The following is a 57671-nucleotide window of genomic DNA, read 5'->3' as shown; positions in this document are numbered from 1 at the left end:
CACCCCACATCGTGCGGATGCTTATGAGGCCAACCGCTATGCAATCGAACGGATAAAGGAAATTGTTCCAATTTGGAAAAAAGAACACTGGGAGAACGGCGAAGAGTGGGTCGGCAATCAGTTGGAAACGGCCGCTTATCCGAGCGGAAAACCAGAGGCAGGTGATTTCGATGAATAAAGTGCTATTTTTCGCCCACTTACGCGATGTGGTCGGCGAGGAGTTTATAATGGTCGATGCGAGCGGCAAAACTGTCGCGGAGCTGAAGGCAGAATTGGCGGCAAAGTACGATCTCCCCAGACTGGAGACGGTGATGACGGCGATGAATGAAGAGTTTGCTCCCAATGATGAAGTGATCCGCGATGGCGATGAGATCGCGTTGATCCCACCTGTCAGCGGGGGCTAAAAGGGTCAGTCCGTATAAACTTATATGGATCTGACCCGTTCATGTTTATTTTTTCAATAATAGATAGACAAAGTAGGGGGCTCCAATAAAGGCAACCATAATTCCGGCGGAAATGCCGTTTGGCTCAATCAGATTATGCCCGATAGTGTCCGCAATTAATAAGAACCAGCCGCCGATTAAGATGGCAAGCGGGATAAATAGTTGATTTCTTGGACCAACCAGAGCCTTTGCTATATGCGGTGCGATTAGTCCAATAAAGGAGATGCTTCCGGTAACAGAAACGGCGGCAGCAGCCAGGGCCACCGCGATTAACAGCAGGGTGATCCGCTCTCTTTCCACCGACACACCGACACCGATTGCCACGGGTTCACCAAGACTAAGAAGATTCAAGCGATTGGCTTTGTACAACGTAATGGGGATTAATATCGCTAACCATGGAAGCAATGCCCCAATAAATGGCCAATCTGCCCCCCAAATATTCCCTGTTAGCCATTTGGCAATAAAATCCACTTTTTCCCGCTCAGCGGAGGAAATCAGGACAATCATTGCCCCGGAGAGCGCCATGGAAAAACCAATCCCAACGAGAACTAGTCTTACCGGGTCCAAACCGGTGTTTCTATGATAAGAAAACAGATAGATAAGACCAGCAGTCAAAAGCGCACCGAAAAAGGCACAAATCGGAAGGAGATAGGTAAAGGATCCGGTCTCAATCGGAAAAAACAAGAAGAACACGGCAATAGCCACACCGGCACCAGCATTAATGCCAATAATACCGGGGTCCGCCAAATCATTGCGGGTAATGCCCTGTAAAATCGCACCCGATAAAGCTAAGGCCATCCCCGCCAGTAAGGTCACCACCATTCGCGGCAAGCGGATGGAAAATAATACAAACTCCTCTTGAAATGTACCATGGCCGAAAAGCGTTGGAATCAGTCTGTCATAAGATAGAGAAGAATAACCCAGCCCCATTCCAATGATGATGGTGACGACAATCATTCCGAGAAAAAGACTGAAAAGGATTCGTTGTTTTCTTCGTAAGGCAGGGTGAATCATTAGAAACTGCCTCCCTTCCGCACAATGAATAAAAAGAAAGGAAGCCCCATCACAGCGACAATGGCCGCCACCGGTGTTTCATACGGTGAATGAATCGTCCGGCCCAATGTATCGGCTAATAGCATGAAACTAGCACCTGTCATAGCCGACATCGGAATAATAAAACGATAATCGGTTCCCACCATCGCCCGGACGATATGCGGCACCATTAAACCAATAAAAGCCATATTGCCGACAAGGGCCACTGATGCCCCAGCCAGCAGAACAATCACGATGAACAGAATTCCCTTGATTCTTGCTGTATTTTGCCCCAGTCCGACAGCTACCTCTTCACTTAAACTTAAAATGGTCAGCTGCCTGGAAAGAATCAGTGCAAGCAAAATTCCGATCACAATAAGCGGAACAATGATTTGGAGCTGGGGCCATGAAGTTCCGATTAATCCTCCGGCGGTCCACATCGAGACATTTTTGGACAGTTTAAAATAAAGACCGACCCCGTCCGCGATAGCGTATAGGAAGGCAGAAACAGCCGCCCCTGCCAAGACAATCCGGAGCGGCGAAAAGCCACCTTTTTTGGCGGCGCCAATCCCAAAAACCATGAGTGTTCCGATTGCTGCCCCGATAAAGCAGGCAATCGTAATCGTAAAATAATTGGCATTAGGGAGAAAAGCAAGGGTAATTGCCAGTGCGGCATTGGCCCCTGCTGTTAATCCGAGCAGTCCCGGGTCCGCAAGTGGATTTCTCGTCAGGCCTTGCATAATTGCTCCCGCAACAGCGAGGGCAGCCCCAACAAAAACCGCTCCTGTTTCCCGTGGGAAGCGAATTTCACGCAGCATCAATACTGTATCGGTTTTTGCGTCCAATGTTATAGCCTGCCAAACGTCTTTCAGGGATGTGTCAGCCGCTCCCAAAACACAGGCAACTATAAACATGGTGACAAAAACAACCAGACTGGTGGCTATTTTTACGATAAAAGGAATGGAAGCTTGTTCTTCTTTTGTCATTAGTCTCTCATCTTTTCTTTCGCAGGATAATGGGAAGAGGAATTCTAACGATTAGAATCCCTCTTTGGCTGATTATTTTCCTAAAAAGGAATGTTGGAAAAATTTCAATTGCTCCTCAAGTGTAAGCGGGTCATTGAGAGAAGCGCCGTTTCCAACCATTTCGAATACATGATGGTTCTTCACAGCCGGAATGTTTTTATATGATTCTGTTTTTTGGAAGGAAGTATCAGCATCTGCATATTTGCTTAGAATGACATAATCTCCGGCATATTCCGGCAGTACCTCAGCCGAAAGCGTATAATAGCCTGATTTCAGCGCCATTTGCTTAACTTTCTCTGGCATTTTCAGTTTCATGGCCTGGTATAAGATTTCCGTCCCGCGCGCCCAGTTATTACCATATACGTAAAGGCTTTTATCATAGGCTTCGATCACAGAGACGGTTGCATTTTCTCCGATTTTGGCGCGGATTTCAGCGCCTGTGGTTTGCGCCCGTTTTTTGAAGTCATCGACCCAGCCCCGCGCTTCTTTTTCCTTATTTAACAGTTTGCCAATTTCCACATGCTGTGTCAGATAATCTACCTTTCCCCATGTATAGGTTACAGTTGGTGCAATTTGCTTAAATTTATCCAGGTTTTTAGCAGTGGATAGTCCGATGATTAAATCAGGTTTTAGTTCAATAATTTTTTCAATATTATCTTCGGAAATTTCAGCGGCATGTTTTAGTTCATCCTTTAAAATCGGGCTGTTCTTAGACCAGCTATCAGTGCCGACTACATTTACTCCCAGTTTAAGCACATTTCCGGCGAAAGCTGAAAGCACAACCACCCGCTTTGGATGTGCCGGAACTTTAATGGGTCCATTTTCGGATTGATAGGTAATCGTTTCAGAGTCTTTGCCGTTATTCTTTGCGTTTTCCTTTTTTTCGACAGAATTATTACTGCAGGCACTAACGATAAGCACCAATAGAAGAAAGGGGAATAGCCATTTTTTCATTTTGATTATCTCCTTTTAAAAGATTGTAAGTAATGCACATTGGTTTGTTTGTCCTTGGGTCTCTGCCAATATGGGCGTCAATTTGGAATACTTTTCTCAAGACGTCATGGGTCATGACTTCCTCACAGTCACCGGCCTTGACAATTTGTCCGTCTTTTAAGGCAATCATGTAGTCAGCAAAGCGGGCTGCCTGATTTAAATCGTGAAGCACCATAACAATCGTCCGTTCCTGTTCGATGTTCAACTTTTGCAAAAGTTCAAGGACCTCCAGCTGGTGGGCCATGTCCAAATAGGTTGTTGGTTCATCGAGAAAAATAATCTCGGTTTCCTGTGCTAGAGCCATGGCAATCCATCCTCTCTGGCGCTGGCCCCCAGATAGAGAATCGACGGAGCGGTACTTGAAGTCGCTCGTCCCCGTGACTTCAAGTGCCCAGTCAATCACCTCGATGTCTTTTTTCGTTAAGCGGCCCAACCCCTTTTGGTAAGGGAAGCGGCCGTATGAGACCAGCTCACCGACAGTTAAGCCGCTGGCACTTTCCGGCGTTTGTGGGAGAATCGCCATTTTTTGGGCGAGAATTTTCGTGTTTTCCTTGAGAATGTCCTTTCCATCAAGCACAACCGTTCCGGACTGTTGCGGTACAATTCTGGTAATCGCCTTCAGTAATGTGGACTTTCCGGAGCCATTGGCCCCAATAATGGTTGTAATTTTGCGATCGGGGATTTCTACATTGAGATTTTTTACAATCAGCCGTTCTCCATAACCAATATGTAATCCTTTTGTATATAGGCGAACCATTGCCTGACCTCCGTTCAGCACACTGTAATTGATAATGATTATCAATATCGTTAATTAAAACTATAAACACTCTTAATTTGAATGTCAATCCGTTTTTTTAAAAGAATAAGAATGGATAACTTTCGAGTTAGAGAATTGTCTAGCTCGACAAGGAAGCTTCGCCAGTACAGACATCGAACGAAGGAAAGCGATAGCTTTTTCGAGGAGTTTGGACGGCGATGACTAAGGAAGACTTCGAAGAGAATAAGCTTCGCAGGAACTGGCTGTGCTTGTTCCGAAGTCGCTTGCGCTTATCTTATTATTTGAATGTTCTTCCGTTTTTATTGAAAACTAAGAAGGATCAGGGTATATTTATTTGAGAATGATAATCAATTACATAAGCTGCGAAGGAGTGGGCGAAAATGGATCGGAAAGAATTGTTTGATGTGACCATTATCGGGGGAGGCCCTGCAGGATTGTACTCCGCCTTTTACAGCGGGCTGCGGGAGATGAAGACAAAGATCATTGAGTACCAGCCGCAATTAGGCGGGAAATTGCATGTCTATCCCGAAAAAATTATCTGGGATGTTGGCGGACAGACTCCGATTCCAGGGGCCAAACTAATGGAGCAGCTAGTGAAACAGGGACTAACGTTTAACCCTACAGTGGTCTTGAATGAAAAGGTCGAGAAGATTTCAAGCGAGGGAGAACATATTTTTGTCGTGCAGACAGCTTCCGGAAAAAAACATTACTCAAAAACAGTTATCATCGCGATTGGAAGCGGTATTTTGAGGCCGAAAAGATTGGAAATAGATGGCACTGAGCAGTTGGAAGTGTCCAACTTACATTACACGGTGAAGTCTTTAACCCATTTCAAGGACAAAGCAGTGGTGATTTCCGGCGGCGGCAATACCGCGATTGATTGGGCAAATGAATTGGAATCGATTGCCAAGGTAGTATATGTAATCTACCGGAAAGATGCTTTAAAAGGGCATGAGGCCAGTGCAACCAAGCTGCTGAACGGTACGGCAGTTTGCCTGTTTCAAACGACAATGACAAAGCTTGATGTAAGTTCGGACGGTACAAAAATTGTTAGTGTCGAGTTGACGAATCATGAAACCGGTGAAGTCTTCAGCTTGCCAATCGACGAAGTCATTGTCAATCACGGTTATGAGATTGATGCTTCGCTTGTGAAAAATAGTGAATTGGACATTGAGATGGTGGATGACTTTTACATTGCCGGAAATGCTGTTAGCGAAACCTCTATCGGCGGTTTGTACGCAGCCGGGGATATATTGATGTACGAAGGAAAATTGCAGTTAATTGCCGGGGCTTTCCAGGATGCCGCCAATGCTGTTAATAAAGCCAAGCAATGGATCCAGCCGGATGCCGAGAAAACTGCTGTCGTTTCCTCACACCATGAAGGCTTGAAAAAGCGTAATCGGGTTTTGCTGCAGCAGATGATGAAGGGATGATCATCAGTAATAGGAAACAGGAGGCAGCGACATCTTCCATGCTACCTAAGGGAAACTTGTCGAAAAGTCTAATTTTTCGAAAAAACGGCGATACTCTTGTAAAATAGAATCGAGATTGAATGCTAGAGGTGGCGCTCGTGAATATATCAGTACAAAAGTTGTTGACAAAGATGGAAGCGGAGCTGCAGCAGGCGAAAATGGCTCAGAAGCCAGAAAGCTTGCGGGAAAAGGTTTACTCGATTAAAATATTATCTGAGCTTATTCTGGACGAAATCCAGGCTGGTGGAGCAGTGATGGAGCCTCTAAGGCAGCGGCCGCAGCCGAAATCCAGCTCACAGCCGAAAAAACTGGAATTGGATGATGAAGCAAACGGGGATTCGTTGTTTGATTTTTAACCAATGCTTAAAGTGTTGACAAGCAGAGTTGCGCCGCAGTTGGCGTTCTTTGTTTGCAACAGGAAGCATATTGGATGGAACAGGGGGGGACAGGATGAAAGCTTTTATTGTAATTGGCGCTTTGAATGCCTTTTTGGCGGTGGCGCTTGGGGCCTTTGGTGCTCATGGGCTGAAGGGAAAGGTTGATGCCTACTATTTAGACATTTGGAAAACAGGGGTTCAGTATCAAATGTTTCATGCTGCAGGTATTCTGGTTGTCGGATTACTGCTGGGAAAGGTACCGGCAAGCTCCTTATTTACTTGGTCAGGTTGGTTGATGTTTGTCGGGATTATCTTCTTTAGCGGCAGCTTGTATCTGTTAACTTTAACGAAAATAGGACCGCTGGGAGCAATCACTCCGATTGGCGGCGTCTGCTTTTTGATTGGTTGGGTGTTAATGATGATCGGTGCAGTGAAAAATTTTTAATCATGGCAAAAAGGCATTGGGTGTGAGTGATCCCGATGCCTTTTTTGGCTGATAGGAAAGCATAAAAACTTTCCTATCAGTCCACCATGCAGCGCAAAATCAGTGTTGCACCACAAAGAATGAAAATAGCTATACTTTCATGGTAGGCATAAGTTTAACTACGCCTCATGAACCGCCCTAACGGACTCGCCTTTCGACGAGTTTATGTGCCCCGGAAGGAGTTTGAGACTGGGCACTGCTGCTTTGCTGTTAACGCGGGGGGAAAGTTGCTAATGAGGGCCCGGCTCCAAATGGATACTCGTATTCAATTTCTTCGGCAAAGGTGATGTAGTCGACGGCAACCATCGGAATCAAGTAGCGGGTTCCTACCTGCGGATCGCTTAGAATTACATGATCCCTGCCGGCAGCCTCGATAATGCCCCTAAATTCTTTGGCATTCCATTGGGGGTTGCCTTCAAAGGTAGCAAACACACTGACTAATTTTCCCTTGTTCAGTCGTAAAATATTTTCGATATATGACTGTTCAATTGGCAGCATGCCCGGTATCGCTGACCCCGCAGTGGCGGATGGCGGCGTGGGCACAGTGCCTGAACTGGTCGGCGGAAATTGCGGATGCGGCTGTACTGGAAAAAACGCCTGACCCTGGCCGCCGCCAGTGATTGGCTGTGCTCCCTGCTGTCCAGCTGCCCCGGTATACGGCTGGAAGCCTTGAGGATTGTAATATTGGTTCATTTGTTTCCCTCCTAAAAAATAAAATGTACCAATTTGCCTAACATTCTATACATACTCGATCAACCCTGAATGGATACATAAAGGGTCAAGCATTTCCCGAGATACGTTTATAGACTCGCTGTTTTATAGTATGAGAAAAAACAGTGAGATATGACTTGTAAATAGGAGGTAAAGTAAAAAAGCTTCCAAACAGGGCTGGAAGCTGTAAAGCAAAGAGCTAACCGGGCAAACGCAGTCAACACTTTTTTCAAAAAGCGCTCTGATTATTTTTATACCTGAAGGAATTGCGGCACGCGTTCTTCTGCTAAAATATTTCCGACAAAGAACGCGCCAAATTCGCCATAACGGGCACTCACTTCATCAAAACGCATTTCATAGACAAGTTTTTTAAACTGGAGGACATCATCGGCAAATAAGGTAACGCCCCACTCATAATCATCAAAGCCGACAGAGCCGGTAATAATTTGTTTCACCAGTCCGGCATATTTACGACCGATCATGCCGTGGCTCCGCATTAACTCGCGGCGCTCCTCCATCGGCAGCATGTACCAGTTGTCATTGCCTTGGCGGCGCTTGTCCATTGGATAGAAGCAAACATGCTTCGCTTTCGGCAAAATAGGATAAAGCCGTGCCTGCACCTGTGGATTTTGGTATGGATCCTCATCAGATGGCAAATAATTGCTGAGTTCGACCACGGATACATAAGAAAAAGCAGGAATGGTGTATTCTGCCAGTTTTGTTTTATTAAATTCGGTTTCAATTTCATTTAACTCTTCCATCGTCGGGCGAAGGATCATCATCATAAAATCGGCTTTTTGGCCGACGATCGTGTAGAGGGCATGGCTGCCTTCCTTGCGCTCTTGAGCCGTGTTCCATTTTTCAACGAGACCTAGAAACTCATCGATGGCGGCTTGCCGTTCGTCACTTGAAAGCATTTTCCAGGCGGTCCAGTCGACAGAACGGAAATCATGCAGGCAGTACCAGCCATCAAGTGTTTGTGCTGCTTCGCTCATTAAACTCACTCCTATATAATCATTATTCTTAGATCATCATTACTATACCATAGTTTGACCCACAGGTGCTTTAATAAAACCTTAAATTAGCGAGGTTGGATATTTTTATCAATAAACGCGCATCTTAAAACTGAGAGCGTAATTTTTTAAAAAAACTATTGCCTGAAAACGTTATCTTCGAATTGCATAGGTTGAAAAATTGTTCTGGTAAAGTATTCTAAAAGAAGAGCTTTTTTTTAAAATGGGAGGTTTTGATTAGTGAGTGATTTATTTACTGGCTTAAAGAATAAACTTGCCGGTCGCGAGTTAAAAATCGTCTTTCCGGAGAGTTTGGATGAACGGGTTTTAACAGCGGCGGGCCGGTTAGCAGCGGAAAAACTGGTAACACCGGTTTTGCTGGGGAATATTGACGAGGTGCAGGCAAAGGCTGCTGAACTGGGCGTCTCTTTGGATGCGGCGGAAATTTATGACCCTGCTCATTACGCGGGGATGGATGAACTTGTCGCCGCGTTTGTCGAGCGCCGCAAAGGCAAGGCCACGGAAGAAGATGCCCGTAAGATTTTACTCGATGTCAATTACTTTGGGACGATGCTTGTCTATCGTAATAAAGCCGACGGGCTTGTCAGCGGCGCCACCCATTCCACTGCTGATACCGTCCGTCCTGCACTGCAGATTATCAAGACAAAGGAAGGCGTCAAGAAAACGTCCGGCGTGTTCATTATGGTGCGCGGCGATGAAAAATATGTCTTTGCCGACTGTGCGATTAATATTGCTCCGGACAGCAATGATTTAGCGGAAATTGCCTTAGAGAGCGCGAAGACTGCAGCGATGTTTGATATTGAGCCGCGCGTGGCCATGTTGAGTTTTTCCACAAAAGGATCGGCCAAATCGGATGAAACCGAGCGGGTCGTTGCCGCTGTTGCCGAAGCCAAACGGCGGGACCCTTCGGTTGTGCTTGATGGCGAATTTCAATTCGATGCCGCTTTTGTTCCGTCTGTTGCGAAAAGTAAGGCCCCCGGTTCTGTCATTCAGGGTAATGCCAATGTATTTATTTTCCCGAGCCTGGAAGCCGGCAACATCGGTTATAAAATTGCCCAGCGCTTAGGCGGATTTGAGGCTGTCGGCCCGATTCTTCAAGGCTTGAACCGCCCGGTTAACGACCTGTCCCGCGGCTGTAATGAAGAGGATGTATACAAACTGGCGTTAATTACCGCAGCCCAAGGACTGTAATCTATTTCTGAGCTGGCTCTTCTTTTGGAGAGCTGGCTTTTTTTGATTGACGGGTAGGGTTTCCACTTTATTCTAATCTTTGTATAATTGCAGGGTGATTACGTATAATTAGGCTTGAGTTTTGTAAAATAACAGCTGGATTTTGTAAAAAAGAGCTTCAATTTTGTACAATTCATTGCGCTCATAACATTCTTTGGTACAATATTTACAACATACATATAAGGGGCAATCAATATGGAAGGTTTGCTGCGCCAGCCGGAGTGGCGGGTAATTGATCAGTCTGGTGTTGGACCGCTTTTTCCGGCGCTGGAGTCATTTGGTTATGATGATACGTTGTGTGCCTCTGTCGGGGCGGGAAAGGCGCCGGCAACAGTGCGCACCTGGGTTCATCACAACACCGTCGTGTTGGGGATCCAGGATACGAAGCTTCCCTATTTGCAGGAAGGGATTCAATTTCTAAATGGACAAGGGTATCAGGTGATCGTCCGCAATTCCGGTGGTCTTGCGGTTGTCCTAGACGCGGGAGTTCTCAATGTTTCGCTGATTTTTCCGGAGGCGGAGAAAGGAATTGATATCAACCGCGGCTATGAAGCCATGTGGGCGCTTACGAAAAGCATGTTTGCTGATTTCCCGCAGCGCATTGACGCCGGGGAGATTGACGGCTCATATTGCCCGGGAAGCTATGACCTGAGTATCGGCGGGAAAAAGTTTGCCGGGATTTCGCAAAGACGGCTACGAAAGGGCGTAGCTGTCCAGATTTACCTCAGTGTCGACGGCAGCGGCTCGAAGCGGGCCGAGCTTGTCCGCGAGTTTTACCGCAGGGCGAAAAAGGACGAAGCGACGAAGTTCTTCTCCCCTGAAGTCGTCCCCGATGTGATGGCCTCACTGTCAGAGCTTTACCGCTGTGATTTTTCCATCAGCGATATGATGCTGCGCCTGCTTAACCAGCTACAGCACTATGGAGATCGGCTTTATGCCGGCGGGTTAAATGAGTTTGAACTTGAGCTCTTGCCCGGATATATCCACCGGATCGTCCAGCGAAATGAACCTTATTTGGCGATGCAAACACAAAAAGAGGCTGGCTCTTAAACGGTTTATGCCGCTAACAGAGCTAGCCTCTTCTTATTTAATAGAGCTGCTGCGCACTCTCTTCTCCCTGATGAATGGAACGGAAGCATTGGAATCCGCTTTATTCCGCTACTTTTTCCAGGTTCCCATTACGGTCCATTTTGAATTTGGTGGCGGGTCTTTCTTCTTCCTCAAATAAAACGAGCTTGCGGGCGCGGTTCATAATTTTCATTAAGGTTTCGTAGTCTTCCTGCATGGTTTCGGAATTTTCTTCGAGCCCCTTGATCTTGTTCTGCAATTCCTCGTTTTGTCGCTTCAAATCGGTCATTTCCCGCTTCAATCTTTCATTCTCACTTTTTAATGCTTCATTTTGCAGATTGGAATGTTGAAAGTTTTGCAAGAAGGCGATGACGGACTCCATTGTCAAACCTGTTGCTGGCGTATACACTTGGGGTTGCGGCTGTACATAGGATTCCATTGCCAATTCTGCGGTCATGTTTTGGACCTCGGAAGCTGGCACTTCTGCAATAGGTTCAGCTACTGCCGGGATTTCTGCGCTGACTGGCAGTGGACCCAACTCTTCCGGAGTGGTCACTGGCGGATTGTAGAGCAGTTTTTTCTTGCCGCCCTGATCTTTTCCTAAAATTCTTTGCCGTTGTTTTCGCTGCTTTTTCGCCAATGCCAGCGCTTTTTCATAACGGTGGCGGACGACGGCGTTCCATCTGAAGCCGCAAGCCGCAGAGGTCCGGTTCAGCTTGTCACCTACCTCTTCGAAAGCATTCAGCTGTGTACTGCCCTCTCTTACATGTCTTAGGACTGTTTCAGCCAATAGCAAATCGTTTTCATCTGTCCATGCATCTTGACGAACTTTCATTTGTTTCATCTCCCTAAAATTAATTTCCCATGAATGACATGCCTAATAATGGCTATGTTCAAAAAGTTCTAGTCTTATCATGGACAAGTTTTCTAGGCTTTATACCAATATGGTTAAAAGGATAATAGATTTTTTAAATAGCAATTTTAAAAAAGTTGTTTAGCATGGCGCGCATCGTTATATTTGTGCGGCTTGCATCGGCAAGAGAGAAAATGTAAAATACGTTAGGAGTTAATCGATCATCGTTCGTGATTTTTCCATTGTTTGCTCAATTGGTGAAATCTTAGCTGCCGGTTGGGCAAAATAATGTTATAGATTGTTGGCCAGGCTTTAAGCGCTCGTCTGTCAGAGGGCTAGAGCTGCCAATTGGAGAAAGGGTTGTCGGAAATGGCTAATGAATTTCGCGTTTGTGATGATTGCCAAGCCGTGAATTTAAAGACTTTGATTCCACGTCTGAAGGAGCTCGATCCCGATGCTGAAATCAAAATCGGCTGCCAATCATATTGCGGTCCCGGTCGGAAAAAGACCTTCACCTTCGTCAATAACCGCCCTGTCGCCGCCCTCACGGAAGAAGAACTAATGGAAAAAGTTGGTAAAAAAATAAAATAAATAGGGTTTGCCCAAAAATTTACTAACGTTGATATATGCAAGGCTTTACAACAATAACGGAGTGCCCAAAAGTCAAAATATGACTTACTGGACCGCTCCGTTTTTCTTTTTCAATGCAATCGCACGGCGTCACCGCATGGTGTCAGGCACCTTCCGTGGACACGATTCCACCCCACACGGACACATAAAATGGAAATTGAAACACTGTTGTTGTCGAAAAATCCTGCGGAAATGTGCTGCTTTTTGGTATATAATAGGGCTAATGTAGTTCGGATTATGTTCTTGGGGAGGAGGGAAGCGGATGACGTATTCGACGGAGAAGTTGAGTGAGGAAAAAGTGTTTAAGGACCCGGTTCATCGCTATGTCCATGTGCGTGATCGAGTGATTTGGGATTTAGTCGGGACAAAGGAGTTTCAGCGCCTGAGGCGGATCAAACAGCTCGGGACGACGTTTTTAACTTTTCATGGTGCCGAACATAGCCGTTTCACCCATTCACTCGGTGTTTATGAGATTGTTCGCCGGATGATTGACGATGTGTTTGACGGCCGGCCGGAATGGGATCATGATGACCGCCTGCTCACTTTATGTGCCGCGCTGCTTCATGACCTGGGCCATGGCCCATTTTCCCACGCATTTGAAAAAGTATTTGATTTCGATCATGAGGATTTTACGAGAGCGATTATTTTGGGAGACACTGAGGTAAACAAGGTGCTTCAGCACGTTGGTTCTGATTTTCCGGAAAAAGTCGCCGAGGTGATTGCCAAGACGTCCCCGAAAAAGCTCGTCGTCAGCATGATTTCCAGTCAAATTGATGCTGACCGGATGGATTATTTGCAGCGCGATGCTTATTTTACCGGAGTCAGCTATGGTCAGTTCGATATGGAGCGAATCTTAAGAGTAATGCGTCCGCGCGAGGAACAGGTCGTCATCAAAAAGAGCGGCATGCATGCGGTTGAGGATTATATCATGAGCCGCTATCAAATGTATTGGCAGGTGTACTTCCATCCTGTCTCCCGCAGCGCCGAGGTGATTTTGACAAAAATTCTCCACCGTGCGAAGCAGTTATTTAAGGAACATTATCTGTTTAAATATGAGCCGCTGCACTTTTTCTCGTTTTTCCGGGAAAACGTGACATTAGAAGACTATCTTAAATTGGATGAAGCGGTCATCATGTATTATTTTCAAATTTGGCAGGAAGAGGCCGATCCGATCTTAAGTGATTTGTGCCGCCGCTTTGTTAACCGGAATTTATTTAAGTATGCCGAGTTTGATCCGGCCAAGGAATATAAAAAAATGGCAGAGCTGAATGCCTTGTTCATCCAAGCAGGGATTGATCCCGACTATTATTTGGTCGTGGACTCCTCTTCTGACCTGCCCTATGATTTTTACCGTCCGGGTGAGGAGGAAGAGCGACTGCCGATTCACTTATTGATGAAAAGCGGGGAACTCCGGGAGTTTTCCCGAGAATCAGAGATTGTTGATGCGATTTCCGGGAAAAGACGGACCGATCACAAACTCTACTATCCTGCGGATTTTCTGGCTGACGAAACAACGGCTGGAGAGATTAAAAAGCAAATTCGTTCACTTTTAGAATAGCGGTCCGTTTGTGGAAATGAGCGGAGGCCGTTAAACTCGGGTTGGTATGTTTGTTTTGGAAAAATAACTCGAATACGTCGGTACAAACGCCTTTATAGGCTGACGAATATTTTTTCCTCTGAATTGATTTCAATTGTAAATGGTGACGGCGATTGCCATAAGGTTTAGATGAAGTAGGAGATGACGAATAGTGTTAAAAGATCATGCCAAGCTGATGCAGGCGATTATGGTTTCCGGCGAAATCGTCGGCCGCAAGAAACTGCAAAAGATGATATATATTGCGAAAAAAATTCACTTTCCGTTTAATGATCGATTCCAGTTTCATTTTTACGGCCCATACTCGGAGGAATTGACGACAAGAGTGGAGGAACTGTGCAACATGGGCTTCTTGAATGAGATCAAGGAGAAAAAAGGCGGCTATTTTCAGTACCGTTATACATTGACGGAATCCGGGAAAGAGTTTTTAAGTCTAAATGAAGTCGAGATGCCGTTTTTAGAAGATTGTTTCCAGGATATGAATAAGCAAAATGCAAGATTTTTAGAGCTGGTATCGACGGTTCTGTTTTTTGATGAGCTTCCAAGGGAAGAGGTCAAAAACAAAGTATTTACGTTAAAAAGCAGCCAGCGCTATACGGAAGCGGAAATAGAAGAAGCCTATCGCTATATTGAAAGCTTGAGAGCGAAAGTTCAATAATGTCAGGTCAGGGAAATGCTTGGATTTTTGTCTTGCCATACAATCGGGTAGTCAAAAATCCAGGCATTTTTTTAAGTTTTGGGTTATATGAATTTTCTAGAAAATTTGCTATGATTTGTCTATCAGTGTGGTGAGGGAGGGTAAGGCATGGATGAATTCGTAGGCTTGGTCGCAATAGTAATGACATTTGGGATTCCTATGGTGGCGATTCTGGGTGGCTTCTCCATTAAAAAGACAAAAATAAAGGCGGGAATGGTGAAGGACCAGCTGGAGCTGGAAAGACTTAAACATGAGAACTATTTAATCGAAACCGAAAAAATGCGGCTCGAACTGGAAAAAATGAGACTTGAAGAACCAAAGGACAATCTAAAATTGTAAACCGGAACGGCAAAAAAAGTGTGAAACCTACGTATGGTCGCTTCACACTCTTTTTTATTGCCAGGCAATACCAACTACCATTTTCTGTGTCCGTGTGGGGTGGAATCGTGTCCACGAGGGGTGTCAGGCACCATGTGAAAATTTCACATGGTGCCCCCCAAAATCACATTGACTGCGTGATGGGTCTTGTGTTATTTGTCGCTGGCGCGGACGCCTGCGACGGCGTAGTGGTTTTTGCTCATTTCTTCAATAAAGACGGTGATGTTTTCTTTTGGGGCGCCGGTGGTTTCGCTGACGGCATCGGTTACTTTTTCAACGAGTGCTTTCTTTTGTGCGTCAGTGCGGCCTTCCAGCATTTTTACCGTTACGTATGGCATGTTCGATTTCCTCCCTTCGTAAAAAGCTCTGCTTGTAGTGTTCCACAATAGACAAAAAAGTGCAATATTTCTCATATGTGGATGAGTAAAATATTTTAGGCAGCATTGACCCCGTTCAAGGCCCATTTGATTTTTATTTTCAAAGCGGTTTCATGTATACTAGAAGGAAACTAGAGATGGTACGGAGACTGACTCCGCTTTTTCACTAAGGAGGAGAACTATTTTTGGATTTTCTAGATGGCTTTTTGGCTTATCCCTTACAGATGATTCCTTATGTTGCGATTACCCTGGTATTTGCCTTTACCTTGCATGAATTTGCCCATGCCTATGTTGCCTATAAATTTGGTGATATGACGGCAAAAAAACAGGGGCGGCTGACCTTAAACCCGCTGCAGCATCTCGATCCATTTGGCACGATCCTGATTTTGATTGCCGGATTCGGCTGGGCCCGCCCGGTTCCCGTTAACCGCTATTTTTTTAAAAAGCCGCGCCTTGCCGGTGTGCTCGTTTCGGTTGCCGGACCGTTGGCGAATCTGCTGTTGGCCTGCCTTGGCTTCATTGTTTGGTATGGTTTAAACCATTTTGGTATCAATAGTTCGGACAATTTCTATTCCTTTATGCAAATCTTTATCCGGCTTAATATCGTCCTCTTCATCTTTAATTTGCTGCCGCTGCCGCCGCTTGACGGCTACCGGATTGTTGAGGATCTAGTCCCCAATGACACTAGGGCAAAAATGACCCAATATGAGCAGTATGGAATTCTAATTTTTTTGATTTTAGTCCTTATCCCGCCGCTAAACAGCATCACGATTCAACCGCTTTTCAGCATCGTCATCCCGTGGATCTGGGACGTTTTAAATCAATTCTTTTATGGGCTGTTTTTTTAAAGGAGGTCTTACGCCATAATGGAAGAAAATAAGAAAAAAATGGGCTTTAATATCATTAAGAGTGATCCAACCGATGGGCACAAGGGCTTTGGCAAGGGGGCACTCAGCCTCGATAACGTAACGCCGGTTATCATTGATGTTGAGGCCGGAGAGGCGGAAATTGATATTGGCGCGATGCATGCCCGCAGTGCTGTTGAAAGAGGGATCAAATTTTTGCCGAATAAAGAGGAAGTACCGAACGGCAAACCATATTGGCTCGTCTGGGTAACAGTTGACCGTAAGGAAGAAGGGCCGTATTATGCCGGCGTGGCCGCCTGTTTTATGACCGTTGACCGGGAAATTCGGCGCGGTTACAAGCTGCTGCCCGAGCATGTGAACCGCATGGATAAATCGCTCAAACGCCATATTATCGTGGATGATATGGACGCCCGCTCGAAAGAAGTGCTGGCCGATTTCCTTCGTTCCCATAATGAGACGATGTGGAATAATTCGTCCGCTGAACTGAAGACGGCCTTGGCCGCTGAATGAAAAACTAATCTTGAATTTTTTTGGAAAAATGAGTAGTATTATAAGCAGTGTAAAAACACTGTAAAACTAGGACAAGAAAAAGCTCCGGAACCATCTCCGGAGCTTTTTCCATAACCTTAACCCCATGGCCATAATCGTTTATACCATGGTTTTTTCGGCACTGTTTCGCGATTATCCGGTTTGCCGCCGCCATTTTTTAGATGCTCGGTGCAATATTCGGACGGCTCGGTTCCGGCAACAAAATACGTGAGCCGGCGGACCGGGCAGTCGTCTGTCGCCAGCTTACCATTGGCTGGATCGACGTAAACGCCGACCACCCCGTCCTTTGGTGGCTTGAACGCTTTGACGGCCTTGCCTTGTAGGGCTTCCTCCATAAAATGAGCCCAGATTTTCTTCGCATATGACTTCTCGGTGGAGAGGTTAATCGGCTTCCCGACATCATAACCGGCCCAAACGGCGGTCACAAGCTGCGGCGAGTAGCCAATCATCCAGCTGTCCGTCTCGGTTGAACCGGATTTGCCCGCATAAGGGCGCGTCAGCTCGGCAGCGATCGTACTCCCGGTCACCTTCGCATAGCCGTTGAGTTTCGGGTCGAATATGCCGGTCAGCATTTGCGTCATGACATAAGCTCTCGCCGGGTCAAGGATTTTTTCAGTCTGCGATTTTTTTTCAAAAATCACCTTGCCATGATAATCTTCCACTTTGGTAATCAGGGTTGGCTCAACGCGTTTGCCGCCATTGGCGAACAGGCTGTAGGCATTGGCCATTTCAATTACGCGGACCCCCGAGCTTCCCAGCGCAAGTGACGGAACCTGGGCCATTTTTGTCGATAGTCCGAATTTCTTTGCTGTCTCCTTTAGCACCTCTTCTCCTAAAAATAGATGTGTTTTTACCGCAAAAATATTATCCGAAACGGCCAGCGCCTGGGCGAGCGTAATTTCGCCGTTGGCATACTGATTATTGAAGTTATGCGGCGTGTAATCAGCCCGACCATCATCAAAATGAAAGGTTGTATCCTCACTTCGCATCGTCGATGATGGGGTGAACCCATGCTCCAGAGCGGCATAATATAGCAGCGGCTTAATCGTCGAACCAGGCTGCCTGACCGCTTGTACAGCGCGGTTAAACGGACTTTGTGCGTAATCCCGGCCGCCGACCATTGCTTGGATATAACCGTTTTTCGGGTTCATCGCCACTAGCGCCACTTGAATATCAGACGAGCGCGCTACATTTTGTTTGATTTGCTTCTCTGCTGCCTTTTGCTGTTTGAGGCTTAGCGTCGTGTACACCTTTAATCCGCCTAGGGCAATCATGCGCTCATCCAAATGGAGCTGATTTTTGAGGGCATTTTGCACGGCGTCCTGGAAATAAGGGGCTACTTTCACTTTTTGCGTCTTATGCACACCGGTGAAGACGAGCTTTTGTTTGGCGGCGGCTGCCGCTTCTGTTTTGGTGATATAGCCGTTTTTTTCCATGCTCGTTAAAATAATGGCCTGGCGCTCTTTGGCATTTTTCAATGAACTCAGTGGCGAGTAAAGACCGGGGCCCTTAGGAATGCCCGCGAGCATGCTGGCCTCTGCCAAACTGAGATCGGCCGCTTTTTTGCCAAAATAAAACTGACTCGCTGCTTCCGCCCCATAAGCCCCGTTTCCATAGTAGATGGTATTTAAATAACCTTCCAAAATATCATTTTTCGTATAGTTCATTTCGAGGCGGATGGTATAGAAGGCTTCGTGAATTTTCCGCGTCCACGTTTTGTCATGCTCGAGAAATAGGTTGCGGGCATACTGCTGGGTAATCGTACTCGCCCCTTGTACTTTTGCCAATGCGCGGATATCGGCAATCACCGCCCCGGCAATCCGTTTGTAATCAAAACCGTGGTGGTTGTAAAAATTCCGGTCTTCAATCGCGATGGTGGCATGAATTAAATCCGGTGAAATTTCCTCAAGCTTGGCCCAGTAGCGTTTTTGCCCGTTGTTGCTTTCGCCAATCAATTTGCCATCATCGGAAAAATACAATGTTGACTGAGGCACGGCGAGCGGCGGCGGTCCGAGGATCTTTGCATAGGTAAGAATGCCGGCCAAGACAATGACCACACAAGCCATGGCGATCAAACTGATGAAGAAAATAGCGCGAAAAATTTTAATGGTTTTGCGAAATCCGTGATCTGTCATGATTTCCATGTAAGCCCACCACCCCTTTTTTAGACCGATAAGAAAGTATAAATAAACAAAGTAACCTTTGTAACCATAGGCATCGCAGCCCAAAAGTTATACTATTGGGAGAACTGCGCCTCTGTCATTGCTTTGAAGGCTTTCCAATCGGCGAGTTTTTTAAAAAAAGCAACTGTTCGGCTGAAAAATTTAGATAGTAATAGTATTGAAAAATCAGCTTGGTTTTAAACCTTTACGGGTTAAAATCTTTCAGATTTTTACTAGACAAATTCTGATGATTGTAATTCAATAGTTTGGGTAGGATAAAATTTGAAAGCGTCAGCGGGCGCTGCTTAGGAGTGATGGCTGAGAAAAACTAGGAAGGATGATTCTATTGGCTGGACTTTGGTTTACTGAAAAGCAAACTGAAAACTTTGGCATTACCATGAAAGTGAATAAAACCTTACATACAGAAAAAACCGAATATCAAATGCTAGAGATGGTGGAAACTGCCGAATGGGGCAACATGCTGCTGCTCGACGGCATGGTGATGACCTCGGTGAAAGACGAATTTGTCTATCATGAGATGGTCGCCCACGTACCGCTGTTTACCCACCCTAATCCGGAGAATGTGCTCGTTGTCGGCGGCGGCGACGGCGGTGTCATCCGCGAGGTGTTAAAGCACCCAAGTGTAAAGAAGGCAACGCTTGTCGATATTGATGGAAAGGTGATAGAATATTCAAAAAAGTTTCTCCCGGAAATTGCCGGCTGGCTCGATGACCCGCGCGTAGAGGTGCGGGTGGCTGACGGCTTCATGCATATTGCCAACAGCGAAAATGAATACGATTGTATCATGGTGGATTCCACTGAGCCGATCGGGCCGGCCGTGAATCTGTTCACGAAGGGGTTCTATGCCGGGATTTCCAAGGCGCTGAAGGAGGACGGACTGTTTGTTGCCCAGTCGGATAACCCATGGTTCAAGGGAGAGCTGATTCGCAATGTCCAGCGGGATGTTCGCGAAATTTTTCCGATTACCCGTTTGTATCTTGCCAACATCCCAACCTATCCTAGCGGCCTGTGGGCATTTACCATCGGTTCGAAGGTGTATGACCCTCTCGCCGTCAGCGACGACAGCTTCCACGACATCGAAACAAAGTACTACACGAAAGAATTGCACAAAGCAGCATTCATCCTGCCAAAATTTGTCCAGGAATTGCTGCAGTAGGTTAACGGGTAGGTTCTTCAAGGTGTAAAAAAATCTACCTGGTAAAGTCGGGGAGTCTACGCTCCCCAACGTGATGAAAAAAGGTGTTCGCGGTCAAGTAGAGGAGTTCTAGTTGCCCGAACGGGGTAAAAAAAAGAGAACTCGGTCACGTAGAGTCATTCAGTCTACCATTAAAAGGCAAATATACAAAAAATGTGTCCACCCCACGTGGAATCGTGTCCACAGATGGTGCCTGACACCAATATTGTGACACTACTTTATCACCACTATTAACACCTATTACATAGAAAGAGAGGAATGCCGCGATGCGTTTTGATGAGGCTTATTCAGGAAATGTGTTTATTAAGAGTCATCCGAATTATGAGGAGAGTCAGGTTGTGATTTATGGGATGCCGATGGATTGGACGGTGAGTTATCGGCCCGGGTCGCGGTTTGGCCCGGCGCGGATTCGCGAGGTGTCGATTGGGCTGGAGGAGTACAGTCCATATCTTGACCGCGAGCTGGATGAAATTAAATATTTTGATGCCGGTGATATTCCGCTGCCGTTTGGCAATCCGCAGCGCAGCCTTGATTTGATAGAGGAATTTGTCAAAAAAATACTCGAAGCCGACAAGTTTCCGCTGGGAATGGGCGGAGAGCACCTGGTCTCCTGGCCGGTCATGCGGGCTGTTTATAAAAAATATCCCGATCTGGCCATTATCCATATGGATGCCCATACCGACCTTCGCGAACAATACGAAGGCGAAGAGTTGTCACATTCAACTCCAATTCGGAAGATTGCCGAACTGATGGGGCCGTCCAATGTCTATTCATTTGGAATCCGCTCCGGGATGAAAGAGGAATTTGAGTGGGCGAAGCAAAATGGCATGCACATTTCCAAATTTGAAGTGCTGGAGCCGTTAAAGGAAGTACTGCCAAAGCTGGCCGGACGCCCGGTCTATGTCACCATTGATATCGATGTACTCGATCCGTCCCACGCGCCTGGAACCGGCACGGTCGAAGCCGGCGGGATTACCTCAAAAGAGCTGCTGGCATCGATTCATGAGATTGCCCGGTCGCAAGTAAACGTGGTCGGCGCCGATCTTGTAGAGGTTGCCCCGATTTACGATGTTTCCGAGCAAACCGCCAATACGGCAAGCAAATTGATTCGCGAAATGCTGCTCGGATGGGTGAAATAGTGATGATACAATTGAGATGTCTGCTCCCAATAGGACGGACATCTTTTGTTTTATGCAGAGCTAGACCTGGACTTATACTATATTAGCGATTTCCCCCGGTATATTAGCGGAAAAATGAGTTTTATTCGCGAATTTATAGCTTTTATTAGCGAATCCAAGCAATTTATTAGCGAATCCAAAATCCAAGCAGTTTTAAAAAATAAAAAGGAAGTGCACTTTTTTGACGACAAATGAAATACCTGTAAAAATTTCCGTGAAAACCACCATAAACGATGCTGCGCCAGTGGAACTGATCGTGTTTGGCCGCTACTTTCAAAAAGAGCGGGCTGCCTATTTGCAGTATGAGGAAGTATTAGAAGAGGTAGGCACTATTCGTACCATCGTAAAAGTATCACAAGAGGAAATGCTGATTTTACGCAGCGGGGCCATTAAAATGCGGCTGCCATTTCGGCTGCAGCAGAAGCTCCCGGGCAGCTATGAGCTATCGCTGGGGGCATTTGAAACGGCCACATTGGCGAAAAAAATGGAATTCACCTCTCAGGAAAATGGCAGCGGCCAAATCGATATCATCTATGATTTCGAGATGCAGGGGGCGCCCGCCGGCACTTTTCAGTTGGAAATCCATTTTCAACCGGAGCACTCGTATGAATAATATCCAAAAAAATGCAAATAGTAGTAATGTATTTTTTTGCGAGGAGTGGGCCAAATCTATGAATGTGGGAAGAGCGAAGGAAATTCTCGAGTCTGCTGACATGATTCATGTGACCTACAATGGCACGCCGGTGATCATTCAGCATGTCGATGAGAAAACGAAAATGGCGCGGATTTATTCCCGAAAAGACCCGGACAATGAACAGGATGTCCCGGTGCTCAATTTAATTGAAGACTAGAAAAGAGTCTCCGAAACCGCTCGGGGACTCTTTTCTTGGCTAATAGGAGGGGAGGTACGAAAAGTGGTTTTTCAGCCCGAAAATTAAAAATAGATAAACCCAAGAATGTTGATTTTACGGCATTCTTGGGTTTTTATTTTCGGTGTTTTTTACTCAAAAATGGACTTCCTGGACAGCTCCTCCCTATGTCGCATTAATTCAACTACGCCTCATGAACTGTCCTTACAGACTCGCCAGTCGCGAGTTTACAGTTGATTACAAAAAATAAGAAAGACAATAGGCTGTAGCTTCTTTCACCGTCCTAAGCAAATTTGGTTTTTCCAAAGTTTCCAATGACAATCGTTCGGAATCCTGAATGTCCTTTTCTAACACCGCCTTAAGGCGGGTAATAAAGACTGAATCATAGATGTAACAGTTGATTTCCTTGTTTAGGTAAAGACTGCGCTTATCAAAATTGGCAGTGCCGACGTCACAGACTTTATCGTCTACTACAAATGTTTTCGCATGATAAAAACCGTTTTTATACTGATAAACGACAGCACCCTCACGCAGCAGACGCCGAAAAAAGCGATAGGAAGCCTCCTGCACGAGCGGATGATCGGCATAGTACGGAACGACAACCAAAAGACGGACACCCCGCTTTAGCGCCGCCAGCAATTCATCCAAAATCTCGCGGCTGGGAATAAAATAAGGCGTGCCAATGATGATTTCCTTTTCTGCCATTCGGATTAATTCAATAAACTGTTTTTCCAGCTGATTGGCCTCCGTTGCAATGAATTGGTGGCGACTGGCGCCCATTCTACATCCCAAAGGAAAGGTAAGCTCTGCCGCTGCTTCCCAATTGACGGCCATACCGACAGGTCCAGGCCAGCTAAGAAAAACATCTTCACTCGTCGCGTGCTGCCAATCTAGCAAGAACTCTTTTTGTAACTCGTTTACACCTTCACCGCTGATTTTTACATGATAATCCCGCCATGGCCGCAGCTTCGGCGGGCCAGCGTCGATATATTCTTTGCCAATATTAAATCCCCCAAGATAGCCGATGTTCTCATCAATGACGGATATTTTTCGATGGTTCCGCACCTGGGCTGAATAAAACAAAAAGGGCAATTTTACAGGAGCACTAAAAGCCACTTGCACACCCGCCTGCCGTAACTCCTTCACAACTGCTTGTTTCACCTTGAGGCAGCCGAGCCGATCAAGCAGCAGCCGCACTTCGATCCCTTCCAGTGCCTTTTCTTTTAAAATCGTCAGGAATTCCTTGCTGATCGCATCATTTTTAACAATGTAAAATAAAACATGAATCTGTTTTTTCGCCTGCCGCAAACTGTTAAAATAATCGTGAATCAGCTCTTTACCATTCGTAAAAATTTCAAAATTGCTGTGGAGAAACGGGGTTTCCCGTTTCGAAACACGCGAAAGATGCTGCTTTCTTCCCAGGCTAAAATCAAGAATGAGCCAGATCATGATAAGAAATATGCAAATACCCAATACCTTCATTAGGAATTCCCCCAATCAGTGGAATTAGTTTTTCCAAGGCAGCCATTTTCTATAAGTGAGGAGAATCTTGCAAAAATAGGTTGACTGAGCGACCTTTCATACTATAATAGAGATAAGTATATTTCTGAAAATTTGGTATTTACATAATTTTTTTAAAAGAATTTAAAAGTATAAAAATAGATTGACTGAATGCTCATTCATTATATAAAATAGAAACAAGCTTAGTTCAGAAAATTAGCCATTTTCTACAACTTAAAAAGATTATAGCGGAGGATCAAACGAAAGGAGCATTTTCATGAATGGTCTACTATGGGTTAACCTCATTGCGTTTCTCGCCGTAACCGCTTACGCTGTGAGCCTGTTCACCTATGTTGTCAAAACCCGGATTGAATATATTAAGCTTGGGAAAAAGACGGAGTTTGACAACAATGTAAAGGAACGGCTGCGTAAAATTTGGGTTATGGTTTTTGGCCAAAAAAAGCTGTTAAAGGATAAAAAGAGCGGCGCAATACACGTCATGTTCTTTTACGGCTTTATTCTTGTGCAATTTGGCGCGATTGATTTCATTTGGAAGGGGATTAAACCGGGTTCCCATCTGCCGCTGGGCCCGTTGTATCCAGCTTTTACCTTCTTCCAGGAAATTGTCACATTAATGATTTTAGTCGCGGTTGTTTGGGCTTTCTACCGTCGTTACATTGAAAAATTGGTTCGCCTAAAGCGTGGCTTTAAAAATGGGCTGGTATTGATTTTTATCGGCGGCCTGATGCTTTCCGTCCTGTTAGGAAACGGTGCCGGCATCATCTGGCACGGTGAGGATCCGTCATGGACTGAACCGGTTGCTTCGGTCATTTCAATGGCTTTGGCGGGAGTCGGTGAAACGGCTTCAATTGTGATTTTCTATATCGCTTGGTGGTTCCACCTATTATTCCTGCTTTCCTTCCTGGTCTATGTGCCGCAGGGCAAACACGCCCACTTAATTGCCGGGCCGGCGAACGTTTATTTAAACCGTTTAGAAAATCCCGGTAAATTATCAAAGATTGATTTTGAAGATGAGTCACAGGAATCCTTTGGAGTAGGAAAAATTGGAGATTTCACCCAGCTGCAAATGGTTGATTTTTACGCCTGTGTGGAGTGCGGCCGCTGTACCAACATGTGTCCGGCAACTGGCACTGGAAAGATGCTGTCACCGATGGATTTAATCCTGAAAATGCGTGACCACTTGACCAATTATGGTGCTGCCGTGACGTCGAAAAAGCCGTGGGTGCCGACATTTGCGTTTAACCATACACAAGGAAACCAGCTGGCGATCGCGGCTGCCGCACAAGGAGTACAGGAATCGGCGGCCTCTGCCGTGTACAGCCCGAGCCTGATTGGCGATGTCATTACCGAAGAGGAAATCTGGGCGTGCACCACCTGCCGCAACTGTGAAGATCAATGTCCGGTCATGAACGAGCATGTTGAAAAAATCATCGACCTGCGCCGTTATCTGGTGTTAACAGAAGGAAAAATGAACCCGGATGCCCAGCGTGCAATGACCAACATTGAACGTCAAGGCAACCCATGGGGCTTGAACCGCAAAGAGCGGGAAAACTGGCGCGAGCTTCGCGAAGACGTGGAAGTCAAAACGGTAAAAGAAATGAACAAAGCCGGTGAAGAGTTCGAATACCTCTTTTGGGTTGGTTCGATGGGTTCTTTTGACAACCGCAGCCAGAAGATTGCCTTGTCATTTGCCAAGCTATTAAACGAAGCCGGCGTGAAATTTGCTATTCTTGGCAACAAAGAAAAGAACTCCGGCGACACTGCACGCCGCCTTGGCAACGAGTTCCTGTTCCAGGAATTAGCAACGAAAAACATTGAGGAATTTGAGAAAGCGGGCGTAAAGAAGATCGTCACCACTGACCCGCATGCCTATAATATTTTCAAAAATGAATACCCTGATTTCGGATTGGAGGGTGTCGAGGTCTATCATCATACGGAAATTCTCTATCAGCTTGTCCGTGACGGCAAACTCGTTCCGAAGCATGCCGTCAATGAAACGATTACGTTCCATGATTCCTGCTATTTAGGACGCTACAACGAAGTGTACGATCCGCCGCGCGAGATTTTAAAAGCGATTCCAGGAGTGAAGCTTGTAGAAATGGAGCGCAACCACGACCGAGCAATGTGCTGCGGCGCTGGCGGCGGTCTGATGTGGATGGAAGAGGATACCGGTCAACGGATCAATGTCGCACGGACCGAACAGGCGCTGGAGACTCATTCCACGATGATCAGCTCCGCCTGCCCATACTGCTTAACAATGCTGTCTGACGGAACGAAAGCGAAGGAAGTGGAAGACAAGATCAGCACTTACGATGTCGCTGAGCTTCTCGAAAAAGCTGTCTGCGGTGAACCAGCAACAATTGCAGGGTAACGTGCTCCTAGCTGGGTGCCAGGCAGTGGCAATTAGCGGATAACAGTGATCAATTGGCGGGAGGGCTTCGTCAATTGTCGGGAGATGCACTCCAATTGGCGAAAAACCTTCGTCAATTGGCGGGAGACACACTCCAATTGGCGAAAAACCTTCATCAATTGGCGGGAGGCACACTCCAATTGGCGAAAACACGCCTCTAATTAGCCTAAGAACCTATCAATTATTACAATAGCAGAGGTTGAAAATAAAATTTTGGAATTTTATGAAAAACAATTCAACTTCTGCTATTTTTTGTGTAAAATAGAAATGTGCATAAAACGCTTTCATTGCGTATTTTACGTGGGCTGGGAATCTGGGTCTGCGTTCGTTTTTTGCTTCCTATTGAGCGAGCGTTCAGTCGCTCGGTAAACCATAGCTTTTATAGCTAATGGAAAAATGTCTGATGAAAGCACAATTCTTTCTAGCAAACTTCGCCTCTGTCGTCGCTCTTTGGGTTCGTCAGCTGGCGAGTTTCTATATAAACACACCTGACTAAATATTGGCAAAAGGGGGACTTTTTTGAATGGGGAGAACAGTTATTTTAAGCGGAGTTCGAACACCGTTTGGCAAATTCGGCGGGGCCTTGAGCAGCCTTTCCGCCGTTGAACTTGGGGGGATCGCCATTAAAGCAGCGCTAAAAAGGGCTGATGTGGCGCCAAAAGATGTTGGTGAAGTTATTTTTGGAACCGTTTTACAAGGCGGGCAAGGGCAAATTCCGTCGCGACAGGCTGCCCGGAACGCTGGATTACCATGGGAAGTAAAGACAGAAACCATCAACAAGGTATGTGCCTCGGGCTTACGCAGCGTGACCTTGGCGGATCAAATCATCCGCCTGGGTGAGGAAGAAGTGATTGTTGCCGGGGGTATGGAATCGATGAGCAACTCCCCGTATTTTTTACCAAAAGCAAGATGGGGCTTAAGGATGGGCGATGCGGCTGTGAAAGATTTAATGATTCACGACGGTTTAAGCTGCAGCTTCACCGGGGTTCACATGGGCACATATGGGAACTCAACCGCTGAGGAAATGGGACTCAGCCGCGAAGCCCAGGATGAGTGGGCATTTAGGAGTCACCAACGGGCACTTGCCGCCATCGAGAGCGGCAAATTTGCCGAAGAAATTGTTGCTGTTGAGGTACCGCAGCGCAAAGGTGCCCCGGTAATCGTCGAGCATGATGAATCGCCACGGAAGGATACATCCCTAGAAAAGCTGGCAAAGCTGGAACCGGCTTTTAATGGTGAAGGGACCATTACCGCCGGAAATGCCCCCGGAGTGAATGATGGGGCCGGTGCCCTGGTGCTCATGAGTGAGGAGCGGGCGGCGCGTGAAGGCCGCAAGGTGGAGGCAGTGATTATCGGGCAGGCGGCGGTCGCCGTGGAGGCAAAGGACTTTCCTAAGACACCGGGCTTCGTCATCAATGAAATTTTGCGAAAAACCGGCAAAAGCCTGGCAGATATCGATTTGTTTGAAATTAATGAAGCATTTGCCGCTGTCACGTTAGCGAGCAGTCAAATCGCCGGATTGGATCCGGAAAAAATTAATGTCAATGGTGGCGCTGTTGCTCTCGGACATCCGATCGGTGCAAGTGGAGCAAGAATTATCATTACATTAATCCATGAATTGAAGCGACGCGGCGGCGGGATCGGGATTGCCGCGATCTGCTCCGGCGGCGGCCAGGGCGATGCCGTGATGATTGAGGTACCAAAGGGGCAATAGTGAACGTACTGGTACCGATATTTGTCTATTTGTCCAAAACGTTTGAAAAAATGTCCAAAACCACCCAAAAAATGTCCAAAGCAATTTTTTAAATATCCAATCACTAAAAACAGAGGGGGGAGCAATATGACAGTTGAAAAAGTAATGGTAGTCGGAGCAGGGCAAATGGGCTCGGGGATTGCCCAGGTTTGTGCTCAGGCAGGTTACAAGGTACTGTTAAATGATTTGAAACTGGAATTTGTTGAGCGTGGGCTTAGAGTGATCAACAAAAATTTAACCCGCAATGTCGACAAGGGCCGCCTTACAGAGGAGCAAAAACAGGCAGTATTAAATAACCTGACTCCATCTATCGATTTACAAGACGCGAGCGAAGTCGATCTTGTTATCGAAGCAGCGGTGGAAAATATGGAGATCAAGGCAAAAATCTTTGCTCAACTGGATGAGATTGCCCCGGAACATACGATTTTGGCAAGCAACACCTCGTCATTGCCAATTACGGAAATTGCCGCGGTAACAAAGCGCCCGGAAAAAGTCATCGGGATGCACTTTATGAACCCGGTGCCGGTGATGAAGCTGGTGGAAATTATCCGCGGCTTAGCAACGGCTGACGAGGTATATCAGGTGATTGAAGATATGACAAAAACGTTAAACAAAGTGCCGGTGGAAGTGAACGACTTCCCGGGATTTGTGGCTAACCGCGTGTTAATGCCGATGATCAATGAAGCGATTTATACCTTGTACGAGGGCGTGGCCACGAAAGAAGCCATTGATGAAGTGATGAAGCTCGGCATGAACCATCCGATGGGGCCATTAACATTAGCTGATTTTATCGGGCTGGACACCTGCTTATATATTATGGAAACGCTCCATGATGGCTTCGGCGACGATAAATACCGCCCATGCCCGCTGCTGCGCAAATATGTCAAGGCAGGCTGGCTTGGCAAGAAGACCGGACGCGGCTTTTACGTCTACGAATAAAGCTGCTTTATCTGCAGAAATGATTTAGTCAGCGGAAATCTGGATTATATTAGCGGATCTGGGTCAGATATCGGCGGTTTCGGGTCATATTTCGACGATTCAATGCCGGATATCGGCGAATTGCTACTACATATCGGCGATTCAATATCAGATCTCGGCGAATTGCCAATCGATATCCGCGAATCAACAAAAACTATCCTCTGAAGGGGAGACCAACATGAATCTTACTTTTACAGAAGAACAACAGATGATGCGCAAAATGGTGCGTGATTTTGCTCAGGCGGAAATCGCTCCATTTATCGAAAACATGGAAAACGGCGAATTCCCTCGTGAGATTCTCCGGAAAATGGGGGAGCTCGGTCTGATGGGGATCCCGATTCCAGAGGCTTATGGCGGGGCGGCAATGGATTTCACCTCCTATATTATCGCGATCCATGAGCTTGCCAAGGTGAGCGCGACGATGGGGGTGATTCTTTCCGTGCACACATCGGTCGGCACGAACCCGATTGTTTATTTTGGCACCGAAGAGCAGAAACAAAAATACGTGCCGAAGCTGGCAGCAGGCGAGTACTTAGGCGCTTTTTGCCTGACCGAGCCAAGTGCTGGGTCGGATGCCGCCAGTCTGAAAACACGAGCTGTCCGCGATGGTGATGAGTATGTATTGAACGGCTCGAAGCTGTTTATCACGAACGGCGGTGAAGCGGATGTCTATATTGTTTTTGCTACGACCGAACCGCAACTGGGCACCAAAGGAATTGTTGCTTTTATTGTCGAAAAAAACACCCCTGGCTTATGTGTAGGCAAGGATGAAAAGAAACTGGGCCTGCACGGTTCAAGAACGGTCCAGTTGACATTTGACAATATGCGTGTACCGAAAGCTAATCTGCTTGGCAAGGAGGGGGAAGGTTTTAAAATTGCCATGGCCAACCTTGACGCCGGCCGCATCGGGATTGCTGCGCAGGCGCTCGGTATTGCCGAAGCGGCGCTCGATGCGGCCACTGCTTATGCCAAAGAGCGATATCAATTTGGTAAACCAATCGCCGCCCAGCAAGGGATTGCCTTTAAGCTAGCTGATATGGCGACAAGTGTTGAAGCAGCAAAATTATTAGTCTATCGCGCCGCCGATCTACGCTCTCATGGTCTGAAGTGCGGAATGGAAGCTTCAATGGCAAAATTGTTTGCCAGCCGAACAGCAGTAGAAGTGACGACCGAAGCGATTCAAGTGTTCGGAGGCTATGGCTACACGAAGGATTACCCAGTAGAGCGCTATTTCCGCGATGCTAAAGTAACGGAAATTTACGAAGGCACGAGCGAAATCCAAAGAATCGTCATCAGCAAGCATTTGTAAAACAAACTGCTGATTTCTAGCAGATTGCCAACTTTTGAATAATCCATTAGCAATTTCGCAAAAAAATCATTCAAATTCGTAAAAAAGTCTTTGAGATACGTAAAAACAAACTGCTGATTTCTAGCAGATTGCCAACTTTTGAATAATCCACTAGGAATTTCGTAAAAAAGTCACTCTAATTCGTAAATAATCCACAACATTATGTAAAAAAACATTCACAAAGGGGGGTTCACCCAGTGAACTTTAAATTAACAGAAGAACATGAAATGATTCGGAAAATGGTGCGTGATTTTGCCAGAAACGAAGTTGCCCCAACTGCAGCGGAAAGAGACGAGCAAGAGCGCTTTGACCGCGAACTTTTTGACAAGATGGCAGAGCTTGGCTTGACGGGGATTCCTTGGCCGGAAGAGTACGGTGGTATTGGCAGTGATTACCTTGCTTATTGTATTGCTGTCGAGGAGTTATCACGCGTGGATTCATCGATCGGTGTGACCCTTTCTGCCCACACTTCACTGGCCAGCTGGCCGATCTACAAATTTGGCAGCGAGGAGCAAAAGCAGAAATACCTTCGTCCGTTGGCGGAAGGCAGCAAAATCGGTGCCTACGGCTTAACGGAGCCGGGCAGCGGTTCGGATGCCGGCGGAATGCGAACAACGGCGAAACTCGATGGCGACCATTATGTCCTCAATGGCTCGAAAATTTTCATCACCAACGGTGGTCAGGCGGATATTTACGTCGTCTTTGCCTTAACCGACCCGAGCAACAAGCAAAGAGGAACAACGGCATTCATTATCGAAAAAGACTTCCCAGGCTTCTCGGTTGGCAAAAAAGAAAAGAAACTGGGCATTCGTTCCTCGCCGACAACGGAAATTATTTTTGAAGATTGTAAGGTTCCGGTTGAAAACCGTCTCGGCGAAGAAGGGCAAGGCTTTAAAATTGCCATGATGACCCTTGATGGCGGGCGCAACGGGATCGCTGCCCAAGCAGTCGGAATTGCTCAAGGTGCGCTGGACGCCGCTGTCGAGTATGCAAAGGAACGCCATCAATTTGGCAAACCAATCGCCGCCAACCAAGGCATCAGCTTCAAGCTGGCCGACATGGCAACAGCGGTTGAAGCTTCAAGACTATTAACCTATCAGGCAGCCTGGCTTGAATCAAACGGGCTTCCGTACGGCAAAGAATCAGCGATGTCGAAGCTGTTTGCTGGCGACACTGCGATGAAGGTGACGACCGAAGCGGTGCAAATCTTTGGCGGCTACGGTTATACAAAGGATTACCCGGTTGAACGCTTCATGCGTGATGCCAAGATTACACAAATTTATGAGGGCACTCAGGAAATCCAGCGTCTCGTGATTTCCCGGATGCTGACAAAATAAACGAACAGCGCGGGGCTGGAAAAAAGGATTCGCCACCTCAGTTGGGCGGAAACCTACACGATGCGCGGTGGGAAAAGTGATCCAACCTAGTCTTATCTAACCAAGCCACTTTGTGGTAGAAAAAGTGATCACAACCTAGTTTTGCCGTAACCCAGACAACTTCTGGCGGCGATTTTTCTAACCAGCCATCCGGCATCCGAAAACTCACAAAAAAACAAAACAAATTTCCCTGACGATGCTTTTTTTCCAAAAAGAATGGCGGTTGTCAGGGATTGCTTACTTTGAACAAAGGCGGTAGATGCATGAGTAAACGGGAAGTTCAGGCCTCGGTCAAGGATGAACGCCTTGTGCAGAAGCGACGTGATCAAATGATCAAAGGGGCTGTGCAGCTATTTAAAGAAAAGGGATTTCACCGAACAACCACAAGGGAGATTGCCAAGGCGGCTGGGTTCAGCATCGGTACATTGTACGAATATATTCGGACCAAGGAGGACGTCCTGTACCTTGTTTGTGACAGTATTTATGATCACGTCAGCGAGCGCCTGCAGCAGGATCTTGAGCTCAAGCAGGGGACATTGGAAAGTCTGAAACTTGGGGTGGCCAATTTTTTCCAAGTAATGGATGAGATGCAGGCCGAGGTGCTGGTCATGTATCAGGAAGTGAAATCACTGTCAAAGGATGCCTTGCCCTATGTATTAAAAAAGGAAATGGAAATGGTCGGCATGTTTGCAGACCTGCTGCAAAAATGTGTCGAAAACGGTGAATTGGAATTAACAGAGCCACAAATTCAAATCATTGCCCACAATATTTTCGTCCAGGGGCAAATGTGGGGCTTCCGCCGCTGGGCCTTACGAAAGTTATTTACGCTTGATGAATATATTGAACGGCAGACAGAACTGTTGCTGGCCGGTTTACGTCAGTTTCAACCAAAAGGGGGAGCAGGATGAAAAAATATCAGCCGAAACACCATATCCGCTTTGTAACGGCGTCAAGCCTGTTTGACGGCCATGATGCCTCCATCAATATTATGCGGCGCATTCTTCAATCGAGTGGTGCAGAGGTCATTCACCTCGGTCATAACCGTTCGGTTGAGGAGGTTGTCAATGCCGCGATTCAAGAGGATGTTCAGGGAATTGCGATTTCCTCGTATCAAGGCGGCCATGTTGAGTATTTTAAATACATGTATGACTTATTGCAGGAAAAAGGCGCGCCGCACATCCGCATCTACGGCGGCGGGGGCGGTGTGATCATTCCAAAAGAAATCAAGGAATTGCATGATTACGGGATCGCCCGGATCTTTTCGCCGGATGACGGCCGCGAAATGGGTCTCCAGGGGATGATTGACCTGATGATCGAGGAATGTGATTTTTCCACGGTCAGCGGCGACGTTTCTGAGGAGATTGAAAAGTTACCGACTGGCGATGTTAATGCGATTGCCAAACTGATTACCTTAGCTGAGCTGCATGTTGAGCAAAATGCCGAAGCCGCCAGTACGCTGGAAAAAGTGAAGCAGCTTGAGAAGGCCGTCCCGGTTGTTGGCATTACCGGAACCGGCGGCGCTGGAAAAAGCTCACTCACAGATGAGTTAATCCGCCGCTTTCTCAATGAATTCCCAGGGAAAAAGGTAGCGATTCTGTCGGTTGACCCGACGAAACAAAAAACTGGCGGCGCGCTGCTTGGCGACCGGATCCGGATGAATGCGATTTTTTCACCCAATGTGTATATGCGGAGTCTGGCTACAAGGGCATCAAGAAGCGAATTGTCACTGGCAATTCAAGATGCCGTCGCGGTGGTGAAAGCCGCCGGCTTTGACCTGATCGTCGTGGAAACGAGCGGCATTGGCCAAGGAGATGCGGCCATCACGGAAATCTGCGATGTATCGATGTATGTGATGACCAGTGAGTTTGGCGCACCGTCACAGCTGGAAAAAATCGATATGATCGACTTTGCCGATTTGATTGTGATCAATAAATTCGAGCGCAAAGGTTCGGAGGATGCCAAGAACCAAGTGCAAAAGCAATACCAGCGCAGCCACATGCTGTTTGAAAAGGATCTGTCGGAAATGCCGGTGTATGGCACGATTGCCAGTCAGTTCCACGATCCGGGGACAAACGCCCTGTTTGCCGCGCTGATTGAAAAAATCAATGAAAAAGCGGGAACTGATTGGGTGACTACTTTTAGCAAGAATGCTGCTGTTGAAAAACAAAATGTGATCATTCCAGCGGAACGCCGTTATTACTTGCGAGAAATATCCGAGACAGTCCGCCATTATCACAAAAAAGCGGAAGAGCAGGCGAACCTCGCTCGGAAACTGTTCCAGCTTGAAGGAGCGATGGCGGCGGTCAAGGATCAGCCCGAGGTGGTTGCCGCCTTGGAGGCCGTCAAGCAGGAAACCGAAGCAAAGCTCTCGCCGGAGTCGAAAAAGATTCTTGACGGCTGGGAAGCGACCAAGGCTGCTTACAGCGGTGACCAGTTTGTCACGAGAATCCGCGATAAAGAAATTATGACCGTGTTAAAAACAAAAAGCTTATCCGGTCTTGATATTCCTAAGGTGGCGTTGCCGAAATATAAGGATTATGGTGAAATCCTCCGCTGGGTGTATCGCGAAAATGTTCCCGGCTCCTTCCCGTATACAGCAGGGGTTTTTCCGTTTAAGCGCGAGGGCGAGGACCCGAAACGCCAATTTGCCGGCGAAGGGACACCGGAACGGACGAACCGCCGTTTCCATTATTTATCAAAGGATGACCCGGCTAAGCGCTTGAGCACGGCCTTTGATTCGGTCACCCTTTACGGAGAGGATCCGGATTACCGCCCGGATATTTACGGGAAGGTCGGCGAGAGCGGTGTCAGCGTTTGTACGCTGGATGATATGAAAAAACTGTATGACGGCTTTGATCTCTGCCACCCGTCGACATCGGTTTCGATGACGATAAACGGACCGGCGCCGATTATTTTGGCGATGTTTATGAATACGGCGATCGATCAGCAGGTGAAGAAGAAAGAGGCCGAGCTGGGCCGGTGTCTGACCGTCGAGGAGTTTAACGACGTCAAGGCCTATACGCTAAGAACCGTCCGCGGTACCGTCCAGGCTGATATTTTAAAAGAGGACCAAGGCCAAAATACCTGCATTTTTTCGACCGAATTTGCACTGCGGATGATGGGCGATATTCAGCAGTACTTTATTGACCACCAGGTGCGCAATTATTATTCAGTGTCGATTTCCGGCTACCATATTGCTGAAGCGGGGGCGAACCCGATTTCGCAGCTGGCATTTACGCTGGCCAACGGTTTTACGTATGTTGAGTATTATTTAAGCCGCGGTATGGATATTGATGATTTTGCGCCGAATCTGTCGTTCTTCTTCTCGAACGGTCTCGATCCGGAGTATACCGTGATCGGAAGGGTGGCGCGGCGCATTTGGGCCACGGTGATGCGCGAAAAATACGGCGCCAATGAGCGGAGCCAGAAGCTGAAGTACCATGTGCAGACATCGGGTCGCTCGCTGCACGCCCAGGAAATTGATTTTAACGATATCCGGACCACGTTGCAGGCGTTGATGGCGCTGCATGATAACTGTAACTCGCTGCACACCAATGCCTATGACGAGGCGATTACCACACCAACGGAGGAATCGGTGCGCCGGGCGATGGCAATTCAGCTGATTATCACGAAGGAGCACGGCTTAACCAAAAATGAAAATCCGCTCCAAGGGTCGTTTATTATCGAGGAGTTGACCGACCTTGTCGAGGAAGCGGTGCTGCAGGAATTTGACCGCCTGAATGACCGCGGCGGTGTCCTCGGGGCGATGGAAACCCAGTACCAGCGCGGAAAAATTCAGGAAGAGTCAATGTATTATGAAATGAAAAAGCATAGCGGGGAACTGCCAATCATCGGCGTTAATACCTATTTGAACCCGAATCCGCTGGCTGCGGAAGAGATTGATAAGATGGAGTTGGCCAGAGCCACGAAGGAAGAAAAGGAGCTGCAGATTCATAATTTACGTGCCTTCCAGGAAAAACATGCTTCTGATGCCCCGGCAGCGTTGAACCGGTTGAAGGAGACAGCGGTGACGGGCGGCAATATTTTTGCGGAATTAATGGAAACCGTCAAGGTCGCCAGCCTTGGCCAGATTTCCCGGGCCCTTTATGAGGTCGGCGGGCAGTACCGCCGGAATATGTAGGAGGCGCGGCACACCAGCTTTTATCAAGCGAGCGGGATGATAAAATAGATAGAAAAATAGAAGCGATAACGGTTAAAATTTTTTCATAAAAATACAATGGTGTTAAAAGCCATTGTATTTTTATGTTAAAATGTCATATAGAATGATAAACTAAGCGGACAAACATCCATGGGTATGGCAGGTGGTCAACGTATGAAGCTCAGTCACATGATTATTATTTTACTTGTTTTTGCCTGGCCATTGTATTACTTGTACGAACGGCAATTAGGAGCGATTTCTTTTCTATTGTTGGCCATTTTCTTTCTGGTGGTTTCGATCAAAGAATACAAAAAGTTTCGCGAACAAAAAGAAAAGGAAGGCGAGTAAAATTTTCGTACAAACTGCGGTTTGAACTAGCATAAACAGAGGGAATTTGTTTATAATGGTGAATATGCATTTGGGTAAATATTTAAATAATGCCGTGTTAAATAGAGAAAGGAAGTGCTGTACTTGAGTCTAGCACAATACTCAAAAGAGGAGTTATTAGAGTTATCCCTCATCGAAATGGCGTATGAATTTTTAAAAGACAGCAAACAGCCGATTTCGTTTCTTGACTTAGTCAAGGAAATTTCGGCAGCTGCCGGTATTTCTGAACAAGAAATGCGGTCTCGTCTGTCACAATTTTACACAGACATCAATGTCGACGGCCGGTTTCTTTCATTAGGTGAAAACCGCTGGGGACTTCGGGTTTGGTATCCTGTTGATACACAGGAAGAAGAAGTGGTGACCGTGGTGAAGCCGAGGAAGAAGAAGGCGAAGAAGGTTGTCGATGACGAAGATCTGGATGTTTACGATGAAATCGATGACGAGGACTATGATGACATTGATGAATTCGATGATGAAGATTTGGTCGAAGACGACGAAGATTTTGATGACATCGATAGTGTTGATGATTTTGACGAAGACGAAGAAATATTGGATGATGATGAAGCCTTCGACCTCGATGAGGATGAAGAAATTGATGAAGAACTCGAGCTTGATGATGAAGAGTTGGAAGAAGAGGAAGAGGAGGAAGACCTGTAATTTTTTTGCCTTGACTTTTCTCACGTCAACTTGTATTATCTTGTTTGGGCTCCTTAAAAAAGGACAATTCGTATTTATCAACAATACGCTCCCTTACAATATGTAAAGTGGAGCGTTTTTTTATGGGAAAAACTCCGTTTTCGTGGGGTTTTTTCATTTTACACGAGCGGAAAAGGTTTTTTTCGAAAAATGCCCTTTAACAATTTAAATTATGTACAAACTGTAACAGAGGGGGAATTTGTATGACAAAGTATATTTTTGTAACCGGCGGTGTTGTCTCATCGCTTGGAAAAGGAATTACGGCGGCTTCCTTAGGCAGATTATTGAAAAATCGGGGGTTAAGTGTCACGATTCAAAAATTTGACCCATACATCAATGTCGATCCGGGAACGATGAGCCCGTATCAGCATGGTGAGGTGTTTGTCACTGATGACGGCGCGGAAACCGATTTGGATTTGGGCCACTATGAGCGCTTTATCGATATTAATTTAAACAAATATTCTAACGTGACAACAGGAAAAATCTACTCTTCGGTATTGCACAAAGAGCGCCGCGGCGACTATTTAGGGGCAACCGTTCAAGTGATTCCGCATATTACCAATGAAATCAAGGACCGTGTCTTCCGCGCCGGCAGGGAAACAAATGCCGATGTCGTGATTACCGAAATTGGCGGAACTGTCGGTGACATCGAGTCGCTGCCGTTTCTAGAGGCAATTCGCCAAATCAAGAGCGATATCGGCCGTGACAATGTGATGTACATCCACTGTACGCTCGTTCCTTATATTAAAGCTGCCGGCGAGATGAAGACGAAGCCAACCCAGCACAGTGTCAAGGAATTGCGCAGCCTCGGAATTCAGCCAAATATTATCGTCGTCCGCACGGAAATGGAGATTTCGCAGGATATGAAGGATAAAATTGCTCTGTTCTGTGATATTGATGCTCGTTCTGTTATCGAATGCCGCGATGCCGACACCTTGTATTCGATCCCGCTTGCGCTGCAGGAGCAGCATATGGATCAAATTGTCTGTGACCACTTGAAATTAGTCACCCAAGACCCTGACATGACGGAATGGAAGGCCTTGGCTGATAAGGTACTAAAGTTGTCAGGAAAAACCCGTATTGGTCTTGTCGGGAAATATGTTGAGCTCCAAGATGCTTATATTTCCGTAGTTGAGGCTTTGAAGCACGCCGGTTATGCGTTTGATGCTGATGTCGAAGTGAAATGGATCAATTCCGAGGACGTAACCCGTGAAAATGTGGCCGAACTACTGAACGATGTTGATGGCGTTCTCGTTCCCGGCGGTTTTGGCGACCGTGGCATTGAAGGGAAAATTGAAGCGACCCGCTATGCCCGCGAGATGAAGAAACCGTTTCTGGGGATCTGTCTCGGAATGCAGCTGGCGACGATTGAGTTTGCCCGTAATGTGCTAGGCTATCATGATGCTCATTCTTCCGAATTTGTTCCGGATACCAAGCATCCGCTGATCGATCTGCTGCCGGAGCAAAAGGATGTCGAGAATATGGGTGGAACGTTGCGTTTGGGCCTTTATCCATGCCGCCTGGCTGAGGGCACAAAGGCATTTGCCGCCTATGGTGAAAAAGTGGTATATGAGCGCCACCGCCATCGATATGAATTTAACAATCACTATCGTCAAGAGATGGAAGAGGCCGGCTTTGTATTTTCAGGAACCAGCCCGGACGGCCGTTTGGTGGAAATCATCGAGCTGAAAGATCATCCGTGGTTTGTTGCCTCCCAGTTCCATCCGGAGTTCGTCTCCAGACCAACGCGTCCGCAGCCGCTATTCCGTGAATTTATTCATGCAACAATTAGTGGAAAATAAGATTTGAATATCGGCCAGTTCCCCTCATTATGGGGGAACCGGCTTTTTTTGAAGGAATTTATTTTTTGGAAAAATTGGAAATATAATTAGTGTAGATATCCGCCGAAAAAGTGTAGATATTTTTGTCATAATTTACGTAGATAAAACAGGTCCCAAAGATGCCGCAAGATGTCAAAGTATTTAGACTGGCAGACTTGGGATAGGTCTACTTGCCCGAAATTAGAAAAAATAACTTATTGGGTAAGCTAGAAGCAGTCTACTTGCCCGAAATCAGGAAAAATAACTGTTTCAGTCAACTAGAGGAGGTCTACTTGCCTGAAATTAAGAAAAAAGCGCTAATTGGGTTAATAAGAGCGGCCCTACTTGCCTGAAATCAAGGGGAACCCCCTATTGGGTCAACTAGGGACCAGCTAGATCAAAAAAAAGAACACAATCACAGCTCGTACTCTTCCAAAATCTCATCAATCGTAAATTTTAAACCGTAATAAGCATATAGCCCGGCCATCGCCGCCGGATAACCGACCCGTCCGCCAAATTCATCGGGAATCAGGCCCATCTTCAGCCCTAAATCGATATGCACATCCGCTATTTCAGCCAGCCCGCTGTAGCCCTCTGCGTCCAGCACCGTCGAAACAGCAACAAACGGGATGTTTTTTCCTTGAAGCTCCCCGGCAACACGCAAGGCCGCTTCATCAGTGGAATTCCGCGAAAAAATAATCACCCTGTCGGCTTCGGTTAACTCCGAAACAGTCGAGTCGTCCAACCGTTTCGCCGAATTCAACGGCTCAGCCCCTTCAAGAGCCTCCAACTCGACCGCTTTCATTTCAGCGACTCCATAAATATAAATCGAGCCGTCGCCGGCAGGCGCCTGTGCGAGCAGACGTGCCCCATCTTCAAAGGAAAATTCCGCTGTATCAGCAATCCTTTTAAATAAACCAGTTAGCTGGGTAGTAAACATTTTTAACATAAAAATCCTCCTTCATTTGCTATCTGAATTATAAGCTTTCCTCCTATAAAAGAAAAACAGACAGCAATTCCTCAAAATAAATGATCACATGACAGAAATTAGCAGGAATTCTTTCAGACAAAGTAGAATAATAGCATGTATAATGGGGGATTTAAAGGTTTTATCTTAGTAAATTGGGGAGAGGTGGAAGGATGAAAGGGAATATTTTAATTGTCGACGATCAATTTGGTATTCGGATCTTGCTAAATGAGGTACTTCAAAAGGAAGGATACAAAACGTTTCAAGCAGCAAATGGAGTTCAGGCGCTTGATATCGTGACCAAGCATGCCCCGGATCTTGTCCTCTTGGACATGAAAATACCAGGGATGGACGGGATTGAAATTTTAAAACGAATGAAGGTTATCGATCCGGACATTCGTGTGATCATCATGACCGCCTATGGTGAGCTGGATATGATCCAGGAAGCAAAAGATCTGGGCGCCATTACCCATTTTGCCAAACCATTTGACATTGATGATATCCGTACAGCCGTAAGGAAATATATCCAGCAAAAAGCAAACTAGGATTCCAAATTTAAGTGGATCCGCTTTCATTATGACAGTTTGAAAAACTGTGCCCGATGAATGGTATTTCTGTTTTTGATTTGATATGATACATATGACTTTTAATTGGCGATGTACGGTTCTCAATACATAATTGACAATTTAGTAGGAAACCATTTAGATGAACTACTCAATTGAGAAGGGACATCGACCTAATTTAAGGAGGAATCATAATGCCTTTAGTTTCAATGACAGAAATGCTGAAAAAAGCAAAAGCGGAAGGCTATGCTGTTGGGCAGTTTAACATTAATAACCTGGAATATACCCAGGCGATTCTGCAAGCAGCAGAGGCAGAAAAATCACCGGTTATTCTTGGTGTCTCTGAGGGTGCAGGCCGTTATATAGGCGGTTTCAAAACCGTTGTAAAAATGGTTGAAGGATTAATGGAGGATTATAAAATTACTGTTCCTGTGGCGATTCACCTTGACCATGGTTCAAGCTTTGAAAAATGTAAAGAAGCGGTTGATGCTGGCTTTACTTCTGTAATGATCGATGCTTCGCACCACCCTTTTGAAGAAAACGTCGAGATTACCTCAAAGGTAGTAGAATATGCTCATGCCAAAGGAGTTTCCGTTGAAGCAGAACTTGGCACTGTCGGCGGACAAGAAGACGATGTAGTCGGTGAAGGCATCATTTATGCTGATCCTAACGAATGTAACGAGCTGGTTAAGCGAACTGGCATTGACTGCTTGGCTCCTGCATTAGGCTCTGTTCATGGTCCTTACAAAGGCGAGCCAAAACTGGGCTTCAAAGAGATGGAAGAAATCGGCAATATCACTGGTGTGCCATTAGTCCTTCATGGTGGTACTGGAATTCCGACAAAAGACATTCAAAAAGCGATTTCACTTGGGACAGCAAAAATTAACGTCAATACTGAAAACCAAATTGCTTCGGCAAAAACAGTTCGCGAAGTGTTGGCAGCCAATCCGGAGATGTATGATCCACGTAAATACTTAGGACCTGCACGCGAAACGATTAAAGAAACCGTTATTGGCAAAATTCGCGAGTTTGGCTCCTCACAAAAAGCGTAATTGTTGGTGTCAGGCACCATTATAAAAAGCGAACCGCCCTATTTAAAAAGGGCGGTTTCCGTGTGTTCGAAAGTTTTACCTTTCATTTCAATAAAAAAATTGGAGGGAATGTCATGAAATTTTTTATTGATACAGCTAATTTGGATGAAATACGCGAGGCTCATGAACTTGGCCTGCTTGCCGGAGTAACGACTAATCCTTCACTGGTAGCGAAAGAAAAAGGCGTTTCGTTCCACCAGCGGTTAAAGGAAATTACCAGCCTCGTATCAGGCTCTGTCAGCGCCGAAGTGATTGCACTGGATGCCGAAGGAATGATTAAAGAAGGACGCGAATTGGCGGCGATCGCTCCCAATATTACCGTAAAAGTTCCGATGACGCCGGATGGGTTAAAGGCCGTTCATGCCTTGTCGCAAGAAGGCATCAAAACAAATGTAACGTTAATTTTTAACGCCAACCAGGCACTTTTGGCAGCAAGAGCAGGGGCAACCTATGTCTCCCCATTCCTTGGTCGATTGGATGATATTGGGCAAAACGGCTTGGATCTGATCTCCACCATTTCCGAAATTTTCGCGATCCATGGAATTGAGACGGAAATCATCGCTGCTTCGATCCGCCACCCAATGCATGTCACCGAAGCAGCATTGCGCGGAGCCCATATTGCGACCATTCCGTACAAAGTATTAATGAGCTTGACGAAGCATCCATTGACAGATAAAGGAATTGAGGCATTCTTAAAAGACTGGAATTCCCGGACAGAGGCCTAAAATAGTACAGATTTTTCCATTTTCGCGAAATTTTTTTCAGATTGATACATGAAAATGAAATTTTCGTGTAAACTATAAGTTAGACAAACTGTCGGAATTTCGGTATGATGGTTGGAAAAATATACCTGAAAGCTGTTTAAAACCAGATTTTTTAGCTAATAAGAAAGAATAAGCTTTCTTAAGCACACGTGTAACTACGCTTCTGGCTTTGCCCTTAGGGACTCACCAGTCGACTAGTGCACTAAAAAATAGGGTTCTAAACGCTGTAAGCCTGCAACAATCTGTTTTAATATAGGCTTAGAAGGGAGTCGAAAATGGAAAAGCTTAAAATTGCGGGCGGATATTCGTTAAAAGGAACCGTGCGTGTCAGCGGTGCTAAAAATAGTGCCGTTGCACTCATACCCGCCACTATTTTAGCAGAATCACCGGTAACGATTGAAGGGCTGCCACATATTTCTGATGTGGAAATCTTGAAAGACCTGCTCGAAGAGATTGGCGGGAGGGTAAACATTAACAGCGAAGAAATGACGGTGGACCCTTCCACGATGATTTCCATGCCGCTGCCAAATGGCAAGGTCAAAAAGCTGCGTGCCTCCTACTACCTTATGGGTGCGATGCTCGGCCGTTTCAAAAAGGCGGTCATTGGTCTGCCCGGGGGCTGTCATTTAGGACCGCGTCCCATCGATCAGCATATTAAAGGCTTCGAAGCCCTTGGTGCTCAAGTGACCAATGAACAGGGGGCAATTTATCTGCGGGCTGATGAGCTTCATGGCGCCCGGATTTACCTTGACGTTGTCAGTGTTGGCGCGACGATTAATATCATGCTGGCGGCGGTCCGGGCAAAAGGCCGGACGGTGATTGAAAATGCTGCCAAGGAACCGGAAATTATTGATGTTGCTACCCTGCTGACGAATATGGGGGCGAAAATTAAAGGAGCCGGAACCGATGTCATCCGCATTGAAGGGGTTGAAACCTTGAACGGCTGCCGTCATACCATCATTCCCGACCGGATTGAAGCAGGTACATATATGATCCTTGCGGCAGCCATGGGCGAGGGTGTGATCATTGATAATGTCATTCCTCTCCATTTGGAATCGGTGATTGCCAAACTGCGTGAAATGGGCGTCTTCGTGGAATCAGGCGATGATCAAATCTTTGTCAAAACAGTGCCGAATTTAAAAGCGGTTGATATTAAAACGCTCGTATATCCGGGATTTCCCACTGATCTGCAGCAGCCGTTTACCACGCTGTTAACGCGTGCTGCCGGATCGAGCGTAGTTACCGATACGATTTATGGTGCCCGTTTTAAACATATTGATGAGCTCCGAAGAATGAATGCCAATATTAAGGTCGAGGGACGATCGGCGATCATCAATGGTCCCATTCAGCTGCAAGGGGCTAAGGTGAAGGCCAGTGACCTTCGGGCCGGGGCGTCACTATTCATTGCCGGACTCATGGCTGAAGGAATTACCGAAGTGACCGGACTTGAGCACATCGACCGCGGCTACAGCGACCTGGTAGAAAAATTGAACGGTCTCGGTGCCACGGTATGGCGGGAAGCTTTGACAAAAGATGAGCTGGAACACATGAAAAATATTTAGTCAAGCGGAAGCGATCGGCTAAAGCGGCGGATATCTTACCGCTATAGCTGAAGCTAACGCTTTTTGGCATGCATGCCGATAGATTGCTAACGCTTTCTTCAGAAAAACACATAGACAGAGCATGTTCAACAAACCTCTTTTTGACGAAAAGAGAAAAAATGGGAGATGGAAAAGCGATGGAAAGAAGTTTGACGATGGAGCTAGTCCGGGTGACGGAAGGGGCTGCTTTGGCCTCTGCACGCTGGATGGGACGGGGGAAAAAGGACGAAGCCGATGATGCCGCAACAACGGCGATGCGGAATGTCTTTGATACGGTGCCGATGAAAGGAACGGTTGTAATTGGCGAAGGGGAAATGGATGAAGCCCCGATGCTCTATATTGGCGAAAAGCTGGGAACCGGCTATGGACCGCGTGTCGATGTTGCCGTAGACCCGCTTGAAGGCACCAATATTTTAGCCTCCGGCGGCTGGAACGCCCTGGCTGTTCTTGCCGTTGCCGATCATGGGAATTTACTGCATGCTCCGGATATGTATATGGAAAAAATTGCTGTTGGACCGGAAGCGGTAGGCCTGGTGGATATTAACGCCCCTATCCTGGATAACTTAAAGGCTGTTGCCAAGGCAAAAAATAAAGATATCGAAGACGTCGTGGCCACGGTTTTAAACCGTCCGCGTCATGAGCATATTATTGCCCAGCTTCGTGAAGCCGGTGCGAGGATTAAATTGATCAATGACGGTGATGTCGCCGCAGCGATTAACACGGCGTTTGACAATACCGGTGTTGACATTTTATTCGGCACTGGCGGCGCGCCAGAGGGTGTCCTTTCAGCCGTCGCATTAAAATGTCTTGGTGGCGAACTGATGGGCAAACTAATCCCACAAAATGATGCGGAACTGGAACGCTGCAACAAAATGGGCTTGGATGTCAACAAAGTATTGCGCATGGAAGACCTGGTGAAAGGCGACGATGCCATTTTTGCCGCCACTGGTGTAACCGACGGCGAACTATTGCGCGGTGTCCAATTCAAAGCATCCTTCGCTTCGACACATTCTATCGTCATGCGGGCTAAGTCAGGAACCGTCCGCTTCATCGAAGGGCGCCACAGCTTAAAGAAAAAACCAAATTTAGTGCTCTAAGACGATTAGGTGTCAGGCAGCCATTTTGGTGCCTGACACCGATTAAAAATAAATAATAGACTCCGATTTCTCCCAGGGAGAACTCCTTCCAGATCTAAAAATTCCATTGATTAACATAAAGCCTGTTCGCATCGGCCAAAGGGATGAACCCTTAGTATTAAAGGATTTTGGCTTTGTCAAAAATATAGTTGATTAATAATTAGCTAAGAGGGTAAAATAGAAATTGTTTTATACATTATGCATAATTTCTGCAAATCTATTCATTTCATTTTTAACTTCTATTCTAATTCCTCTTTTTTTAATAAAACCATCTCCCGCTCTTTTGCGGTAAGGACGGAAAAATTTAAAAGCGTGGTGTACACATGGATTTAACAATTTCAAGTTTAGAAAATATGAAGCTGAAGGAGCTTTACGAGCTGGCCCGCGAATATAAGGTGACCTATTACAGCAAGCTAACGAAAAAAGAACTAATATTCGCGATTTTAAAATCTCGTGCTGAACAACAGGGGTATTTCTTCATGGAAGGCGTCCTGGAAATCATCCAATCGGAAGGGTTCGGTTTTCTGCGTCCGATTAATTATTCGCCAAGTTCGGAGGACATTTATATTTCTGCCTCGCAGATCCGCCGCTTTGATCTTCGCAACGGCGACAAAGTGTCCGGAAAGGTACGTCCGCCGAAGGAAAATGAACGTTATTTTGGCTTGCTGCACGTTGAAGCGGTTAACGGCGAGGATCCGGAATCTGCCAAAGAACGCGTCTATTTTCCGGCGTTAACACCGTTATATCCAAACCGAATGATGCGTCTGGAAACATCGCAAAAAAATCTTTCCACGAGAATCATGGATTTGGTGGCCCCGGTCGGGTTTGGCCAGCGCGGCTTAATTGTGGCCCCGCCAAAAGCCGGTAAAACGATGTTGCTGAAGGAAATTGCCAACAGCATTACGACCAACCATCCGGAAGTGGAATTAATCGTCCTATTGATCGATGAACGTCCGGAGGAGGTCACCGATATTGAGCGCTCCGTTGCTGGCGATGTCGTCAGCTCGACGTTTGATGAAGTACCGGAAAATCATATCAAAGTTGCCGAATTGGTACTTGATCGGGCGATGCGTCTGGTCGAGCATAAACGCGATGTCGTCATTCTCATGGATAGTATTACCCGTCTTGCCCGTGCCTATAACTTAGTGATTCCGCCAAGCGGCCGGACCCTTTCCGGTGGTATCGACCCAGCAGCCTTCCACCGTCCGAAGCGGTTTTTCGGGGCAGCCCGGAACATCGAAGAAGGCGGCAGCTTGACGATTTTAGCAACAGCTCTTGTTGACACTGGTTCACGGATGGATGACGTTATTTATGAGGAATTTAAAGGGACAGGCAATATGGAGCTGCATCTGGACCGTTCGCTTGCCGAACGCCGCGTCTTCCCGGCAATTGATATCCGCCGCTCCGGTACCCGTAAAGAAGAATTGCTGATTCCAAAGGATCATTTGGACAAACTATGGGCCATTCGCAGGTCGATGTCCGATTCGCCGGATTTTGCCGAGCGTTTCTTAAAAAAATTGCGGCAGACAAAATCAAATCAGGAATTTTTTGAACAATTGGATATGGAGCTCAAAGCACGTCGCTCGTAAGCCTGTTTTTCACACCGGAACTGGTTCATCTTTTAAAAAAATAATTGCTGTACCTAAAAATCCCAGCTTGCAAAAGTGGTAATGCGTTGGTATAATAGCATCAGTGTGTTTATAGTCACTTAAGTGCCTGTTTTAGACAAGCACGTTGTTCGATAACTCTGTTTCAGAATGATTCAGGGCGGAAGGAGATGAAAAGAATGAAAGCAGGAATTCATCCTAATTATAAAAAAGTAATGGTGACTTGCGCTTGCGGCAACACTTTCGAAAGCGGATCAGTAAAAGAATCCATCCGTGTTGAAACTTGCTCTGAGTGCCATCCGTTCTATACAGGTCGTCAAAAATTCGCAGAAGCTGGCGGACGTGTTGATCGCTTCAACAAGAGATATGGCCTTAAGCAAAAGTAATGATGCAAAAAAACAGGCAAGAAGAAATTTGACTTGCCTGTTTTTTATTGGAAAAACTATTGTTCACTAAAATGAAATTTAAGATTAGGGTTCGTAACAGGAAGGAGACGCCATTTATGTATGTGATGAAGCAAAGTGGCTGGGTTGAGGTTATCTGTGGCAGTATGTTTTCTGGAAAATCGGAGGAATTGATTCGCCGTGTTCGCCGTGCGCAATTTGCCAAACAAAAAATTGCTGTATTTAAACCAAAAATTGATAATCGCTATAGCGAACAATCCGTTGTATCCCATAATGGTTCTTCCTTTCATGCGAAGCCAATTTCCCATTCTATCGAAATTTTACACCATGTCGAGGCTGATATGGACATCATTGCGATCGATGAGGTTCAGTTTTTTGATGAAGGCATTGTCCGCGTCGTGCAGCAGCTGGCAGATCGTGGTCATCGGGTGATCATTGCCGGGCTTGATCAGGATTTCCGCGGCGAGCCATTCGGCTCGATGCCGATGCTAATGGCGATTGCCGAGTCAGTTACCAAGCTGCAGGCCGTTTGTGCTGTTTGCGGTTCGCCCGCCAGTCGGACACAACGGCTGATTAACGGCCGTCCGGCATCCTACCATGATCCGGTTATCTTAGTGGGAGCCGCTGAAAAATATGAACCACGCTGCCGTCATCACCACGAAGTGCCGAAAACCGCAGTTTACGAAGCGAGTGCAGACGCCGCCGGTTCAGGTGTCTGATTTATTTGCGAAAAAAACTGTCCAAGATATGTGTCTTGGGCAGTTTTTTTATACGGATTATCACGGATTTTATGCCGATTTTTAGATCCACTAAAGGGGTTTTGCCAGTATTCGCTGCAAATTGGATGGTAAAAGGGGGAAAGGTACCGGTAAAGTCTCAAAATCCGTCGGTAACCACCTTCAAACTGCGACAACCAATAAAGGCCTCCCGTTGCCAACTTAACCATCCTGTTGGAAACAATTCACATGTACAGTTCCAGCCGTGACTAGGGCAAGATAATAGCAATGGGAGGTGTACAACATGAAAAAATGGCTGTTTCCTATGTTCATCATGCTGTTAATGTTCACAGCTGGATGTCAAAACGCCAATCGCAGTGCCGATGATACCGCCTACGATTTGCGCAAAGATAACAGTCCGCCCAATTATATGTCAAACCGCTCCGAAGCCCGAAATCATAACCCGGATTTCGTCGCCAACCGCGGCAAGGACGAGCGGCACCTGGTCGAAAACGACATCACCAACCAAAACCCGAATTTTCTTGATTTGGACCGAACCGGCAGCGGCGGTGAAGCAGGTGCCGGTAATCAGGGCAATGATCTTAACAAAGCGAAGGCTGTGATTGCCGCAACCGATGAGTTCGTCCCCGATTCTATCTGGATTAATGGCGACCGGTTGTGGGTGTCTGTTTATAAAAAAGGAATGTTGTCCGATCGCGGGAAAATTGCCGCCGAAGCCCGCCTTCATAAAAAACTGGTCAAAGCCCTGCCGCGATACCATATCGAAGTCCGGGTAAATGAAGATAGAAGATAGCATGCTCTGAAATCAGGGCATGTTTTTTATGGTCACTTTAGTCTTCCACAGTCTTTTAGGCTGTGGGTTTTTTAGCTACCGTGTAAGTATAACTATTTTTTGTGGTGCCTCGCTGATTTTGCGCTGTATGGTGGACTAATAGAAAAGAATACAATTTTTCCGAATTGTATTCTTTCCTATGCCGCATCAATTCACTGCGCCTCATGAACCGTCCTTAAGGAATCGCCAGTCGACAAGTTTTCATTTAATATTTTTTCCTAAATGGCTTTTAAAAATGATTTTGGTTTTGACCTGCGTTTTTTCCTATACTATAATTAGAATGTTATGGCTTAAAAAACGAACAAAATTTTTATATAGATGCAGACTAATTATCGAGGTGAATAAAGTGTTTGATCGTCTCCAATCTGTGGAAGATCGCTATGAGCGATTGAATGAGCTTTTAAGCGATCCGGAAATTATCAATGATGCTAAAAAGCTGCGGGAATATTCAAAAGAACAGGCCGATATTCAAGAAACGGTGCAAACCTATCGGCAATATAAAGAGGCCAAATCTCAGCTTCAGGATGCCAAGGCCATGCTGGACGAGAAGCTTGATGCTGAAATGCGGGAAATGGTAAAAGAGGAAGTAAGCGAACTGGAGTCAAAAATCGCTCAATTAGAGGAACGCTTGAAAATCCTGCTGATTCCCAAAGACCCGAATGATGACAAAAACGTCATTATGGAAATCCGCGGTGCTGCCGGGGGAGAAGAGGCAGCGCTGTTTGCCGGTACGCTTTACCGCATGTACTGCCGTTATGCTGAGTCCCAAGGCTGGAAGACAGAAGTAATTGATGCAAATGAAACCGGCTTGGGCGGCTTCAAAGAGATTATTTTTATGATCAACGGAACTGGGGCCTACTCCCATTTGAAGTTTGAAAATGGTGCTCACCGCGTTCAGCGTGTCCCGGAAACAGAATCTGGCGGCCGGATTCACACATCGACGGCCACCGTGGCGGCTCTGCCGGAGGTCGAAGAATTCGATATCGAGATTAATGAAAAGGATATTCGTTTTGATACATTTGCATCCAGCGGTGCCGGCGGACAGAGCGTAAACACCACGATGTCTGCGGTGCGCTTAACCCATATACCGACCGGAATTGTCGCCACCAGCCAGGATGAGCGCTCGCAGCATAAAAACCGCGATAAAGCGATGAAAATCCTGCGCGCGCGGATTTACGATAAATTCCAGCAAGAAGCCCAGGCGGAATACGATCAAGTGCGGAAATCAGCAGTTGGTACCGGCGACCGTTCGGAGCGGATTCGGACCTATAATTACCCACAAAACCGCGTCACCGACCACCGGATTGGCTTAACGATTCAAAAGCTTGATCAGATCATCGAAGGCAAGCTCGATGAAATTATTGAAGCGCTCATCCTTGATGACCAAGCGAAACGATTGGAAAATGCCTCCAATGAGTAAAAAGGTATTTGAAGCTCTGAAATGGGCTTCTTCTTTTTTATTGGCGGCCGGTCGCGATGCCAATGCCGGGGAATTGCTGCTCAGGCACTTCAGCGGGATGTCCCGGACGCAGCTGTTTGCCAATATGAGAGAAGATTTGACAGGTGAAGTATGGGCGCAATTTGCTGCTGCGGTGGAAAAGCATGTTCAAGGGGTCCCGGTGCAATACATCATTGGCTCCGAGGAATTTTACGGTCGCACTTTCCTCGTCAATCCCGCTGTCCTGATTCCACGACCGGAAACGGAAGAGCTCGTCTATGGCGCCCTGCAACGAATCGGGCGGCTGTTCGATACTACCACAAACAAAGAGCTTACAATAGCCGACATTGGCACAGGCTCAGGGGCCATCGCTATCACGATGAAACTGGAGTCCGAAGCAAACTGTCCACCTGGGGCGGACAAATGTCCACGAAGGGTGTCAGGCACCGATATTTCTACGGAGGCGCTGGCGGTGGCGCGGGAGAATGCAGCAAGGTTGGGGGCGGATGTGGAGTTTTTGCAGGGGGATTTGCTTGCGCCGTTTATCGAGCGTGGTGAGCGGCTTGATGTCGTACTGTCGAATCCGCCGTATATTCCGCTTCGTGATATGGAATGGATGTCAGAGGTGGTCACGGAGCATGAGCCGCACAATGCCCTGTTTGCCGGAAAAGACGGGCTTGACTTTTACCGCCGCTTTATGGTGGAGCTGCCGCAGGTGCTCGCTCCAAAAGCGCTCGTCTGCTTTGAAATTGGCGCCGGACAGGGCGACGTTGTGGCCGAAATGTTGCGAACGACATTCCCCGGCGCCTTTGTCGAGGTTGTTCATGATATTAACAGCAAGGATCGAATGGTGTTTGCTGAAATCGGCTTCGGAGCTTAGCACTCTGAGGCCTTTTTTGGTTGCTGGGAAATTTCCCAATCTCTTCTATGTCGCAGCAATTCAACAACGCCTCATGAACCGCCCTAACGAACTCGCCACTCGGCGCGTATTCATTTATAAAAAAACAGCATTCATCCTGGGTTGGCCTTGGTTACTGTGGCTTCTATTGTGAAGGCGATTGCCGATGGCTTTTCCTAATTTTGAAAAAACTAGATTTTTAAAAATTACTAGTTTAAGATTCTGGCATTTTGTCCACAATGTTGATAGGGAAGGGACGGTGCCAAAGATGAGGAGTAAATTATTAGTTTGGGGATATTTATGTGTTTTGTCGTTAGCCACGGTGCTAAATTTATATATACCAAAAACCGAAGCGGTCGCGAAGGAATCCATTGTGATTCCGGGGGAAGCGATTCGCCTCAGGATTCTCGCCAACAGCGACTTTGAGGAAGACCAAAGAATTAAGCGGAAAGTCCGCGATGCCGTCAATGCCAAAGTCGAGCTTTGGGTCAAGGATCTGACTTCCATGGAAAAGGCGCGCAAGGTTATCAAGGCTAAATTGCCAGAGATTCAAGCCATTGCCGAAAAAACGGTTAAAGAACAAGGATCGCACCAGTCGGTCAAAGTCGAGTTTCGCAAGGTTCAGTTTCCTACCAAGCTATATGGACAATTTTTATACCCCGCAGGGAAATATCAAGCCATCTTAATCACTTTAGGCAAAGGTGAAGGCGCCAATTGGTGGTGCGTCCTCTATCCGCCATTATGTTTCCTTGACTTTTCCAATGGAGTTGCCGTCAGCAGTGATGGGTTTGAAGAAAAGGAAGCTGCAGTGACAAAGGATGATGGAAAAAATAAGATAGCTAAAACAACGGAGCAAGCTGTCAAAGACGACGGGAAAAACCACGTCGCTGAAGAATCCCAGGATCAGACAGAATCAAAAGCGAAGGAAAAGCCCGGTCATAACGAGGAAAAAGCAGCAGAGGAAAAGTCTAATCATAACGATAAGAAGACAGATTCTAAAAAACAAAAGAAGACGGATACCACGGCTAAAAAAGCTCCAGTGTACACGAAAGACGATGAGCAGCCAGTGAAAGTAAAATTTTTCGTAGCCGAGTTATGGAAAAAGATTTTTTAAGAACCAGTATGGATGATTTGCTACAGTTGACGGGTAAAAGTAATTTTTAGACGGGTAAATCGTAAAATTGGGCAGGTAAAATCACAAATTAGACGGGTAAAACCAAAAATCTGGCGGGTAAATCGAAAAACTAGACGGGTAAAATCCAACACAAGTTTAAACCTTCATTTTCCCACTTCACCCTTTCTTCTGTTCATTAGATAAATTACTAGATTTGCCGTTCTATTTTGTCTCTTTTTTCATATTCATAGAATAGAATTGAAAAAATGGGGTGGATGAAGATGCCAGGGATAATACGAAAGGCAGAAATAGAAGATTTGGAACGAGTACAACAGTTTCTTAGGCGGGCGAATCTAGGGACGGAGGGACTCACTGCGGAAACGATTGCCTCCTTTTTTATCAAGGAGAATGATAATGAGGAGATTAGCGGCACGCTTGGAATCGAAGTTATTCAAGGTATCGGGCTATTGCGGTCGCTGGTCGTTTCACCGGGACATGTGGAAGAGGAAATCATCGACCTATTAGACAAAATGGTTCAGTTGGCAATCGAAAAAGGAATCGACCGCATATTTCTTGCAACAAATAAAGCAGCAACAGTAGCGTTCTTTGAATTGCTAGGTTTTAAACGTGTCGAACGAGAGGAGCTGCCGCAGGAGTTTGATCACTCAGAACACATTCGACATGTTTTAAATGTGGATAACTCACTATTTTTAAAACTTTCATTATAAGTTTGTGGATATTTCACCATAGTTATCCACTTTTTCATAGGACTTATACACAATTTGTGGATAAAAACTTGTATTTATGCCCACCTTCTTTTATACTTTCAGACGTATTAAGAGAAAAATATGTGTCAAAGTGCCTAGATTCGTCAAATTTCGATAAGGGCCATACAGACTCATAAAGGTGGAACAATGATGGAAACAAAGGTTTGGAAAGTGGATAAGTATGTGGACAAATTAGAAAGTAATCCACATATTGTGGATGCTGCTCATTTTTTGCGGGATAATGAAGTTGTTGCGCTGCCGACGGAGACCGTTTACGGACTTGGAGGCAATGCCGAAAGCGATGAGGCTGTGGAGAAAATTTATGCTGCAAAAGGCCGGCCGGGGGATAATCCGTTAATTATCCACATTGCTGATCGGGCTCAGCTGGATCAATTTGTTGCCGAAGTGCCAGCAACCGCCGAACGGTTGATGGACAGCTTCTGGCCGGGACCGCTGACGATTATTTTTAAAAAGAAACCAGGTGTTCTGTCAGAGAAAGCGACAGCAGGACTCGAAAGTGTTGCCGTTAGAATGCCGGATCATCCGGTGGCATTGGCGTTATTTCGCCGCTGTGGACTGCCAATTGCCGCACCGAGTGCTAACAGTTCAGGGAAGCCCAGTCCGACAACAGCCGCTCATGTGATCGACGACCTTAATGGAAAAATAGCCGGTGTCCTTGATGCCGGTCCAACCGGAGTCGGTGTGGAGTCGACGGTGGTAGACTGCTCCGAGGGAATACCAGTCATTCTCAGGCCGGGCGGGGTCACGAAAGAACAGCTGGAGGCGGTAATTGGGGAGGTTCGCATCGATCCGGCCCTGACAAAAGCTGAAGGAACAGCCCGGCCGAAAGCCCCGGGAATGAAATACCGCCACTACGCGCCGAATGCCCCGCTCTATTTGGTGTCAGGCACCAGAGCATTTTTGCAACGATTAGTGGATGAAAAACGACGGGAAGGTTTACGGGTTGGGGTGTTGACAACCGAGGAATTTACCGCTGAATTCTCCGCCGAAGAGGTTCTTGCCTGCGGCCGAAGAGCGGAGCTGGGGACGGTGGCGGCGTCGCTTTATGACACCCTGAGGAAGTTTAATCAAGCGGGTGTAGATATTATTTTTAGCGAAATGTTCCCGACCACAGGCGTTGGGCTCGCCATCATGAACCGCCTGCAAAAAGCAGCCGGAAACAAAATCATTAAGGAGTAAACACCAGCGGGCAGACTGGTGTTTTTTCTTGGCCAGATAGGAAAGTATAAAAACTTTCTTATCCGGCATAAGTGTAACTACGCCTCATGAACCGCCTTAAAGGCTCGCCAATCGGCGAGTTTTCAGTTGATTGAAAAACCTACTCCCCCACTATTTCTGCCTTCTAAATCCTGATGGACGTGCATATGCTGAAATAGTTAGTCCAAGGGGGCGGAGCACGAATGACAGAATTTGTGGGAGAAATCATAACGCTAACCATCATGGCAGCAGCACTAGGAATGGATGCCTTCTCAGTTGGACTTGGGATGGGGATGTATAAACTGCGGCTGCGGAAAATTTTTGAAATCGGCCTGGTGATTGGCTTGTTCCATGTCATCATGCCACTGGCCGGCATCCTTGCCGGAAAATTGCTATCGGAAAATTTCGGTGCGCTTGCTTCATGGATCGGGGGCTTGCTGCTGATCCTATTAGGAGTGCAAATGATTTGGTCAAGCTTCCAAAAAGAAGCGGTGAGTGCGATTACGCCGGCGGGTGCCGGTCTTTTGTTATTTGCCTTTAGCGTCAGCCTCGATAGTTTCTCCGTCGGCCTGACATTGGGAATTTACGGTGCGAAAACGGTCCTGGTCCTTTTAATCTTTGGGATCTTGGCCACTATGCAAACCTGGGCGGGTCTGTTGCTGGGAAAAAAAGTAAGGAGCTGGATTGGTACATATAGTGAGGCGTTGGGCGGATCGATTCTCCTGGCCTTCGGAATCAAACTGCTGAGCACGTTCTGGTAACCGGAAAGACATTTTTTACAAGACAAGCATTATGGTAAAATATAATGAACGACATAATTCTGAAAGGGGCAACCATTATGCGGCACATTTTGTTTGTCTGTACCGGCAATACATGCAGGAGCCCGATGGCGGCGGCGATCCTGAAACATCGGAACATTGACGGAGTCGAAGTCAAATCTGCGGGTATCTTTGCGGCCAATGGCGGCGATGCTTCAGCACACGCCAAACAGGTACTAAAGGACAACAAGCTTTCTTACCAGCATCGCTCACAGATGTTAACAGGCGCAGAGGTCGACTGGGCCGACCTCATCATAACGATGACTGACGCTCATAAGCGTTCAATCCAGCAGCAATACCCACAAGCCGCAGAAAAAGTATTTACACTAAAGGAATATTCCGGTGAAGCAACCAACCTCGACGTCACCGATCCCTACGGCGGCGACTTGGAGCAGTACGAGAAAACATTCCACGAGCTGGAAAGACTAATTGATCAAATGATTGAAAAAATAACAGCAGAACCATAAGCTCTCCGCTAAAGTGAGGGCTTTTATTTTTCATAGAAAAAAGGGGCCGCAACCTCTCCGCGAAGTGATACATTAATTTTCCTAAATCGGCTTCGATTACTTTAACTTTTCCAAGCTGTATGTCAAAATGAAGACAGATAAACGATTTAGGAGGAATTTGACATGAGAGTAGCTATAGCATCTGATCATGGCGGGATCCATATCCGCAAGGAAATCGCCAGCTTGCTGGACGAATTAAAGATTGAATATGTGGACTTTGGCTGTGACTGCGAGGGCTCGGTCGATTATCCGGACTATGCTCTACCGGTTGCCGAAAAGGTGGCCAGCGGCGAGTTTGATCGCGGTATTTTAATTTGCGGAACGGGGATTGGCATGTCCATCGCGGCCAATAAGGTGAAAGGCATCCGCTGCGCTCTTTGTCATGATACGTTCAGCGCTAAGGCAACACGGGCCCATAATGATAGCAACATTCTCGCGATGGGGGAGCGCGTCATCGGACCCGGGCTGGCACGGGAAATTGCGCAAGTCTGGCTGACCGGGAAGTTTGAAGGCGGCCGCCACGCGGGTCGCGTTGGTAAAATTTCCGCATACGAAGAAAAACATCTATAAATTCATGAGAAAGGACGACCAGGATGATTCACGAATGGGAAAAACAGTTGGCAACGATTTTAACTGAATTTAACGAGCAGGCAGCACTTAAACCGGGTGAACTCCTCGTCGTAGGCTGCAGTACCAGCGAGGTCGTCGGTCAGCGAATCGGAACGGCCGGAACCTTCGAAGTGGCCGAAATGATTTTTCAAACATTGAAGAAACTGCAGGAGAAAACAGGCATTGACCTGGCATTCCAATGCTGTGAACATTTGAACCGTTCGCTGGTCGTTGAACGGACTGTTGCCGCCCGCCGAGGGTTTGAGGCGGTATCCGTCATTCCCGTCCGAAAAGCTGGCGGGGCCATGGCAACCTATGCGTTTGATCACTTGGACGATCCTGTTGTCGTTGAATTTGTCAGGGCAGAAGCGGGCATTGATATCGGTCAAACCTTAATTGGCATGCATCTAAAACATGTTGCTGTGCCGATTCGGGTGACGCAGAAGACGGTTGGCAGCGCCCTAGTGACATTGGCAAAAACGCGGCCAAAGCTGATTGGCGGTGCCAGAGCCGTTTATGAGCGGAAACAAGAAAATTCCAGCTGCAGTTAAAATTCCCCTGGTTATACCTTTCTTTTAAAAAAAAACATGTTACAATGAAGAAGGAATTTTCACACTGTTTTGCTTTTTACATAATCAAGGGGGTTTGTCATTATGAAGCATTTGTCCCAAGCGGACGAGCAGGTTTTCCAAGCGATCCAGCTGGAACTGGGCCGTCAGCGTGCGAAAATTGAATTAATCGCCTCGGAAAACTTTGTCAGCGAAGCCGTGATGGAGGCGCAAGGATCTGTTTTAACGAATAAATACGCGGAAGGATACCCGGGACGCCGTTATTATGGCGGCTGTGAAAACGTTGATATTGTAGAAAATTTGGCTCGTGACCGGGCGAAGCAAATTTTCGCTGCGGAATATGTGAATGTGCAGCCGCACTCAGGAGCTCAGGCAAATATGGCCGTCTACTTTACGGTGCTTGAGCATGGTGATACCGTTCTTGGGATGAACTTGTCGCATGGCGGTCACTTAACCCATGGCAGTCCGGTTAACTTCAGTGGTATTCAATATAACTTTGTTGAATATGGTGTCGATGAAAAAACACATCGTATCGATTATGAGGATGTTCGCGCCAAAGCTCTCGAGCACAAGCCAAAGCTGATTGTCGCCGGTGCCAGCGCGTACCCGAGGGAAATTGACTTTGCTAAGTTTCGCGAGATTGCCGATGAAGTCGGTGCTTATTTGATGGTCGATATGGCTCACATTGCCGGTCTTGTTGCTGCAGGTTTGCATCAAAACCCGGTTCCATATGCCGACTTTGTCACCACGACCACTCATAAAACACTTCGCGGACCACGCGGCGGGATGATTCTCTGTAAAGAAGAATTTGGTAAGAAGATTGATAAATCAATCTTTCCGGGAATTCAGGGCGGTCCATTAATGCATGTTATCGCTGCAAAAGCGGTTGCCTTTGGCGAGGCGCTGCAGGACAGCTTTAAAGAATATGCCAAAAACATTGTGGCCAATGCTAAGCGCTTGGCGGAAAGCCTGCAAAAAGAAGGCTTGACCCTCGTATCCGGTGGCACGGACAATCACCTGCTGCTAGTGGATGTTTCGAAAATTGGCTTAACTGGTAAGACCGCTGAGCATGTCCTTGATGAAATTGGCATTACGGTCAATAAAAACACGATTCCATTTGACAGCCAAAGCCCGTTTGTAACCAGCGGAATTCGCATCGGTACGGCAGCAGTAACAACGCGTGGATTTGGTTTTGCGGAAATGGATGAAATTGCATCCATTATTGCTTTCACATTGAAAAACCATGAAGATGAGGCAAAACTTGCTGAGGCGCGTAAACGTGTTAATACGTTAACTAACAAGTTTCCGCTTTATCCCGAATATTAGCTTCCAGAATCGGCCTAACTAGTAGTAGTGGGCCGATTTTTTTCGATGTAGTTCCTCAAATATCAGCCAGGAACGAGCTTTTTTGAGTTTCGTAGAAATTCCGAGGCGCTTGTGCTTGTATGAGTAAAATTAATGTGGGCAAAATTTAACCCCTTCATTTGGTGAGGGATTGTCAGATCGCTCACCAAATAAAGGGGCCACCAAGCGAAAGCGCGGTAGTGTTCTAAGCTAAATACATGAAA

General features: G+C 46.6%; 57 protein-coding genes (1 of these 57 running past the window's edge). 46 read left to right on the top strand and 11 right to left on the bottom strand.

Annotated features, from left to right (window positions below):
* Together JK635_RS13345 and moaD are read left to right on the top strand one after the other, a co-directional pair.
* A protein-coding gene (locus JK635_RS13345) for a molybdenum cofactor biosynthesis protein MoaE (protein ID WP_235888092.1) crosses the window boundary here: on the top strand, window positions 1-178 show its 3' end. The gene continues 290 nt to the left of window position 1, outside the view; 178 of the gene's 468 nt are visible here — the last part of the coding sequence; its start codon lies beyond the left edge, outside the window; its stop codon occupies window positions 176-178.
* Window positions 171-404, top strand: coding sequence for a molybdopterin converting factor subunit 1 (moaD, locus tag JK635_RS13340; protein ID WP_202654461.1), 234 nt, complete (start codon window positions 171-173; stop codon window positions 402-404). The genes JK635_RS13345 and moaD overlap by 8 nt, the downstream gene beginning before the upstream one ends.
* Before the next feature lie 45 nt (window positions 405-449).
* Here moaD and JK635_RS13335 read toward each other — a convergent pair whose 3' ends face one another.
* The 4 genes from JK635_RS13335 to JK635_RS13320 all read right to left on the bottom strand — a co-directional run bounded on the left by JK635_RS13335 (window position 450) and on the right by JK635_RS13320 (window position 4250).
* Window positions 450-1457 (bottom strand): FecCD family ABC transporter permease, encoded by a 1008-nt coding sequence (locus JK635_RS13335; RefSeq protein ID WP_202654460.1) that lies wholly within the window; start codon window positions 1455-1457, stop codon window positions 450-452.
* The gene (locus JK635_RS13330; RefSeq protein WP_202654459.1) at window positions 1457-2461 is read right to left on the bottom strand and encodes a FecCD family ABC transporter permease; all 1005 of its coding nucleotides are present in this window, start codon (window positions 2459-2461) and stop codon (window positions 1457-1459) included. Before JK635_RS13330 ends, JK635_RS13335 begins: the two co-directional genes overlap by 1 nt.
* 72 nt (window positions 2462-2533) lie before the next feature.
* Window positions 2534-3454, bottom strand: a complete 921-nt coding sequence (locus JK635_RS13325; protein WP_202654458.1) for an iron-hydroxamate ABC transporter substrate-binding protein — start codon at window positions 3452-3454, stop codon at window positions 2534-2536.
* The gene (locus JK635_RS13320) at window positions 3408-4250 is read right to left on the bottom strand and encodes an ABC transporter ATP-binding protein (RefSeq protein ID WP_202654457.1); all 843 of its coding nucleotides are present in this window, start codon (window positions 4248-4250) and stop codon (window positions 3408-3410) included. The genes JK635_RS13325 and JK635_RS13320 overlap by 47 nt, the downstream gene beginning before the upstream one ends.
* A gap of 401 nt (window positions 4251-4651) precedes the next feature.
* On the opposite strand from JK635_RS13320, the gene JK635_RS13315 reads away from it, so the two are divergent.
* The 3 genes from JK635_RS13315 to JK635_RS13305 all read left to right on the top strand — a co-directional run bounded on the left by JK635_RS13315 (window position 4652) and on the right by JK635_RS13305 (window position 6565).
* A complete protein-coding gene (locus JK635_RS13315) occupies window positions 4652-5704 on the top strand; it encodes an NAD(P)/FAD-dependent oxidoreductase (protein ID WP_202654456.1) in 1053 nt (350 codons plus the stop codon).
* Between the two features lie 137 nt (window positions 5705-5841).
* Complete coding sequence (locus JK635_RS13310) at window positions 5842-6099, top strand: YwdI family protein (RefSeq protein ID WP_202654455.1); 258 nt, start codon at window positions 5842-5844, stop codon at window positions 6097-6099.
* Between the two features lie 94 nt (window positions 6100-6193).
* A complete protein-coding gene (locus tag JK635_RS13305; RefSeq protein WP_202654454.1) occupies window positions 6194-6565 on the top strand; it encodes a DUF423 domain-containing protein in 372 nt (123 codons plus the stop codon).
* Between the two features lie 249 nt (window positions 6566-6814).
* Here JK635_RS13305 and gerQ read toward each other — a convergent pair whose 3' ends face one another.
* Window positions 6815-7297 carry a spore coat protein GerQ gene (gerQ, locus tag JK635_RS13300; protein ID WP_202654453.1) on the bottom strand — a complete coding sequence of 161 codons (483 nt, stop codon included), beginning with the start codon at window positions 7295-7297 and terminating at the stop codon, window positions 6815-6817.
* 269 nt (window positions 7298-7566) lie between these two features.
* A complete protein-coding gene (gene hemQ / locus JK635_RS13295; RefSeq protein WP_202654452.1) occupies window positions 7567-8310 on the bottom strand; it encodes a hydrogen peroxide-dependent heme synthase in 744 nt (247 codons plus the stop codon).
* A 258-nt stretch (window positions 8311-8568) separates the two neighbouring features.
* Between hemQ and pta the strand changes: the two genes are divergently transcribed.
* On the top strand, window positions 8569-9540 hold the full coding sequence (gene pta / locus JK635_RS13290; RefSeq protein WP_202654451.1) for a phosphate acetyltransferase: 972 nt from the start codon (window positions 8569-8571) through the stop codon (window positions 9538-9540).
* Between the two features lie 234 nt (window positions 9541-9774).
* Window positions 9775-10629 carry an octanoyl-[GcvH]:protein N-octanoyltransferase gene (gene lipL, locus JK635_RS13285; RefSeq protein ID WP_202654450.1) on the top strand — a complete coding sequence of 285 codons (855 nt, stop codon included), beginning with the start codon at window positions 9775-9777 and terminating at the stop codon, window positions 10627-10629.
* A gap of 100 nt (window positions 10630-10729) precedes the next feature.
* Here the strand turns inward: lipL and JK635_RS13280 are convergent, their stop codons facing one another.
* Window positions 10730-11482, bottom strand: coding sequence for an RsfA family transcriptional regulator (locus tag JK635_RS13280; RefSeq protein WP_202654449.1), 753 nt, complete (start codon window positions 11480-11482; stop codon window positions 10730-10732).
* Window positions 11483-11869: 387 nt separating this feature from the next.
* On the opposite strand from JK635_RS13280, the gene JK635_RS13275 reads away from it, so the two are divergent.
* The 4 genes from JK635_RS13275 to JK635_RS13260 all read left to right on the top strand — a co-directional run bounded on the left by JK635_RS13275 (window position 11870) and on the right by JK635_RS13260 (window position 14760).
* Complete coding sequence (locus tag JK635_RS13275; RefSeq protein ID WP_202654448.1) at window positions 11870-12091, top strand: YuzB family protein; 222 nt, start codon at window positions 11870-11872, stop codon at window positions 12089-12091.
* Between the two features lie 301 nt (window positions 12092-12392).
* Window positions 12393-13688 (top strand): HD domain-containing protein, encoded by a 1296-nt coding sequence (locus JK635_RS13270; RefSeq protein WP_202654447.1) that lies wholly within the window; start codon window positions 12393-12395, stop codon window positions 13686-13688.
* 190 nt (window positions 13689-13878) lie between these two features.
* A complete protein-coding gene (locus JK635_RS13265) occupies window positions 13879-14382 on the top strand; it encodes a YwgA family protein (RefSeq protein WP_202654446.1) in 504 nt (167 codons plus the stop codon).
* A 147-nt stretch (window positions 14383-14529) separates the two neighbouring features.
* Window positions 14530-14760: a hypothetical protein gene (locus tag JK635_RS13260; protein ID WP_202654445.1), complete on the top strand. Its 231-nt coding sequence runs from the start codon at window positions 14530-14532 to the stop codon at window positions 14758-14760.
* Window positions 14761-14951: 191 nt separating this feature from the next.
* Here the strand turns inward: JK635_RS13260 and thmT are convergent, their stop codons facing one another.
* The gene (gene thmT / locus JK635_RS13255) at window positions 14952-15137 is read right to left on the bottom strand and encodes a 2-hydroxymuconate tautomerase (RefSeq protein WP_202654444.1); all 186 of its coding nucleotides are present in this window, start codon (window positions 15135-15137) and stop codon (window positions 14952-14954) included.
* Window positions 15138-15400: 263 nt separating this feature from the next.
* Between thmT and JK635_RS13250 the strand changes: the two genes are divergently transcribed.
* Window positions 15401-16024, top strand: a complete 624-nt coding sequence (locus JK635_RS13250) for a site-2 protease family protein (protein WP_202654646.1) — start codon at window positions 15401-15403, stop codon at window positions 16022-16024.
* An 18-nt stretch (window positions 16025-16042) separates the two neighbouring features.
* Complete coding sequence (locus JK635_RS13245; protein ID WP_202654443.1) at window positions 16043-16552, top strand: YwhD family protein; 510 nt, start codon at window positions 16043-16045, stop codon at window positions 16550-16552.
* Window positions 16553-16668: 116 nt separating this feature from the next.
* Here JK635_RS13245 and JK635_RS13240 read toward each other — a convergent pair whose 3' ends face one another.
* Window positions 16669-18735, bottom strand: a complete 2067-nt coding sequence (locus JK635_RS13240) for a transglycosylase domain-containing protein (protein WP_202654442.1) — start codon at window positions 18733-18735, stop codon at window positions 16669-16671.
* Window positions 18736-19099: 364 nt separating this feature from the next.
* Here JK635_RS13240 and speE point away from each other — a divergent pair, with 364 nt between their 5' ends.
* The 4 genes from speE to JK635_RS13220 all read left to right on the top strand — a co-directional run bounded on the left by speE (window position 19100) and on the right by JK635_RS13220 (window position 21998).
* Window positions 19100-19930, top strand: coding sequence for a spermidine synthase (gene speE, locus JK635_RS13235; protein ID WP_202654441.1), 831 nt, complete (start codon window positions 19100-19102; stop codon window positions 19928-19930).
* Between the two features lie 305 nt (window positions 19931-20235).
* Window positions 20236-21108, top strand: coding sequence for an agmatinase (speB, locus tag JK635_RS13230; protein ID WP_202654440.1), 873 nt, complete (start codon window positions 20236-20238; stop codon window positions 21106-21108).
* Between the two features lie 220 nt (window positions 21109-21328).
* Window positions 21329-21760, top strand: coding sequence for a YwiB family protein (locus JK635_RS13225; protein WP_235888091.1), 432 nt, complete (start codon window positions 21329-21331; stop codon window positions 21758-21760).
* A gap of 58 nt (window positions 21761-21818) precedes the next feature.
* On the top strand, window positions 21819-21998 hold the full coding sequence (locus JK635_RS13220) for an H-type small acid-soluble spore protein (protein WP_202654439.1): 180 nt from the start codon (window positions 21819-21821) through the stop codon (window positions 21996-21998).
* Between the two features lie 255 nt (window positions 21999-22253).
* Here JK635_RS13220 and cls read toward each other — a convergent pair whose 3' ends face one another.
* Window positions 22254-23498, bottom strand: a complete 1245-nt coding sequence (gene cls, locus JK635_RS13215; protein WP_202654438.1) for a cardiolipin synthase — start codon at window positions 23496-23498, stop codon at window positions 22254-22256.
* Between the two features lie 295 nt (window positions 23499-23793).
* Between cls and JK635_RS13210 the strand changes: the two genes are divergently transcribed.
* The 10 genes from JK635_RS13210 to pyrG all read left to right on the top strand — a co-directional run bounded on the left by JK635_RS13210 (window position 23794) and on the right by pyrG (window position 38446).
* Window positions 23794-25908 (top strand): (Fe-S)-binding protein, encoded by a 2115-nt coding sequence (locus tag JK635_RS13210; RefSeq protein WP_202654437.1) that lies wholly within the window; start codon window positions 23794-23796, stop codon window positions 25906-25908.
* A gap of 562 nt (window positions 25909-26470) precedes the next feature.
* Window positions 26471-27661, top strand: a complete 1191-nt coding sequence (locus JK635_RS13205) for an acetyl-CoA C-acetyltransferase (protein WP_202654436.1) — start codon at window positions 26471-26473, stop codon at window positions 27659-27661.
* A 126-nt stretch (window positions 27662-27787) separates the two neighbouring features.
* Window positions 27788-28639, top strand: coding sequence for a 3-hydroxybutyryl-CoA dehydrogenase (locus JK635_RS13200; protein ID WP_202654435.1), 852 nt, complete (start codon window positions 27788-27790; stop codon window positions 28637-28639).
* Between the two features lie 217 nt (window positions 28640-28856).
* Window positions 28857-29987 carry an acyl-CoA dehydrogenase gene (locus JK635_RS13195; protein ID WP_202654434.1) on the top strand — a complete coding sequence of 377 codons (1131 nt, stop codon included), beginning with the start codon at window positions 28857-28859 and terminating at the stop codon, window positions 29985-29987.
* Between the two features lie 236 nt (window positions 29988-30223).
* Window positions 30224-31363 (top strand): acyl-CoA dehydrogenase, encoded by a 1140-nt coding sequence (locus JK635_RS13190; RefSeq protein WP_202654433.1) that lies wholly within the window; start codon window positions 30224-30226, stop codon window positions 31361-31363.
* Between the two features lie 302 nt (window positions 31364-31665).
* On the top strand, window positions 31666-32310 hold the full coding sequence (locus JK635_RS13185; RefSeq protein ID WP_202654432.1) for a TetR/AcrR family transcriptional regulator: 645 nt from the start codon (window positions 31666-31668) through the stop codon (window positions 32308-32310).
* On the top strand, window positions 32307-35543 hold the full coding sequence (gene icmF, locus JK635_RS13180) for a fused isobutyryl-CoA mutase/GTPase IcmF (RefSeq protein ID WP_202654431.1): 3237 nt from the start codon (window positions 32307-32309) through the stop codon (window positions 35541-35543). The genes JK635_RS13185 and icmF overlap by 4 nt, the downstream gene beginning before the upstream one ends.
* Window positions 35544-35735: 192 nt before the next feature.
* Window positions 35736-35909 carry a hypothetical protein gene (locus tag JK635_RS13175; RefSeq protein ID WP_202654430.1) on the top strand — a complete coding sequence of 58 codons (174 nt, stop codon included), beginning with the start codon at window positions 35736-35738 and terminating at the stop codon, window positions 35907-35909.
* A gap of 123 nt (window positions 35910-36032) precedes the next feature.
* Window positions 36033-36605, top strand: a complete 573-nt coding sequence (rpoE, locus tag JK635_RS13170; protein ID WP_202654429.1) for a DNA-directed RNA polymerase subunit delta — start codon at window positions 36033-36035, stop codon at window positions 36603-36605.
* Between the two features lie 242 nt (window positions 36606-36847).
* Complete coding sequence (pyrG, locus tag JK635_RS13165; protein ID WP_202654428.1) at window positions 36848-38446, top strand: CTP synthase; 1599 nt, start codon at window positions 36848-36850, stop codon at window positions 38444-38446.
* Window positions 38447-38879: 433 nt separating this feature from the next.
* On the opposite strand, the gene JK635_RS13160 is transcribed toward pyrG, so the two are convergent.
* Window positions 38880-39413 carry a DUF2529 domain-containing protein gene (locus tag JK635_RS13160; protein WP_202654427.1) on the bottom strand — a complete coding sequence of 178 codons (534 nt, stop codon included), beginning with the start codon at window positions 39411-39413 and terminating at the stop codon, window positions 38880-38882.
* A 191-nt stretch (window positions 39414-39604) separates the two neighbouring features.
* On the opposite strand from JK635_RS13160, the gene JK635_RS13155 reads away from it, so the two are divergent.
* The 19 genes from JK635_RS13155 (at window position 39605) to glyA (ending at window position 57429) form a co-directional block, all read left to right on the top strand.
* Window positions 39605-39976 (top strand): response regulator, encoded by a 372-nt coding sequence (locus JK635_RS13155; protein WP_202654426.1) that lies wholly within the window; start codon window positions 39605-39607, stop codon window positions 39974-39976.
* Between the two features lie 212 nt (window positions 39977-40188).
* Window positions 40189-41046, top strand: a complete 858-nt coding sequence (locus tag JK635_RS13150; RefSeq protein WP_202654425.1) for a class II fructose-bisphosphate aldolase — start codon at window positions 40189-40191, stop codon at window positions 41044-41046.
* Between the two features lie 113 nt (window positions 41047-41159).
* On the top strand, window positions 41160-41810 hold the full coding sequence (gene fsa, locus JK635_RS13145) for a fructose-6-phosphate aldolase (protein ID WP_202654424.1): 651 nt from the start codon (window positions 41160-41162) through the stop codon (window positions 41808-41810).
* A 314-nt stretch (window positions 41811-42124) separates the two neighbouring features.
* A complete protein-coding gene (gene murA, locus JK635_RS13140) occupies window positions 42125-43411 on the top strand; it encodes a UDP-N-acetylglucosamine 1-carboxyvinyltransferase (protein ID WP_202654423.1) in 1287 nt (428 codons plus the stop codon).
* Window positions 43412-43587: 176 nt separating this feature from the next.
* Window positions 43588-44547, top strand: coding sequence for a class II fructose-bisphosphatase (gene glpX, locus JK635_RS13135; protein ID WP_202654422.1), 960 nt, complete (start codon window positions 43588-43590; stop codon window positions 44545-44547).
* Window positions 44548-44909: 362 nt separating this feature from the next.
* Window positions 44910-46175, top strand: coding sequence for a transcription termination factor Rho (gene rho / locus JK635_RS13130; RefSeq protein ID WP_202654421.1), 1266 nt, complete (start codon window positions 44910-44912; stop codon window positions 46173-46175).
* Window positions 46176-46372: 197 nt separating this feature from the next.
* Entirely contained in the window at window positions 46373-46579 is a 207-nt protein-coding gene (rpmE, locus tag JK635_RS13125) for a 50S ribosomal protein L31 (protein ID WP_202654420.1), read from the top strand.
* Window positions 46580-46695: 116 nt separating this feature from the next.
* Entirely contained in the window at window positions 46696-47316 is a 621-nt protein-coding gene (locus JK635_RS13120; RefSeq protein WP_202654419.1) for a thymidine kinase, read from the top strand.
* 301 nt (window positions 47317-47617) lie between these two features.
* Window positions 47618-48127 (top strand): hypothetical protein, encoded by a 510-nt coding sequence (locus JK635_RS13115; RefSeq protein ID WP_202654418.1) that lies wholly within the window; start codon window positions 47618-47620, stop codon window positions 48125-48127.
* 385 nt (window positions 48128-48512) lie between these two features.
* Entirely contained in the window at window positions 48513-49586 is a 1074-nt protein-coding gene (gene prfA / locus JK635_RS13110; protein WP_202654417.1) for a peptide chain release factor 1, read from the top strand.
* Window positions 49579-50484 carry a peptide chain release factor N(5)-glutamine methyltransferase gene (gene prmC / locus JK635_RS13105; RefSeq protein WP_202654644.1) on the top strand — a complete coding sequence of 302 codons (906 nt, stop codon included), beginning with the start codon at window positions 49579-49581 and terminating at the stop codon, window positions 50482-50484. Before prfA ends, prmC begins: the two co-directional genes overlap by 8 nt.
* 286 nt (window positions 50485-50770) lie before the next feature.
* Window positions 50771-51616 carry a stage II sporulation protein R gene (gene spoIIR, locus JK635_RS13100; RefSeq protein WP_202654416.1) on the top strand — a complete coding sequence of 282 codons (846 nt, stop codon included), beginning with the start codon at window positions 50771-50773 and terminating at the stop codon, window positions 51614-51616.
* 281 nt (window positions 51617-51897) lie between these two features.
* Complete coding sequence (locus tag JK635_RS13095) at window positions 51898-52344, top strand: GNAT family N-acetyltransferase (RefSeq protein ID WP_202654415.1); 447 nt, start codon at window positions 51898-51900, stop codon at window positions 52342-52344.
* 189 nt (window positions 52345-52533) lie between these two features.
* Window positions 52534-53583: an L-threonylcarbamoyladenylate synthase gene (locus JK635_RS13090; RefSeq protein WP_202654643.1), complete on the top strand. Its 1050-nt coding sequence runs from the start codon at window positions 52534-52536 to the stop codon at window positions 53581-53583.
* Between the two features lie 221 nt (window positions 53584-53804).
* The gene (locus JK635_RS13085; RefSeq protein WP_202654414.1) at window positions 53805-54362 is read left to right on the top strand and encodes a manganese efflux pump MntP; all 558 of its coding nucleotides are present in this window, start codon (window positions 53805-53807) and stop codon (window positions 54360-54362) included.
* 77 nt (window positions 54363-54439) lie between these two features.
* Window positions 54440-54886, top strand: coding sequence for a low molecular weight protein arginine phosphatase (locus JK635_RS13080; RefSeq protein ID WP_202654413.1), 447 nt, complete (start codon window positions 54440-54442; stop codon window positions 54884-54886).
* Between the two features lie 162 nt (window positions 54887-55048).
* Window positions 55049-55495 (top strand): ribose 5-phosphate isomerase B, encoded by a 447-nt coding sequence (gene rpiB / locus JK635_RS13075; protein WP_202654412.1) that lies wholly within the window; start codon window positions 55049-55051, stop codon window positions 55493-55495.
* Window positions 55496-55518: 23 nt separating this feature from the next.
* Window positions 55519-56085 carry a TIGR01440 family protein gene (locus JK635_RS13070; protein ID WP_202654411.1) on the top strand — a complete coding sequence of 189 codons (567 nt, stop codon included), beginning with the start codon at window positions 55519-55521 and terminating at the stop codon, window positions 56083-56085.
* A 102-nt stretch (window positions 56086-56187) separates the two neighbouring features.
* A complete protein-coding gene (glyA, locus tag JK635_RS13065; RefSeq protein ID WP_202654410.1) occupies window positions 56188-57429 on the top strand; it encodes a serine hydroxymethyltransferase in 1242 nt (413 codons plus the stop codon).
* Window positions 57430-57671 lie beyond the last annotated feature (242 nt).

This window comes from Neobacillus paridis, from assembly GCF_016765675.1.
In the GTDB taxonomy this organism is placed as follows: Bacteria; Bacillota; Bacilli; order Bacillales; family Cytobacillaceae; genus Neobacillus; species Neobacillus paridis.
This window is presented reverse-complemented; position numbering and strand designations above follow the sequence as displayed.

Bases quoted from the DNA above. Each gene is read 5' to 3' on its own strand.
- moaD (WP_202654461.1), top strand. From the start codon at position 171: ATGAATAAAGTGCTATTTTTCGCCCACTTACGCGATGTGGTCGGCGAG.
- JK635_RS13335 (WP_202654460.1), bottom strand. From the start codon at position 1,457: ATGATTCACCCTGCCTTACGAAGAAAACAACGAATCCTTTTCAGTCTT.
- JK635_RS13330 (WP_202654459.1), bottom strand. From the start codon at position 2,461: ATGACAAAAGAAGAACAAGCTTCCATTCCTTTTATCGTAAAAATAGCC.
- JK635_RS13325 (WP_202654458.1), bottom strand. From the start codon at position 3,454: ATGAAAAAATGGCTATTCCCCTTTCTTCTATTGGTGCTTATCGTTAGT.
- JK635_RS13320 (WP_202654457.1), bottom strand. From the start codon at position 4,250: ATGGTTCGCCTATATACAAAAGGATTACATATTGGTTATGGAGAACGG.
- JK635_RS13315 (WP_202654456.1), top strand. From the start codon at position 4,652: ATGGATCGGAAAGAATTGTTTGATGTGACCATTATCGGGGGAGGCCCT.
- JK635_RS13305 (WP_202654454.1), top strand. From the start codon at position 6,194: ATGAAAGCTTTTATTGTAATTGGCGCTTTGAATGCCTTTTTGGCGGTG.
- gerQ (WP_202654453.1), bottom strand. From the start codon at position 7,297: ATGAACCAATATTACAATCCTCAAGGCTTCCAGCCGTATACCGGGGCA.
- hemQ (WP_202654452.1), bottom strand. From the start codon at position 8,310: ATGAGCGAAGCAGCACAAACACTTGATGGCTGGTACTGCCTGCATGAT.
- lipL (WP_202654450.1), top strand. From the start codon at position 9,775: ATGGAAGGTTTGCTGCGCCAGCCGGAGTGGCGGGTAATTGATCAGTCT.
- JK635_RS13280 (WP_202654449.1), bottom strand. From the start codon at position 11,482: ATGAAAGTTCGTCAAGATGCATGGACAGATGAAAACGATTTGCTATTG.
- JK635_RS13275 (WP_202654448.1), top strand. From the start codon at position 11,870: ATGGCTAATGAATTTCGCGTTTGTGATGATTGCCAAGCCGTGAATTTA.
- JK635_RS13270 (WP_202654447.1), top strand. From the start codon at position 12,393: ATGACGTATTCGACGGAGAAGTTGAGTGAGGAAAAAGTGTTTAAGGAC.
- JK635_RS13260 (WP_202654445.1), top strand. From the start codon at position 14,530: ATGGATGAATTCGTAGGCTTGGTCGCAATAGTAATGACATTTGGGATT.
- thmT (WP_202654444.1), bottom strand. From the start codon at position 15,137: ATGCCATACGTAACGGTAAAAATGCTGGAAGGCCGCACTGACGCACAA.
- JK635_RS13250 (WP_202654646.1), top strand. From the start codon at position 15,401: ATGATTCCTTATGTTGCGATTACCCTGGTATTTGCCTTTACCTTGCAT.
- JK635_RS13245 (WP_202654443.1), top strand. From the start codon at position 16,043: ATGGAAGAAAATAAGAAAAAAATGGGCTTTAATATCATTAAGAGTGAT.
- JK635_RS13240 (WP_202654442.1), bottom strand. From the start codon at position 18,735: ATGGAAATCATGACAGATCACGGATTTCGCAAAACCATTAAAATTTTT.
- speB (WP_202654440.1), top strand. From the start codon at position 20,236: ATGCGTTTTGATGAGGCTTATTCAGGAAATGTGTTTATTAAGAGTCAT.
- JK635_RS13220 (WP_202654439.1), top strand. From the start codon at position 21,819: ATGAATGTGGGAAGAGCGAAGGAAATTCTCGAGTCTGCTGACATGATT.
- cls (WP_202654438.1), bottom strand. From the start codon at position 23,498: ATGAAGGTATTGGGTATTTGCATATTTCTTATCATGATCTGGCTCATT.
- JK635_RS13210 (WP_202654437.1), top strand. From the start codon at position 23,794: ATGAATGGTCTACTATGGGTTAACCTCATTGCGTTTCTCGCCGTAACC.
- JK635_RS13205 (WP_202654436.1), top strand. From the start codon at position 26,471: ATGGGGAGAACAGTTATTTTAAGCGGAGTTCGAACACCGTTTGGCAAA.
- JK635_RS13200 (WP_202654435.1), top strand. From the start codon at position 27,788: ATGACAGTTGAAAAAGTAATGGTAGTCGGAGCAGGGCAAATGGGCTCG.
- JK635_RS13195 (WP_202654434.1), top strand. From the start codon at position 28,857: ATGAATCTTACTTTTACAGAAGAACAACAGATGATGCGCAAAATGGTG.
- JK635_RS13185 (WP_202654432.1), top strand. From the start codon at position 31,666: ATGAGTAAACGGGAAGTTCAGGCCTCGGTCAAGGATGAACGCCTTGTG.
- icmF (WP_202654431.1), top strand. From the start codon at position 32,307: ATGAAAAAATATCAGCCGAAACACCATATCCGCTTTGTAACGGCGTCA.
- JK635_RS13175 (WP_202654430.1), top strand. From the start codon at position 35,736: ATGAAGCTCAGTCACATGATTATTATTTTACTTGTTTTTGCCTGGCCA.
- pyrG (WP_202654428.1), top strand. From the start codon at position 36,848: ATGACAAAGTATATTTTTGTAACCGGCGGTGTTGTCTCATCGCTTGGA.
- JK635_RS13160 (WP_202654427.1), bottom strand. From the start codon at position 39,413: ATGTTAAAAATGTTTACTACCCAGCTAACTGGTTTATTTAAAAGGATT.
- JK635_RS13155 (WP_202654426.1), top strand. From the start codon at position 39,605: ATGAAAGGGAATATTTTAATTGTCGACGATCAATTTGGTATTCGGATC.
- JK635_RS13150 (WP_202654425.1), top strand. From the start codon at position 40,189: ATGCCTTTAGTTTCAATGACAGAAATGCTGAAAAAAGCAAAAGCGGAA.
- fsa (WP_202654424.1), top strand. From the start codon at position 41,160: ATGAAATTTTTTATTGATACAGCTAATTTGGATGAAATACGCGAGGCT.
- murA (WP_202654423.1), top strand. From the start codon at position 42,125: ATGGAAAAGCTTAAAATTGCGGGCGGATATTCGTTAAAAGGAACCGTG.
- glpX (WP_202654422.1), top strand. From the start codon at position 43,588: ATGGAAAGAAGTTTGACGATGGAGCTAGTCCGGGTGACGGAAGGGGCT.
- rho (WP_202654421.1), top strand. From the start codon at position 44,910: ATGGATTTAACAATTTCAAGTTTAGAAAATATGAAGCTGAAGGAGCTT.
- rpmE (WP_202654420.1), top strand. From the start codon at position 46,373: ATGAAAGCAGGAATTCATCCTAATTATAAAAAAGTAATGGTGACTTGC.
- JK635_RS13120 (WP_202654419.1), top strand. From the start codon at position 46,696: ATGTATGTGATGAAGCAAAGTGGCTGGGTTGAGGTTATCTGTGGCAGT.
- JK635_RS13115 (WP_202654418.1), top strand. From the start codon at position 47,618: ATGAAAAAATGGCTGTTTCCTATGTTCATCATGCTGTTAATGTTCACA.
- prmC (WP_202654644.1), top strand. From the start codon at position 49,579: ATGAGTAAAAAGGTATTTGAAGCTCTGAAATGGGCTTCTTCTTTTTTA.
- spoIIR (WP_202654416.1), top strand. From the start codon at position 50,771: ATGAGGAGTAAATTATTAGTTTGGGGATATTTATGTGTTTTGTCGTTA.
- JK635_RS13095 (WP_202654415.1), top strand. From the start codon at position 51,898: ATGCCAGGGATAATACGAAAGGCAGAAATAGAAGATTTGGAACGAGTA.
- JK635_RS13090 (WP_202654643.1), top strand. From the start codon at position 52,534: ATGGAAACAAAGGTTTGGAAAGTGGATAAGTATGTGGACAAATTAGAA.
- JK635_RS13085 (WP_202654414.1), top strand. From the start codon at position 53,805: ATGACAGAATTTGTGGGAGAAATCATAACGCTAACCATCATGGCAGCA.
- JK635_RS13080 (WP_202654413.1), top strand. From the start codon at position 54,440: ATGCGGCACATTTTGTTTGTCTGTACCGGCAATACATGCAGGAGCCCG.
- rpiB (WP_202654412.1), top strand. From the start codon at position 55,049: ATGAGAGTAGCTATAGCATCTGATCATGGCGGGATCCATATCCGCAAG.
- JK635_RS13070 (WP_202654411.1), top strand. From the start codon at position 55,519: ATGATTCACGAATGGGAAAAACAGTTGGCAACGATTTTAACTGAATTT.
- glyA (WP_202654410.1), top strand. From the start codon at position 56,188: ATGAAGCATTTGTCCCAAGCGGACGAGCAGGTTTTCCAAGCGATCCAG.